The organism is Mycobacterium sp. PS03-16 (assembly GCF_004570325.1).
Lineage (GTDB): Bacteria > Actinomycetota > Actinomycetes > Mycobacteriales > Mycobacteriaceae > Mycobacterium.
Map to the genome: position 1 here is coordinate 172,679 of NZ_SPQO01000006.1, position 48,126 is coordinate 220,804.

The 48,126-nt window shown below is 68.6% G+C and carries 53 protein-coding genes (1 of these 53 running past the window's edge); 27 read left to right on the forward strand and 26 right to left on the reverse strand.

Annotated elements, in window-relative coordinates:
- The 3 genes in view from E4P42_RS07625 to E4P42_RS07635 are tightly spaced (at most 14 nt apart) and all read right to left on the reverse strand, a layout consistent with a single transcriptional unit that may run on beyond the window.
- Positions 1-463: the 5' end (the start) of an OB-fold domain-containing protein gene (locus E4P42_RS07625; protein ID WP_135124658.1), read on the reverse strand. Its footprint begins 728 nt before the window's first position; 463 of the gene's 1,191 nt are visible here — the first part of the coding sequence; it begins with the start codon at positions 461-463; the stop codon falls past the left edge of the window.
- Between the two features lie 14 nt (positions 464-477).
- Positions 478-1,686, reverse strand: coding sequence for a CaiB/BaiF CoA-transferase family protein (locus tag E4P42_RS07630; RefSeq protein WP_135124660.1), 1,209 nt, complete (start codon positions 1,684-1,686; stop codon positions 478-480).
- Entirely contained in the window at positions 1,683-3,197 is a 1,515-nt protein-coding gene (locus E4P42_RS07635; protein WP_135124662.1) for an aldehyde dehydrogenase family protein, read from the reverse strand. Before E4P42_RS07635 ends, E4P42_RS07630 begins: the two co-directional genes overlap by 4 nt.
- Before the next feature lie 259 nt (positions 3,198-3,456).
- Between E4P42_RS07635 and E4P42_RS07640 the strand changes: the two genes are divergently transcribed.
- The 5 genes from E4P42_RS07640 (at position 3,457) to E4P42_RS07660 (ending at position 7,189) form a co-directional block, all read left to right on the forward strand.
- Positions 3,457-4,170, forward strand: coding sequence for an SDR family NAD(P)-dependent oxidoreductase (locus tag E4P42_RS07640; RefSeq protein WP_135124664.1), 714 nt, complete (start codon positions 3,457-3,459; stop codon positions 4,168-4,170).
- A gap of 28 nt (positions 4,171-4,198) precedes the next feature.
- Positions 4,199-5,059 carry a mycofactocin-coupled SDR family oxidoreductase gene (locus tag E4P42_RS07645; protein ID WP_135124666.1) on the forward strand — a complete coding sequence of 287 codons (861 nt, stop codon included), beginning with the start codon at positions 4,199-4,201 and terminating at the stop codon, positions 5,057-5,059.
- Positions 5,060-5,102: 43 nt separating this feature from the next.
- Positions 5,103-5,297: a ferredoxin gene (locus E4P42_RS07650; protein WP_135124668.1), complete on the forward strand. Its 195-nt coding sequence runs from the start codon at positions 5,103-5,105 to the stop codon at positions 5,295-5,297.
- On the forward strand, positions 5,294-6,691 hold the full coding sequence (locus E4P42_RS07655) for a cytochrome P450 (protein WP_371286995.1): 1,398 nt from the start codon (positions 5,294-5,296) through the stop codon (positions 6,689-6,691). Before E4P42_RS07650 ends, E4P42_RS07655 begins: the two co-directional genes overlap by 4 nt.
- A 162-nt stretch (positions 6,692-6,853) precedes the next feature.
- Positions 6,854-7,189: a hemophore-related protein gene (locus tag E4P42_RS07660; RefSeq protein ID WP_135124670.1), complete on the forward strand. Its 336-nt coding sequence runs from the start codon at positions 6,854-6,856 to the stop codon at positions 7,187-7,189.
- A 25-nt stretch (positions 7,190-7,214) separates the two neighbouring features.
- Here the strand turns inward: E4P42_RS07660 and E4P42_RS07665 are convergent, their stop codons facing one another.
- Complete coding sequence (locus tag E4P42_RS07665) at positions 7,215-8,390, reverse strand: acyl-CoA dehydrogenase family protein (protein ID WP_135124672.1); 1,176 nt, start codon at positions 8,388-8,390, stop codon at positions 7,215-7,217.
- Positions 8,374-9,381 carry an acyl-CoA dehydrogenase family protein gene (locus tag E4P42_RS07670; protein WP_135124674.1) on the reverse strand — a complete coding sequence of 336 codons (1,008 nt, stop codon included), beginning with the start codon at positions 9,379-9,381 and terminating at the stop codon, positions 8,374-8,376. Before E4P42_RS07670 ends, E4P42_RS07665 begins: the two co-directional genes overlap by 17 nt.
- A 272-nt stretch (positions 9,382-9,653) precedes the next feature.
- Between E4P42_RS07670 and E4P42_RS07675 the strand changes: the two genes are divergently transcribed.
- The 4 genes from E4P42_RS07675 to E4P42_RS07690 are packed head-to-tail and all read left to right on the forward strand — an operon-like array spanning position 9,654 to position 13,251.
- Positions 9,654-10,748, forward strand: a complete 1,095-nt coding sequence (locus E4P42_RS07675; protein WP_135124676.1) for an amidohydrolase family protein — start codon at positions 9,654-9,656, stop codon at positions 10,746-10,748.
- A 34-nt stretch (positions 10,749-10,782) separates the two neighbouring features.
- Positions 10,783-11,925 (forward strand): amidohydrolase family protein, encoded by a 1,143-nt coding sequence (locus E4P42_RS07680; protein ID WP_135124678.1) that lies wholly within the window; start codon positions 10,783-10,785, stop codon positions 11,923-11,925.
- 4 nt (positions 11,926-11,929) lie between these two features.
- Positions 11,930-12,322: a Rieske (2Fe-2S) protein gene (locus tag E4P42_RS07685; RefSeq protein ID WP_135124680.1), complete on the forward strand. Its 393-nt coding sequence runs from the start codon at positions 11,930-11,932 to the stop codon at positions 12,320-12,322.
- On the forward strand, positions 12,319-13,251 hold the full coding sequence (locus tag E4P42_RS07690) for an alpha/beta fold hydrolase (RefSeq protein WP_135124682.1): 933 nt from the start codon (positions 12,319-12,321) through the stop codon (positions 13,249-13,251). Before E4P42_RS07685 ends, E4P42_RS07690 begins: the two co-directional genes overlap by 4 nt.
- A gap of 10 nt (positions 13,252-13,261) precedes the next feature.
- Here the strand turns inward: E4P42_RS07690 and E4P42_RS07695 are convergent, their stop codons facing one another.
- Complete coding sequence (locus E4P42_RS07695; protein WP_135124684.1) at positions 13,262-13,735, reverse strand: hypothetical protein; 474 nt, start codon at positions 13,733-13,735, stop codon at positions 13,262-13,264.
- Positions 13,736-13,774: 39 nt separating this feature from the next.
- On the opposite strand from E4P42_RS07695, the gene E4P42_RS07700 reads away from it, so the two are divergent.
- The 9 genes from E4P42_RS07700 to E4P42_RS07740 all read left to right on the forward strand — a co-directional run bounded on the left by E4P42_RS07700 (position 13,775) and on the right by E4P42_RS07740 (position 22,389).
- The gene (locus E4P42_RS07700; RefSeq protein WP_135124686.1) at positions 13,775-15,082 is read left to right on the forward strand and encodes an NADH-ubiquinone oxidoreductase-F iron-sulfur binding region domain-containing protein; all 1,308 of its coding nucleotides are present in this window, start codon (positions 13,775-13,777) and stop codon (positions 15,080-15,082) included.
- A 20-nt stretch (positions 15,083-15,102) separates the two neighbouring features.
- Positions 15,103-15,405 (forward strand): ferredoxin, encoded by a 303-nt coding sequence (locus E4P42_RS07705; protein WP_371286998.1) that lies wholly within the window; start codon positions 15,103-15,105, stop codon positions 15,403-15,405.
- 1 nt (position 15,406) lies between these two features.
- Positions 15,407-17,062: an OB-fold domain-containing protein gene (locus E4P42_RS07710; RefSeq protein WP_135124690.1), complete on the forward strand. Its 1,656-nt coding sequence runs from the start codon at positions 15,407-15,409 to the stop codon at positions 17,060-17,062.
- Positions 17,059-17,943 carry an alpha/beta fold hydrolase gene (locus E4P42_RS07715; RefSeq protein WP_135124692.1) on the forward strand — a complete coding sequence of 295 codons (885 nt, stop codon included), beginning with the start codon at positions 17,059-17,061 and terminating at the stop codon, positions 17,941-17,943. Before E4P42_RS07710 ends, E4P42_RS07715 begins: the two co-directional genes overlap by 4 nt.
- Positions 17,943-18,764: an NAD(P)-dependent oxidoreductase gene (locus E4P42_RS07720; protein ID WP_135124694.1), complete on the forward strand. Its 822-nt coding sequence runs from the start codon at positions 17,943-17,945 to the stop codon at positions 18,762-18,764. The genes E4P42_RS07715 and E4P42_RS07720 overlap by 1 nt, the downstream gene beginning before the upstream one ends.
- A 28-nt stretch (positions 18,765-18,792) precedes the next feature.
- The gene (locus tag E4P42_RS07725) at positions 18,793-19,578 is read left to right on the forward strand and encodes an NAD(P)-dependent oxidoreductase (RefSeq protein ID WP_135124696.1); all 786 of its coding nucleotides are present in this window, start codon (positions 18,793-18,795) and stop codon (positions 19,576-19,578) included.
- A gap of 139 nt (positions 19,579-19,717) precedes the next feature.
- A complete protein-coding gene (locus E4P42_RS07730) occupies positions 19,718-20,920 on the forward strand; it encodes a cytochrome P450 (protein ID WP_135124698.1) in 1,203 nt (400 codons plus the stop codon).
- A 28-nt stretch (positions 20,921-20,948) separates the two neighbouring features.
- Positions 20,949-21,149 (forward strand): ferredoxin, encoded by a 201-nt coding sequence (locus tag E4P42_RS07735; RefSeq protein ID WP_135124700.1) that lies wholly within the window; start codon positions 20,949-20,951, stop codon positions 21,147-21,149.
- Positions 21,150-21,183: 34 nt separating this feature from the next.
- Positions 21,184-22,389: a cytochrome P450 gene (locus tag E4P42_RS07740; protein WP_135124702.1), complete on the forward strand. Its 1,206-nt coding sequence runs from the start codon at positions 21,184-21,186 to the stop codon at positions 22,387-22,389.
- Between the two features lie 14 nt (positions 22,390-22,403).
- Here E4P42_RS07740 and E4P42_RS07745 read toward each other — a convergent pair whose 3' ends face one another.
- The 13 genes from E4P42_RS07745 to E4P42_RS07805 form a co-directional block, all read right to left on the reverse strand.
- The gene (locus E4P42_RS07745) at positions 22,404-22,691 is read right to left on the reverse strand and encodes a DUF1330 domain-containing protein (protein WP_135124704.1); all 288 of its coding nucleotides are present in this window, start codon (positions 22,689-22,691) and stop codon (positions 22,404-22,406) included.
- A gap of 16 nt (positions 22,692-22,707) precedes the next feature.
- A complete protein-coding gene (locus tag E4P42_RS07750; RefSeq protein WP_135124706.1) occupies positions 22,708-22,899 on the reverse strand; it encodes a ferredoxin in 192 nt (63 codons plus the stop codon).
- Positions 22,896-24,185: a cytochrome P450 gene (locus E4P42_RS07755; protein WP_135124708.1), complete on the reverse strand. Its 1,290-nt coding sequence runs from the start codon at positions 24,183-24,185 to the stop codon at positions 22,896-22,898. The genes E4P42_RS07750 and E4P42_RS07755 overlap by 4 nt, the downstream gene beginning before the upstream one ends.
- A 97-nt stretch (positions 24,186-24,282) precedes the next feature.
- Positions 24,283-24,813, reverse strand: coding sequence for a carboxymuconolactone decarboxylase family protein (locus tag E4P42_RS07760; RefSeq protein WP_135124710.1), 531 nt, complete (start codon positions 24,811-24,813; stop codon positions 24,283-24,285).
- Positions 24,810-25,655: a TauD/TfdA family dioxygenase gene (locus E4P42_RS07765; protein WP_135124712.1), complete on the reverse strand. Its 846-nt coding sequence runs from the start codon at positions 25,653-25,655 to the stop codon at positions 24,810-24,812. Before E4P42_RS07765 ends, E4P42_RS07760 begins: the two co-directional genes overlap by 4 nt.
- Positions 25,656-25,671: 16 nt before the next feature.
- Complete coding sequence (locus tag E4P42_RS07770; RefSeq protein ID WP_135124714.1) at positions 25,672-26,001, reverse strand: hypothetical protein; 330 nt, start codon at positions 25,999-26,001, stop codon at positions 25,672-25,674.
- Between the two features lie 2 nt (positions 26,002-26,003).
- Entirely contained in the window at positions 26,004-27,275 is a 1,272-nt protein-coding gene (locus E4P42_RS07775) for an aromatic ring-hydroxylating dioxygenase subunit alpha (protein ID WP_135124716.1), read from the reverse strand.
- Between the two features lie 36 nt (positions 27,276-27,311).
- Positions 27,312-28,055: an SDR family NAD(P)-dependent oxidoreductase gene (locus E4P42_RS07780; RefSeq protein WP_135124718.1), complete on the reverse strand. Its 744-nt coding sequence runs from the start codon at positions 28,053-28,055 to the stop codon at positions 27,312-27,314.
- A gap of 33 nt (positions 28,056-28,088) precedes the next feature.
- Entirely contained in the window at positions 28,089-29,120 is a 1,032-nt protein-coding gene (locus tag E4P42_RS07785) for a ferredoxin--NADP reductase (RefSeq protein ID WP_135124720.1), read from the reverse strand.
- A gap of 85 nt (positions 29,121-29,205) precedes the next feature.
- Positions 29,206-29,658: a MarR family winged helix-turn-helix transcriptional regulator gene (locus E4P42_RS07790; RefSeq protein WP_135124722.1), complete on the reverse strand. Its 453-nt coding sequence runs from the start codon at positions 29,656-29,658 to the stop codon at positions 29,206-29,208.
- A 34-nt stretch (positions 29,659-29,692) separates the two neighbouring features.
- Complete coding sequence (locus tag E4P42_RS07795; RefSeq protein WP_135124724.1) at positions 29,693-30,946, reverse strand: amidohydrolase family protein; 1,254 nt, start codon at positions 30,944-30,946, stop codon at positions 29,693-29,695.
- Positions 30,943-31,287 carry a hypothetical protein gene (locus tag E4P42_RS07800; RefSeq protein ID WP_135124726.1) on the reverse strand — a complete coding sequence of 115 codons (345 nt, stop codon included), beginning with the start codon at positions 31,285-31,287 and terminating at the stop codon, positions 30,943-30,945. Before E4P42_RS07800 ends, E4P42_RS07795 begins: the two co-directional genes overlap by 4 nt.
- A 1-nt stretch (position 31,288) precedes the next feature.
- On the reverse strand, positions 31,289-32,554 hold the full coding sequence (locus E4P42_RS07805) for an aromatic ring-hydroxylating dioxygenase subunit alpha (protein ID WP_135124728.1): 1,266 nt from the start codon (positions 32,552-32,554) through the stop codon (positions 31,289-31,291).
- 194 nt (positions 32,555-32,748) lie between these two features.
- Between E4P42_RS07805 and E4P42_RS07810 the strand changes: the two genes are divergently transcribed.
- Together E4P42_RS07810 and E4P42_RS07815 are read left to right on the forward strand one after the other, a co-directional pair.
- Positions 32,749-34,206, forward strand: a complete 1,458-nt coding sequence (locus E4P42_RS07810) for an aldehyde dehydrogenase (RefSeq protein ID WP_135124730.1) — start codon at positions 32,749-32,751, stop codon at positions 34,204-34,206.
- Position 34,207: 1 nt separating this feature from the next.
- Complete coding sequence (locus tag E4P42_RS07815; RefSeq protein WP_135124732.1) at positions 34,208-34,999, forward strand: emopamil-binding protein; 792 nt, start codon at positions 34,208-34,210, stop codon at positions 34,997-34,999.
- Here the strand turns inward: E4P42_RS07815 and E4P42_RS07820 are convergent.
- The gene (locus tag E4P42_RS07820; protein WP_135124734.1) at positions 34,986-35,588 is read right to left on the reverse strand and encodes a TetR/AcrR family transcriptional regulator; all 603 of its coding nucleotides are present in this window, start codon (positions 35,586-35,588) and stop codon (positions 34,986-34,988) included. The genes E4P42_RS07815 and E4P42_RS07820 overlap by 14 nt on opposite strands.
- Before the next feature lie 69 nt (positions 35,589-35,657).
- On the opposite strand from E4P42_RS07820, the gene E4P42_RS07825 reads away from it, so the two are divergent.
- The 7 genes from E4P42_RS07825 (at position 35,658) to E4P42_RS07855 (ending at position 42,677) form a co-directional block, all read left to right on the forward strand.
- Complete coding sequence (locus tag E4P42_RS07825) at positions 35,658-36,818, forward strand: spirocyclase AveC family protein (protein WP_135124736.1); 1,161 nt, start codon at positions 35,658-35,660, stop codon at positions 36,816-36,818.
- Between the two features lie 98 nt (positions 36,819-36,916).
- Positions 36,917-37,843 carry an NAD(P)-dependent oxidoreductase gene (locus E4P42_RS07830; RefSeq protein ID WP_135124738.1) on the forward strand — a complete coding sequence of 309 codons (927 nt, stop codon included), beginning with the start codon at positions 36,917-36,919 and terminating at the stop codon, positions 37,841-37,843.
- A complete protein-coding gene (locus E4P42_RS07835) occupies positions 37,840-38,595 on the forward strand; it encodes a hypothetical protein (protein WP_135124740.1) in 756 nt (251 codons plus the stop codon). Before E4P42_RS07830 ends, E4P42_RS07835 begins: the two co-directional genes overlap by 4 nt.
- 108 nt (positions 38,596-38,703) lie before the next feature.
- On the forward strand, positions 38,704-39,357 hold the full coding sequence (locus E4P42_RS07840; RefSeq protein ID WP_245233926.1) for a TetR/AcrR family transcriptional regulator: 654 nt from the start codon (positions 38,704-38,706) through the stop codon (positions 39,355-39,357).
- A gap of 13 nt (positions 39,358-39,370) precedes the next feature.
- Complete coding sequence (locus tag E4P42_RS07845) at positions 39,371-40,684, forward strand: acyl-CoA dehydrogenase family protein (protein WP_135124744.1); 1,314 nt, start codon at positions 39,371-39,373, stop codon at positions 40,682-40,684.
- Positions 40,685-40,716: 32 nt separating this feature from the next.
- On the forward strand, positions 40,717-41,703 hold the full coding sequence (locus tag E4P42_RS07850; protein WP_135124798.1) for a phosphotransferase family protein: 987 nt from the start codon (positions 40,717-40,719) through the stop codon (positions 41,701-41,703).
- Positions 41,700-42,677 carry an NADPH:quinone oxidoreductase family protein gene (locus E4P42_RS07855; RefSeq protein WP_135124746.1) on the forward strand — a complete coding sequence of 326 codons (978 nt, stop codon included), beginning with the start codon at positions 41,700-41,702 and terminating at the stop codon, positions 42,675-42,677. Before E4P42_RS07850 ends, E4P42_RS07855 begins: the two co-directional genes overlap by 4 nt.
- Here E4P42_RS07855 and E4P42_RS07860 read toward each other — a convergent pair.
- From E4P42_RS07860 to E4P42_RS07885, 6 genes are all read right to left on the reverse strand, one after another.
- The gene (locus tag E4P42_RS07860) at positions 42,674-43,186 is read right to left on the reverse strand and encodes a hypothetical protein (RefSeq protein ID WP_167759399.1); all 513 of its coding nucleotides are present in this window, start codon (positions 43,184-43,186) and stop codon (positions 42,674-42,676) included. The two genes, E4P42_RS07855 and E4P42_RS07860, sit on opposite strands and share 4 nt — an antisense overlap.
- A gap of 17 nt (positions 43,187-43,203) precedes the next feature.
- Positions 43,204-43,761 (reverse strand): TetR/AcrR family transcriptional regulator, encoded by a 558-nt coding sequence (locus E4P42_RS07865; RefSeq protein ID WP_135124800.1) that lies wholly within the window; start codon positions 43,759-43,761, stop codon positions 43,204-43,206.
- 198 nt (positions 43,762-43,959) lie between these two features.
- A complete protein-coding gene (locus E4P42_RS07870) occupies positions 43,960-45,108 on the reverse strand; it encodes an acyl-CoA dehydrogenase family protein (protein ID WP_135124750.1) in 1,149 nt (382 codons plus the stop codon).
- A gap of 16 nt (positions 45,109-45,124) precedes the next feature.
- Positions 45,125-46,273: a thiolase family protein gene (locus tag E4P42_RS07875; RefSeq protein WP_135124752.1), complete on the reverse strand. Its 1,149-nt coding sequence runs from the start codon at positions 46,271-46,273 to the stop codon at positions 45,125-45,127.
- A 15-nt stretch (positions 46,274-46,288) separates the two neighbouring features.
- Entirely contained in the window at positions 46,289-47,503 is a 1,215-nt protein-coding gene (locus E4P42_RS07880; RefSeq protein ID WP_135124754.1) for a CaiB/BaiF CoA-transferase family protein, read from the reverse strand.
- Positions 47,503-48,126: SDR family NAD(P)-dependent oxidoreductase (locus tag E4P42_RS07885; RefSeq protein ID WP_135124756.1), on the reverse strand; the 624-nt coding region annotated here is incomplete at its 5' end. The genes E4P42_RS07880 and E4P42_RS07885, both read right to left, overlap by 1 nt.

Here is a 48,126-nt window from a genome sequence, read left to right on the forward strand (position 1 = left end):
GCAACAGGCGTGGATCGCCGTAGTCGTGCACCACGCCGACCGCGTTGCGGGTCCGCACCGGCAGGCTGCGCGCGACGCGGGCCGCCGTGCGCACCTGCTTACCACGGTCGGAGGTGAGGATGGCCGCCGCCCCCGCGGGGTCGAGGTCCACCCCGATGATCAGCGAGCGCGGGCGGGCCGAACTCACCGCGTCCATCGTCGCCGGGGCGCCGCCCAGCCGTTCGTCGACCTCGAGTTCGGGGTCCAGCCCCAGCCCCGCGAGCAGCACCGCGGCACTACTGCTCTCCAGCGAGGGAAGATCCCGGCTGACGAGCACGATCCGTTCCACCGCCCCGCCACCGCTCAACGCCGCGCGGCCGGCTTCCACGGCCAGCGTGATCGCGTCCTCGTCGTCACCGGGGATGCGGTGATACGCGGTGCCCCAGCACGGGAGATAGGTCCCGATCGAAGCGATGAACGGCATGACGGACTCCAGCCTCAGGTGACGGCGCCGGCCGTCTTGAGCTCGATGATGCGGTCCCAGTCCAGACCCAGCTCGACGAGGATGTCGTCGGTCTGCTCGGCGAATCCGGGTGCGGGCCCGGTCCGCGGGGCGGCCACGTCGAACTGCACCGGGTTGGCGACGAGTTCGAGCTCGCCGGCCTGCACGAGGTACTCGTTCGCGCGGATCTGCGCATCCTGTCCGGCCTGCAGCGTGTCCTGGACGGGTGCCCACGGTCCGGCCAGGGTGGCGAAACGCTCGCTCCACTCCGGGAGCGGGCGCTTTTTCATCGCCTCGGTGAGGAGTTCCACCGCGGCCGGGGTGTGCTCGGCGAACGACTCGGCGGTGGCGAACCGCGGGTCCTCGGCGTAGTCCTCGAGGTCCATGTGCCGGCAGACATCGGCCCAGAACTTGGTGGGCTGCATCATCACGAACGAGATGTAGCGGTCGTCGGCGGTCGGGTAGACGCCGACCAGCGGATTGATCGGCGACCCGTGCACGCCGGGCGGTGGGGTGACCATGAGCTGGTTGAGGTGCTGGGTCAGGGCCACGGTGTGGCCCATCGACCACAGCCCGCTGCCCAGCAACGACACGTCCACCACCGAGGGCTCGCCGGTGCGCTCGCGCCGGAACAGCGCCGCGGCGATGCCGCCGGCCAGGTTGGTCCCGGAGATGGTGTCACCGTAGGCGGGGCCCGGCGGGCCGATCATGCCGTCGATGCCCGGCGGGGTGATGGTCGCCGCCGTACCGGCCCGGCACCAGAAGGCGGTCATGTCGTATCCGCCCTTCACCGCCTCCTCGCCGCGCGGACCGAGCGCGCTGCCGCGCGCGTAGATGATCGAGGGGTTCACCGCGCGGATGTCGTCGACGTCGATGCCGAACTTCTGCCGGTGGCCGGGCAGGAAGCTGGTGAGGAACACGTCGGCACGGCGGGCCAGTTCCAGCAGCACCTCGCGCCCCTCGGGCACCGACATGTCCAGCCCGATGCTGCGTTTGCCGCGGTTGGCATGCTCGATGTTGGGGTTCGGGTCCCCCTCGACGCGCAGCGGACCGGTCTGCCGCAGACCGCGCTGCGGATCGCCGGTGACCGCGTGCTCCACCTTGATCACGTCGGCGCCCCATTCGCCGAGCACGGCACCGCACGACGGGACGAACCCGTACATCGCGACCTCGAGGATGCGCACCCCCTCCAGCGGCCGGCTCATGCGTTGGCCGCCGACAACACGCGGGCGAACGTCTTGGTCTCGAGGAATTCCTCCAGACCCGCGGTGCCCATCTCCCGGCCGATGCCGGACTGCTTGTACCCGCCGAACGGCGTGTCCGCGCTGAAGTAGTTGCCGCCGTTGATCGAAAAGGTGCCGGTGCGGATCCGGCGGGCCACCGCGAGCGCGCGTTCCTCGCTGCCGAACACCGCGCCGGACAGTCCGTAGATCGAGTTGTTGGCGATGCGCACCGCATCGTCGTCGTCGGTGTAGGAGATCACCACCAAGACGGGGCCGAACACCTCCTCCTGCGCGATCTCACTGTCGGGATCGACGTCGGCGAGCAGGGTCGGGGTGTAGAAGTAGCCGGGGTCGACCTTCTCCCCGCCGGTGACCAGGGTGGCGCCGGCCTCGACGGCCCGCTTCACCATGCCGTCGACCTTGTCGCGCTGCTTCTCACTGATCAGCGGACCCATGTAAACGGACGGATCGACTGGATTTCCGAAGCGCACCAGCCCGAAGTTGTTCTTGATCATCTCGACGATCTCGTCGCGATGCGCGGCCGGCACCAGCAACCGTGAGGTCAGCGCGCAGCCCTGCCCGGCGTGGGTGACCATAGAGAACGCCGAGAACAGCGCGGCCATGCTGAAGTCGGCGTCGTCGAGCACGATCGCCGCGGACTTGCCGCCCAGTTCCAGGAAGACCTTCTTGAGGGTCTCGCTGGCCGCGGCCATGATGCGCCGGCCGGTCGGGGTGGACCCGGTGAAGGTGACCATGTCGACGTCGGGGCTGGTGGTGAGCACGGCGCCGACCTCCGGATCGGCCCCGGACAGGATGTTGACCACGCCGGCGGGGATGTCGGTGTGGTTGACGATCAGCTCCCCGAGCGCCAGGGTGATCAGCGGTGTGTCGGGGGCACTCTTGAGCACCACGGTGCACCCCGCGGCGAGCGCGGGCGCGAGCTTGGCCAGTGCCAGCTGGTTCGGATAGTTGTAGGCGATGATCGCCGCGACGACGCCCGCGGCTTCCTTCTCCACCCACCGGTGGTGCTGCATTCCGCGGGACTCGATGGTGCCGAGGTCCTGGGTCATCGGATAGTCCGCGAGCAGGTCGGCGTAATAGCGCACGATCCCGATGGGCTGGTCGAGCTGGGCGCCCTGGCAGAGCGCCTCGGTGGCGCCGACCTCCGCGATGGTGAGCGCGGCCAGTTCGTCACGATGGTCGACGAGCGCCCGGTGCAGCTGATCGAGGCAGCGCATCCGCAACTGGGTGTTCGTCGCCCAGTCCGTGGTGTCGAACGCCCGCCGCGCCGCCGCGACGGCGGCGTGCGCGTCGGCGACGGTCGCGTCGGGCGCGTGCCCGAGTACCTCGCCGGTGGCCGGGTTCACCGAAGGAAACACCCGATCGGTATCCACGAGCCGGCCGTCGATCAACAGGCGCCGGTCTGCGGTGACACCACTTCCGGCGTTGTCCTCGGTGGCCGGCGTGCCGGTGGCCGTGGGCGTCGTTGCCATCATGCTCCTCCGTGTGACGGAAATTGCATTCTCATTAGTGGCGAATCATACATCCGCTGACAGAGAACTCAATGAGATCGAGACCCGCTCGTCATGGCGGTGGTGCATCGGTTCGCAGCCTAGGAGGACGGTAAGCCGCTCCGGACGATATCTTGCAGAATTGCAAGAACCGAGATTATCGTTCTCATAATTAGGAAGGTGGATTCTTGATGCAGCTGACGACCATGGAGCCGCCGGTCGACACGTCGGGTGGCGCACGGTGAAGAACGCGGTGGTGACCGGTGGCGGCTCCGGCATCGGCCTGGCGATCGCACAGCGGCTGCGCGCCGACGGCCTGCATGTCGCCACCATCGACCTGAAACCCTCGAACAACCCCTCCGACGACGACTTCGCCCACACGGCCGACGTGACCGACCGGGCCGCGGTGGACGCCGCCTTCACCGCGATCCGCGCTCAACTCGGGCCGGTCACCGTGCTGGTGAACGCCGCCGGCCTCGACTGCTTCAAACGGTTCTCCGACATCTCGTTCGACCGCTGGCAGAAGGTCATCGACGTGAACCTCAACGGCGTCTTCCACACCATCCAGGCGGCGCTGCCGGACATGGTCGAGGCCGGGTGGGGTCGCATCGTCAACATCTCCTCGTCGAGCACCCATTCCGGCGCGCCGTACATGACGCCCTACGTGGCGGCCAAGTCAGCGGTCAACGGGCTGACCAAGTCGCTGGCCCTCGAGTACGGGCCCACCGGGATCACGGTGAACGCCGTCCCGCCCGGCTTCATCGACACGCCGATGTTGCGGGCCGCGGCCGACCGCGGCCACCTCGGCGACATCGACCGCAACATCGAGGCCACCCCGGTTCGTCGCATGGGCCGGCCCGAGGACATCGCCGCGGCGTGCGCCTTCCTCGTCTCCGAGGAAGCCGGCTACATCACCGGCCAGCTGCTGGGCGTCAACGGCGGCCGGAACACCTGACCAAATACGACGAGAGGACACACCGCACATGGGACGCGTAGAAGGCAAGGTCGCTTTCATCACCGGCGCGGCGCGGGGGCAGGGCCGCAGCCATGCCGTCCGGCTGGCTGAGGAAGGCGCCGACATCATCGCCGTCGACATCTGTCGCGACATCGACAGCATCGGGTATGCGATGGCGACGCCCGAGGACCTCGAGGAGACCGCGCAGTACGTCGAGAAGACCGGACGCAAGGCGGTGACCGCCCAGGCGGACGTGCGCGACGCCGCCCAGCTCAAGGAGGCGCTCGAGCGCGGGATCGCCGAACTGGGCAAGGTCGACATCGTCGTCGCACAGGCCGGGATCGCCGGCATGAAAGGCCAGCCGCCCCTGCAGGCGTGGTGCGACGTGATCAACACCAACCTCGTGGGCACGATCAACGCGATCCAGGTGGCGCTGCCGCACCTGCGAGAAGGCGCGTCGATCATCGCCACCGGGTCGACCGCGGCGATGATGGACGCCTCCAAGAAGGACAACCCCGGCGCGGACCCGGGTGGCAAGTCCTACATGACCGCCAAGCGCATGCTGTCGGAGTACGTCCACGACCTCGCCACCGAACTCGCCGTGCGCGGCATCCGCGCCAACGTCGTGCACCCCACCAACTGCAACACCGACATGCTGCAGAGCGAACCGATGTACCGCTCCTTCCGCCCGGACCTCGAGAACCCGACCCGGGCCGACGCCGAACCGGTTTTCGGGATCCAGCAGGCGATGCGGGTGCCGTTCATCGAACCCGAGGACATCAGCAACGCGGTCCTGTGGCTGGCCTCCGACGAGGCGCGCTATGTCACCGGCATGCAGTTGCGCGTCGACGCGGGTGGTTACCTCAAGTGGTACGACTACCACGTCTGAGATCCGTCGTTCACGCTGCGCCACAACGAGTTCGAGGAGAGCTGTGAAGGTAAGGGTGGATCCGGACCGGTGCCAGGGGCACACGTTGTGCTCGATGATCGCGCCGGACTCCTTCGAGCTGAGCGACATCGACGGCACGGCCTCACCCGTCAACGAGGTCGTGCCCGACGAGCAGCGGGACGCCGTCCGCGAAGCCGTGTCCTCCTGCCCCGAGCAGGCCATCTCGATCGACGAATGAGTGTCGATCAGCCCGACCCAGGAGCGAACACCGTGACCGTCGACGACACCGTTGCCGACAGCGATCGCAAGAAGAACCGCTACCACTTCGACCGGCACACACCGGAGTACCGGCTGCGGTTCGAGACGATCACCGAGGAGATGCAGACCACGTGCCCGATGGCGTGGACCGACTCCTACGGCGGGCACTGGGTCGCCGCCGACAGCAGGCACGTGTTCGAATTGGCGCGCTGCCCGGCCGTGTCCAATCACCACGACATCAGCGGCGAGACACCGTTTCAGGGCATCACGATCCCGAAGGCCAGCCGCGCGACCGTGGTGCGCGGCGGCATCCTCGAGATGGACGAGCCCGAGCACAGCGCCTACCGCGGCGCGCTCAACCCCTATCTCTCTCCTGCGGCGATCAAACGCTGGGAACCGTTCGTCGACGAGATCACCCGGGCCGCGCTCGACGAGCACATCGAGACCGGCCACATCGACTTCGTCGAGGACCTGGCCAACGTTGTTCCCGCGGTGTTCACGCTGGCGATGATGGGCATCGAGCTCAACAAGTGGAACGTCTACAGCGAGCCCACCCACGCGTCGGTCTACACCCCTGAGCACTCCCCCGAGCGGGAGAAGATCAACGAGCAGCACCGTGAGATGGGCATCGACCTCATCACCAACATGATGGAGATCCGGGAGCGCCCCCGGCCGGGTCTGGTCAACGCGCTGGTCCAGTTGCGCATCGACGGCCGGCCGGCGCCGGACATGGAGATCCTCGGCAATCTCGGCCTCATCATCGGCGGTGGTTTCGACACCACCACGGCGCTGACGGCGCACGCCCTGGAGTGGCTCGGCGAACATCCCGACGAGCGTGACCGGCTCAGCCGGGAGCGCGCCACGCTGCTGCACCCCGCCACCGAGGAGTTCCTGCGCTACTTCACCCCCGCGCCCGGCGACGGCCGTACCTTCGCCGACGACGTGGAGGTCGACGGACAGAGGTTCAAGAAGTATGAACGGCTCTGGCTGTCGTGGGCCATGGCCAACCGCGACCCGTCGGTGTTCACCAGGCCCAACGAGGTGGTGCTGGATCGGAAAGGCAACCGCCACTTCAGCTTCGGCATCGGGGTGCACCGCTGCGTCGGATCCAATGTCGCGCGCACCGTGTTCAAGTCGATGCTGACCGCGGTGCTGGACCGGATGCCGGATTACCGGTGCGATCCCGACGGCACCGTCCACTACGACACCATCGGCGTCATCCAGGGGATGCGCCACCTGCCCGCGTCCTTCACCCCGGGCCGACGGCTGGGCCCGGGCCTGGACGAGACGCTCGAGAAGCTCCAGCGCATCTGCGACGAGCAGGGACTCGCCCGGCCGATCACCGAGCGCAAGGAGCCGGCTGTCATCGACTGAACCTTCGGGTGCACCCGGCACCTCATCCGTTCGACTGAGGTTTGCTCGACGGAAGAAATGGTAACGGTCGGACTGTTAATGTCGATGTACTGATCATCGGGGGGCGTGACCGCCGTCCGGTTGACGCGTTCGACAACCGATCGAGAAATGGGTGGATTCCACATGAAGCTGTCGCGCACCACACTGGCCGTCACTCTGGGCGGCCTGGCCGTCGCGATCCCGCTCTCCACGGGCGTCGCCTCGGCGCAGCCCGACCTGGGCCCGATCATCAACACCACCTGCACCTATGACCAGGTGATCGCGGCGCTCAACGACCAGCACCCGGACCTGGCCGCCCAGTTCGCTTCGCAGCGCAGCGGGCAGCAGGCGGTGCGGAACTTCCTGGCGGCGTCCCCGCAGCAGCGACAGGCCACGGTGGCGTTCCTCCAGGGCAACCCCACCGCCCAGCAGTACTTCGGGCCGATCTCCAACGTCGCCAACACCTGCAACAACTACTAGAAGCGGTGGCCGCGCGGCTGATCCGTCAGCCGCGCGGCAACCCCAGCACCTGCGTGGCGATGATGTTGCGCTGGATCTCCGACGTCCCCCCGGCGATCGTGCCGGAGAAGCTGCGGGCGTAGCGCTCGAACCAACTCGCGAAATAGTGGTCGAGGTTCATGTGCGCGTAGCGCCCCGTGGTCGAGGGATGCGCGAGGCCGGAGGCGCCGGCGGCCGTCAACGTCGCATCGGCCGCCCGCATCTCGGCCTCCGAGCCGAACAGTTTCAGTACCGACACCGAGGCGGTGTCCATCTCCCCGCGCGCGGCCCTGGCCAGCGCCGCGGACCCCATGGCCCGCAGCGCCTGATAGTCCATCACGATCGAGGCGAACCGGTCGCGCTCGATCTCGGTCTGCGGGCGGAAATCCGCGATCAGATTGTCGATACGGTCCGCGAAGCCCAGCCACATCATCGTGCGCTCGTGCCCGAGTGAGCCGTTGGCCACCTTCCACCCCTGATTGAGGGGCCCGACCAGGTTCTCCGCCGGCACTCGCGCATCGGTGAAGAAGACCTCGTTGAAGTCTTTATTGCCCTCCCCGCACAGATCGGCGAACGGCCGGCACACCACGCCGGGCGTGTCGGTGGGGATGATCAGCGCGCTGATCCCCCGGTGCTTGGGGGCGTCGGGATCGGTGCGCACGAACGCCAGTAGGTAATCGGCGTCATGCGCGCCCGAGGTCCACACCTTCTGGCCATTGACCACGAATTCATCGCCCTCGAGTACCGCTCGGGTGCGCAGCGACGCGAGATCGGACCCTGCGCTGGGTTCACTCATGCCCAGCGATGCGGTGAGCTCACCGCGCAGCACCGGCACCGCCCACCGGGTCTTCTGCTCATCGCTGCCGAACGTGATGAGCGACGCCGCAACGATGTTCACGCCCTGCGGATTGAAGCTGTGGTAGATGCGGCGCCGGCACAGTTCGTCGAGGTGCACGAACTGCTGAATGACCGTGGCGTTGCGGCCGCCGAACTCCGGTGGCTGGGCGGGCAGCAGCCAGCCGTTGTCGAACAGCAGCCGCTGCCAGTCGCGCGCCCACTGCGGCATGTGGCTCACCGACCGCGGCCGCTCCAGCGTGGCGCTCTCCGGCGGCAGATGTTCGTCGAGAAAGGCCGCGAACTCGGCGCGGAACGCCTCGACGTCGGGATCAAAAGCCAGCTGCACCGGAACTCCTGTACTCGGCCGCGATCAGCGCGCGGTGTTCGGCCGCCCCACCGAGCAGCAATTCACCGGCCTTGGCGCGCTTGAGCGCGAACTGCAGATCGTTCTCCCATGTGAAGCCCATGGCCCCGAACAGCTGCAGGCCGTGCCGGAACACCACCGACTGGCACTCCCCCGCCGCGGCTTTGGCCATCGCCGCCGCCAGCCGCCGGCGGGGGTCGTCGGCGGCGATGGTCAACGCCGCGAAATACCCGAGCGCGCGGGCCCGTTCGATCGCGACGTGCATGTCGACGGCCTTGTGCTGAACGGCCTGGAAAGACCCGATCGGCACCCCGAACTGCTGGCGTTGCTTCACGTGGTCGAGCGCCAGGTCGAGGATCCGCTGGCAGGCGCCCACCGTGGTAATCGCGATACCGGTGAGGGCGAGGTGGCGGGCCCGCTCGGCGTCGGTGTGCACCCGGTCGCCGTCGTCGACCCGCACCCCGGCGAACGACACCTCGGCGACATGCAGCACGGGGTCGAAAACCGGACTGCGCCGGGTGACCGCCACTGATGCGTCGACGACGAACACCCCGGCGTCGGTGACCACCGCCAGCCGGTCCGCCCGGTCGGCGTCCAGGACGAAACGCGCCGCGCCGTCGAGCACCCATCCGTCGGCGCTGCGGTGGGCGGTGACGCCGTCGTAGACCGCGGCGCCGGCGTGCTGCGGATCGAAGCGGTCACCTGCCAGCGGCGCGTACTGCGTCATCGTGGCCAGGAACGGGGTGGGATCGGTGGCCCGCCCCATCTCCTCGAGCACGATCGCCAGTTCAACCGCGTTCTCGGCGTCGGTGAGTTCGGTCCATCCCGCATCGACGTAGCTCTTCCACAACGGCGCCGGATCGACGCCGTTCTCTGCGATCTCGCGGACCAGCGAGGCGGGGCACTGTTTGGTGACCGCGTCGCGCACGGTCTCCTGCCACAGCCGCTGGTCGGCATCGAACTCGAGTAGCATCCGGCGCCTCCTGAGGTGTCACGTCCGCACGAGAATAGCATTCTCACAACCGGCCTATGCGTTCTCGATACCGACTTGTCCGGTTTCGTGAGCGCGACGCTGCGCGACTGACCAGCAGACACTCTCACCAGCCACGATGAACACCACCACGACGAGAACTCGGTTCTTGCGATTGAAGAACTTCGATTTACACTTGGGGAAGAGTCCGGCGTCGCGCGCACGGTCGCAGACGTCCGCGCACGGCGACGCCCGGACGAACATCGGAGGACGATTTGGCCACAACACATCCCGACGGGACGCAGACGCCGCTGATCGATGCCAGCGTCCACATCTTCGCCAAGTCCAACAAGGACCTGCGCAAAACCTTCCTGCGCGAGCCGTTCCGCAGCCGCGGGTTCCCGGATTACGAAATGGACTGGTACGGCGCGCCGGGCGGTGAGTACGCCAAGGGAACCGAGGGACCGGACGGGCAGTATCCCGGCTCGGACCCCGAGGTGGTGGCCCGGGACCTCTTCGACAGCCGGGGCGTCGATGTCGCGATCCTTCATCCCATGACGCGGGGGATCATGCCCGACCGTCACCTCGGTACCGCCATCGCCTCGGCGCACAACGACATGATGGTGACGCGCTGGCTGGACCACCCGGAGTTCGGTGAGCGGTTCCGCGGGACGTTGCGGGTCAACCCCGACGACATCACCGGCGCCCTGCGGGAGATCGAGCGGTACCGGGACCACCCGCGCATCGTGCAGCTCGGCATCCCACTGCAGACCCGCGAGCTCTACGGCAAGCCACAGTTCTGGCCCCTGTGGGAGGCCGCGGTCGCCGCGAACCTGCCGGTGGCGGTGCACTTCGAGGTCGGCTCAGGTGTCATGCTGCCTCCGACGCCCAACGGGGTGACCCGCACCTACGAGCAGTTCGTCGGATTCACCGCGCTCAACTTTCTCTACCACCTGATGAACATGATCGCCGAGGGCGTGTTCGAAAGACTGCCCGAGCTCAAGTTCGTCTGGGCCGACGGGGCAGCCGACCTGCTGACACCGTTCATGTGGCGGATGGACTGCTTCGGCAGGCCGCACCTCGAGCAGACGCCGTGGGCACCCCGGATGCCCAGTGACTACCTGCCGGGGCATGTGTTCTTCGTCGAGGGCTTCCTCGACGGGCCCGGCGATGTCGAATTCGCCGGAGAGTGGGCCGGATTCACCGGCAAGGACGACATGGTCATGTTCGGCTCGAGTTATCCCCACTGGCAGCTCAACGAGCTGAGGGTGCCCGGCGCCTACAGCACCGAACAGCGCGACAAACTGTGCTGGCGCAACGCCGCCGAGCTCTACGGGATAGACGTCGGGGCCGAGGTCGGCGCACAGTGAGATCAGGGTTCGTCCGAGACGCGAGGAGACCACGATGACGGTCACAGCCACAGAACGTAAGCCGGCCGCCGAGCGCGTCGCGGTGCGGTGCGTCGACTCCGACGTCCATCCGGCGCCCCGCAGCGGCGAACTGGGCCAGTACATTCCCGAGCCGTGGCGCAGCAGGTACTTCGGCACGCACAAGGTGGGCGACCAGATCTACTACGACGCCCCCGACTACGCACACTCCTATGCGATGCGCATCGACGCCTTCCCGCCGGACGGCGAATTCGCCTGCAGCGATCCGGACCTCGCGTTCAAGCAGCTGATCATGGAGGCCGGCGCCGACATCGCCATCCTGGAGCCGGCGGCCTATCCGGCGCGGATACCCGAAGCACAGCACGCAATGTCGTGCGCGCTCAACGACTGGCAGGCCAACCACTGGCTGGACAGCCACAACAACTGGCACGAGCGCTGGCGCGGTTCCATCTGCCTGGCGATCGAGACGCCGGAGGAGAGCGTCGCCGAGATCGAACGCTGGGCCGGTCACCCGTACATGGCGCAGATTCTGATCAAAGCCGAACCGCGGCCGGCCTGGGGTAACCCCAAGTACGACCCGATCTGGGCCGCGGCTACCAAGCACGACATCACCGTCAGCTGCCACCTGTCGCGCAGCCACTACGACGAGCTGCCGATGCCACCGGTCGGGTGGCCGAGCTACAACCACGACTTCATGGTCACGTACTCGCTGCTGGCCGCGAACCAGGTGATGAGCCTGATCTTCGACGGCACGTTCGACCGGCACCCGAACCTGCGCATCGTGTTCGTGGAGCACGCGTTCACCTGGATCCTGCCGCTGATGTGGCGGATGGACCGCCTCTACGAGGCGCGCAAGTCGTGGCTGGACATCAAGCGCAAGCCCAGCGAATACGTCAAGGACCACATCAAGTTCACCACCCAGCCGCTGGACTACCCCGAGGACAAGACCGAGTTGTCGCGGGCGTTCGAGTGGATGGAGTGCGAGAAGATCCTGCTGTTCTCGAGCGATTACCCGCACTGGACGTTCGACGATCCGCGCTGGCTGGTCAAGCACCTACCGGAGCACGCCCGCGAGGCGATCATGTTCCGCAACGGCATCGAGACCTACCACCTCCCCGAGACCGTGCCGGCTCTCGAGGGACAGGTTCGGGTGTTCTGACCCGATGACAGAAGCGCAGAGACCGCCCCGGCTCGCACAGGGGCGTGAACACGTCGTCGCCACCGTCGACGAGATCCCGCCCGGCAAGCACAAACTCGTCCCGATCGGGCGCCACGGCGTCGGCGTCTACAACGTCAACGGCATCTTCTACGCCATCGCGAACTACTGTCCGCACGAGGGTGGTCCGCTGTGTTCGGGCCGGGCGCGCGGCCGCAACATCGTGGACACCAGCGTGCCCGGTGACGCGGTGATGGTGCGCGACCTGGAGTACATCTTCTGCCCCTGGCATCAGTGGGGCTTCGAGCTGGCCACCGGCACGACGGCGGTCAAACCGGAGTGGAGCATCCGCACCTATCCGGTACGCGTGGTCGGCAACGATGTGCTGGTGATGGCATGAGCACCACCGAGCGCACCGGACCGAAGCTCAAGCGAGGCGAGAAGTCGATCGAGATCAACGGCGGCAACGTCGTCTACGAGATCCTCGGTACGGAAGGCGATTACATCGCGCTGACCCCGGGTGGCCGGTTCAGCAAGGACATCCCGGGTCTGCGGCCGCTGGCCCAGGCACTGGCCAAGGGCGGCTACCGGGTGCTGCTCTGGGACCGCCCGAACTGCGGCAGGTCCGACGTGCAGTTCTACGGGCAGAGCGAATCACACATGCGCGCCGAGACGCTCCACCGACTGATCACCGAGCTCGGCATCGGGCCGTGCATCCTGGCCGGCGGGTCCGGCGGCGCCCGCGACTCCATGCTGACGACGATGCTGTATCCCGACATCGTGACCAAGCTCGTCGTGTGGAACATCGTCGGCGGCGTGTACGGATCGTTCGTGCTCGGCTCGTATTACATCATTCCCAGCATCCTGGCCGTCCGCGGAAGCGGGATGAAAGGCGTTGCCGGCATTGCGGAGTGGCGCGAGCGCATCGAGGAGAATCCCGCCAACCGGGACCGGCTGCTGGCCCAGGACGGCGACGCATTCCTCAAGTTGATGCTGCGCTGGCTCAACGCGTTCGTCCCGAAGCCGGGTCAGACGATCCCCGGAGTGGAGGACGAGATGTTCGACAACATCACGGTGCCGACGCTGATCATCCGGGGCGGCGAGAACGACCTCGATCACCCGAAGCGGACCTCGCTGGAGGTGAGCTGTCTGATCAAGGGCTCGACACTGATCGATCCGCCCTGGCCCGAGGACGCCTGGGAGCGCGCCAGCGAGAAGCGGGCGCAAGGGAAGGTGAAGCGTTTCAACATGTTCGACACCTGGGTGCAGGCCGCCCCGCCGATCCTTGATTTCCTCGGTGGTTCGGTCGGCGATTCGGCCGGTCGTTGATGCCTGCGCGTCACCTCAGCACGATGCGGACCTCGCAGTTGAGTGACGCCTCGAGCGCGGTGTGGATACGGCTCTCGGGGATCCGCTCGAGGTCTGACCGGGTCAGCGTCACCTCGACGATGTCCCAGCCCTCGTCGCCCGGGGTGCGTTCGATGTCGCCGGTGATGCCGAAGCCGGCCAGCACGCCGTGCGCGTCGTCGTCGGTGCCGCGGCTGATGAACGTCACCACGCCCGGTGTGGGAGTGGTGCCGAACGCCTTCGCGCACAGGTCGGATGCGATACGGGTCAGCGCGCCGGCGTCGTCGCCGGCAATCAGGACCTCCACCTCGCGGCGCGGCGGCGGCAGCGCAGCGAGGTTGTTGTCCAGCACGTCGGCGCCGGCGTCGCGGGCGAGGATCCGCAACGTCGTCGCCCCATCGGCCAGTTGTTCGGCGGTGAGCTCGCCGGACGGGTCGACACCGATGCGCACCACCGCGGTTCTCATGCCCGCCACCCTATCCGCGGGCAGCGAGGAGAGGCAGCCATGAAAACCACCGCAGCGCCAGTCGATCTCACCGTGGCGGCGTGGCCCGGCCTCGAACCCCGTCTGCTGCGCACCGATCTGAGCCTGAACACCGAGGGTCTCGCCGACTACCTCGCGGGCGGTGGCTACCAAGAGCTCACCGATCCCGACGCGCTGCTCGAGCAGATCGACCTCTCCGGTCTGGTGGGCCGTGGCGGCGCGGCGTTCCCGATGGCGGTGAAACTGCGCGCCGTGCGGGACAACGGACGGCGCGCCGGCGGAGCGATCGTGGTGGCCAACGGCGAAGAGGGCGAGCCCGCGTCGGTCAAGGATCGATGGCTGCTCCGACACCGCCCGCACCTCGTCCTCGACGGGTTGCGGCTGGCGGCGCGCATCGTCGCCGCCGAGCGGGCCTACCTCTACCTGTCCGATCCGCGCGCCGCGCAGGTCGCCCGTGACGCGCTGGCCGAGGCCGGCGATCGAACCGACGGACCGGCGGTCACCGTCGTCACGGTCGGGTCCGGTTACGTCGCCGGCGAGGAGTCGGCCGCGGTGCGGGTCATCAACGGCGGGCCGCCGAAACCGACCGACAAGCCGCCCCGCACCTTCGAGCACGGCGTGGCGGCGCTGCCGACGGCGGTGTCCAATGTGGAGACCCTGGCGAACCTGCCCTTCCTGCTGCGGCACGGCGCCCGGACCTACCGCTCGGTGGGCACGTCCACCTCCGCCGGCACGTTCCTGGCCACCGTCACCGGCGGGGGCAGACCGGCGGCACTGTACGAGGTACCGCACGGCACACCGTTTCCCGAGCTGCTCGACCTCTACGGCACACCCAGAGACGAGCTTCGCGGTGTGCTGATGGGCGGCTATTTCGCCGGACTGATGAACACCGAGGTACTCGACACCACGCTCGACCACGAGACCATGCGCCGCCTCGGCAGCGGCCTCGGGTGCGGGGCGATCGCGCTGATCACCGACGAATGCCCGATCGCGGTCGCCGCCTCGGTGATGGCCTACTTCGACCGGGAGAACGCCGGACAGTGTGGCTCGTGCTTCAACGGCACCGCCGCGATGGCCGCGGTGACCGGCGCGCTGCGCGACGGCGCCGCCACCGCCGAGGACGTCACGCGGCTGGAGCGCTGGTCGGTGGTGCTGCGTGGACGCGGCGCCTGCGCCACGCTCGATGCCGCCACCAATGTCGCCGCCACCCTGCTGCGCAGCTTCCCGCAGGAGGTGGCCCGCCATCTCGACGACGCCTGCACCGCATGCGCATCGAAGGTCTACAACGCGACCCGGCCCTACGAGGTGGAGGCGGTGATGACGCCGTGAAGATCCGCCTGGATCGCACGATGTGTGACGGGTTCGGCATCTGCGCCAAACACGCCCCGGAGTACTTCTCCCTCGACGACTGGGGCTACGCCTCACTGGTGGGCAACGGCACCGTGCCCGCCGCCGACGAACCCGCCGTCCGGCGCGCGCTGCTGGACTGTCCGGTGCACGCGATCATCGAAATGGCTCACGACGACGACTCGGGTTCCGACCGGCCGCTGCAACCGCCGCCGAAAGACGAGAAAGGACGCGACGACGGCGCGGACCACGACCCGGATCACGCCGACGTGCGCCGAGAACCGCAGATGATGCCGGGGATGTGACGTGACGACTCCGGGACGACCCCTGCCACAGCTCACCGCGCAGAACGAGTTTTTCTGGACCGCGGGCGCCGACGGGGAACTGCGCATCCAGGAATGCCAGGAATGCCGGTCGCTCATTCATCCGCCGCAGCCGATCTGCCGGTATTGCCGCAGCCAGAAGCTCGGCGTCCGTGCCGTGTCGGGGCGCGGCACGCTGGCCGGGTTCACCGTCAACCACCGGTTCGGCTTTCCCGACCTGCCTCCGCCGTACGTGGTGGCGCAGGTGGCGCTCGCCGAGGATTCGCGGGTGCGGTTGACCACCAACATCGTCGACGCCGACCCGGCGACCCTCCAACTCGGCCAACCGGTCGAGGTGGCGTTCGAACAGGTTGATGACGTCTGGCTGCCCCTGTTCCGGCCGGCGGCCGACGGTGACGGCAGCCGGACACTGCCCGACGACGAGATCGCTCCGGATCGCTTCGGAGAGTTCGTCCGCCCGATGCTGACCCGGGAGAAGTTCGAGGACCGTTCGGCGATCACCGGGATCGGCGCCTCGCGGCTCGGTCGCCGGCTCATGGTGGCGCCGCTGTCGCTGACCATCGAGGCGTGTGAGGCCGCCGTCGCCGATGCGGGTCTGACCTTCGATGACATCGACGGGTTGTCGACGTACCCGGGGCTCGACGTGGCGGGGATGGGCGAAGGCGGGGTCACTGCGCTGGAAGGTGCGCTGGGACTGCGGCCGACGTGGATCAACGGCGGGATGGACACGTTCGGTCCCGGCGGCTCGGTGATCGCCGCGATGATGGCGGTCGCCACCGGCATGGCACGCCACGTGCTGTGCTTCAGAACGCTGTGGGAGGCGACGTTCGGCCAGCTGCTCAAGGAGGGCCGGATGGCGCCGCCCGGCGGCGGTCGGACCACCAGTTGGCAGATGCCGTTCGGGGCCACCTCGGCCGCCCACACGCTGGCACTCAACGCGCAGCGGCATTTTCACCGGTACGGCACCACGCGCGAGACGCTGGGCTGGATCGCGCTCAATCAGCGCGCCAACGCCGCGTTGAATCCGACGGCGATCTACCGCGACCCGATGACGATGGACGACTACCTGGCAGCGCGGCCGATCACCACGCCGTTCGGACTGTACGACTGCGACGTGCCGTGTGACGGCGCCGTCGCTGTCGTCGTCTCGGCCGTCGACGCCGCCCGCGACCTGGCCAAGCCGCCGGTGTTCGTCGAGGCGGTCGGCACGCAGATCGTCGAACGCACCGACTGGGATCAGACCACGCTCACCCACGAACCGCAGGTGCTCGGGCAGTCGGCCCACCTGTGGACGCGAACCTCGTTGCGGCCCAGTGACGTCGATGTCGCCGAGCTGTACGACGGCTTCACCTTCAACTGCCTGTCGTGGATCGAGGCGCTGGGTTTCTGCGGAATCGGCGAGGCGAAGGACTTCCTCGACGGTGGGCGCGCCATCGCCCGCGACGGCGCGCTGCCGCTCAACACGCACGGCGGCCAGCTCTCGCACGGCCGCACCCACGGCATGGGTCTGGTGCACGAGGCCGTCAGCCAGTTGCGCGGCGAGGCCGGGGAACGCCAGGTCGCCGACGCCCGCGTCGCGGTGGTGAGCAGCGGGGGGCTCACGCCCAGCGGGGTCCTACTGTTGCGAGCGGAGTCATGAGTTCGGCTCCGCGACCGCGGGTGGTGCTGGTCGACGGCGTGCCGATGTCCGGTCTGGCCGCCACCGCCGACGAACCCCGCGCCGTGATCGTCGCGCTACACGGCGGGGCGAGCACGGCGGCGTACTTCGACTGCCCCGGCCATCCCCGGCTGTCCCTGCTGCGACTGGCGGCGTTGACGGGGTTCACCGTCATCGCGCTGGACCGGCCCGGCTACGGCAGTTCGGCGCCGTACCCGGAAGCACTGGAGGATCCCGACCAGCGCGTGGCGCTGGCCTACGGCGCGGTCGACAAGATCCTCGGCGAGTCGCCGCGCGGCGCGGGGCTGTTCATCGTCGCGCACTCCAACGGGTGTGAACTGGCCCTGCGGATGGCGGCCGACGGGCGGGGTGCCGATCTGGTGGGCCTGGAGCTGGCGGGAACCGGTCTGCGCTATCAGGATTCGGCGCTCGACATCCTGCAGGCGGCCAGTCCGTCACGGCGTCCGCCGGGCCTGCGTGGGCTGCTGTGGGAGCCCGCCGAGCTGTATCCGCCCGAGGTGCTCGGCGGGATCACGAACTCCTCGACCGGCGCACCGTACGAGGCCGCGATGGTCCGGGACTGGCCGGCGCGCGACTTCCCGGACCTGGCCGGACGGGTGCGGGTGCCGGTGCGCTTCACCCATGCCGAACACGAGCGGGTGTGGTGCTCGGACGACGAGGCGCTCGAGCAGATCGCCGCCGTGTTCGGTGCCGCGCCGCGATTCGTCGTCGCCGAACAGCTCGCGGCCGGACACAACCTCAGTGTCGGGCGCACCGCGGCGGCCTACCACCTGGGCGTGTTGTCGTTCGTCGAAGAGTGCGTCGTCTCGCGCGACGCCGATGTGAAGCTGGAGGTGCGCTGATGCGGGTGGGTTTCATCGGGCTGGGCAGCCAGGGCGGGCCGATGGCCCGGCGGATCGTCGAGGGCGGTTACGAGACGACGCTGTGGGCACGCCGGCCGGCCAGTCTCGAACCGTATGCCGACACCGCGGCGAAGACGGCGGCCACGCCGGCCGAGCTGGCCGCGGCGAGCGATCTGGTGTGCCTGTGTGTGGTCGGCGACGATGACGTGCGCGAGGTGCTCTACGGCGAGACCGGCGTGCTGGCCGGGCTGGCCTCCGGCGGCGTGGTCGCGGTTCACAGCACCGTGCATCCCGACACTTGCCGTGAGATCGCCGAAGCCGCGTCGGCACAGGGCGTTTCGGTGGTCGATGCGCCGGTCAGCGGCGGCGGCCCCGCGGTGGAGCAGGGCACACTACTGGTCATGGTCGGCGGGGAGGAGGCCGTCGTCGAGCGGTGCCGCCCGGTGTTCGCCACCTACGCCGACCCGATCGTGCACCTCGGCCCGCTGGGCAGCGGTCAGGTCACCAAGATCCTCAACAATCTGCTGTTCACCGCCAATCTGGGCAGCGCGCTGAGCACGCTGGACCTGGGCGAGTCGCTGGGCATCCCCCGGGTTCGCCTCGCCGAGGTCCTCAACGGCGGGTCGGCCACCAGCAAGGCGCTCGGCAGCATCGCGATGTTCGGCGGCACGGTCGAGGGATTGGCGCCGATCGCGGGTGCGCTGCTGCGCAAGGACGTGCGCCATGCCGCCAGCATCGCGGCCGCCGCCGCGGCAGCGGAGGGGTCGGTGTTCACGGCGGCCGACACGGCACTGGACTCCATGGACCATCCCCGCCGATGAGCGCTTGCGCGAAGAGCAGAAGGCACCGGTGACGCACGTCGGGTTCATCGGGGCGGGACGGATGGGCGCCCCGATGGTGCGGCGCCTCGTCGCCGCAGGGCACGAGGTGTCGGTGGCGGCCCGCGGTGGAAAGTCCTCCGCGATCGCAGAACTCGGCGCCACACCGGTCACCGGAATCGCGGCGGCGGCCGCCGACCTCGTGGTGGTGTGCGTATTCACCGACGAGCAGGTCCGCGAGGTCTGCCTGGACAGTGGGCTGCTGCCGGCCATGGCTCCCGGCGCGACACTGGTCATCCACACGACCGGCAGTCCGGACACCGCCCGCGGCATCGCCGCGGCCGCATCAGCGCACGGGGTCGACGTGCTCGACGCACCGATCAGCGGCGGGCCGCACGACGTCGCCGCGGGTGCCCTCACGTTGTTCGTCGGCGGCGCGGCCGAGGCGGTGGACCGGGTGGCGCCGGTGTTGTCGGCCTACGGCGACCCGCTGCTGCACGTCGGGCCGGTGGGTGCCGGTCAGTGCGTGAAGCTGGTGAACAACGCGCTGTTCGCCGCGCAGATAGGGCTGCTGCGGGAGGCGGTGCGGCTCGGTGACCACCTCGGGGTGGCGGAGCCGGACCTGCTGACGGCGCTGACCCACGGCAGCTCGTCGAGCCGGGTGCTGACGATGATCGCGCCTCGCGGTTCGGTCGGCGCCTTCGTCGAGATGGCGGGCGCGTTCGTCGGTAAGGACGTCGACGTGGTCCGCGGCATCGCCGCCACCGCGGGCACCGATCTGGGTCTGCTCGACGACGCGATCGCCATGGGCCGGTAGCGGGATCGGAAAAACCGGCGATGCCACACCGACGCGATGACCATTCTCGCTCTCCGCTGAGGAGAATCCTGTTACCGTTTACAGTCGATCAGCCTCACGTAACGCTTCCGGTGACCAGCCAGCCGCGAAGGAGGAGTTCATGACCAAACCCACGCTGGTGTTCAACCCGGTCTCGCAGGAGTACTTCGACAATCCCTATGGGATCTATCAACGCATGCGGGACGAAGCCCCGATCTACTACGACGAGATCGAGGACTTCTACGCGTTGACCCGGCATGCCGATGTCGCGGCCGCCCTCAAGGACCACGAGTCGTTCTCCTCCTCGCGAGGCTGCGATCTGGCGATGGTCCGGTCGGAGGAGGGTCCGCAGAAGTCGATCATCTTCATGGACCCGCCGGATCACCGCCACATGCGCAGCCTGCTGAACAAGGCGTTCACCCCGCGGGCAATCCAGTCACAGCGCGAGACCATCGTCGAGCTCGTCGAGCACTACCTGTCGCGGGTCGATCCCGACGGCTTCGACGTCGTCCAGGAATTCTCGGCGCCGTTTCCGGTCGAGGTCATCACCCGCATGGCCGGCGTCCCCGAGGACTTCCGCCAGCAGGTGCGGCACTGGATCGACACCGGGCTCGAGCGCGAGCCGGGCCAGATCGGGCTCAGCGAGAAGAGCATGCAGGCCCACATCGACGCGGGCATGTACTACTACGGCCTGGTCCAGGAGCGGCGCGCCAACCCGCAGGACGACATGATCAGTCGGCTGATCGCCGCCGAGATACCCGGCGAGAACGGCGCGATGCGCAGGCTGGACGATCTGGAGATCACCGGCTTCACGTCGTTGCTCGGCGGCGCGGGCGCCGAGACCGTCACCAAGCTGGTCGGCAGTGCGGTGGTGGAGTTCGCTCGGCATCCCGACCAGTGGCAGCTGCTGCTCGACGACCGCAGCCTGGTTCCGGCCGCCGTCGAGGAACTGCTGCGCTACGTCGGACCGGTGCAGTACAACGTGCGCTACACGTTGAAGGACGCCGAGGTGCCCAGCGGCACGATCCCCGCGCACAAGCCGGTGTTCCTGATGAAGGCCGCCGCCAACCGGGATCCGCGCGCGTTCGACGACGCCGAGACGTTCGACATCACCCGCAACCGCGCCCAGGCCCAGAACCTCGGTCTGGGTTACGGCATCCACAGCTGCCTGGGCGCGGCGCTGGCGCGCCTGGAGACGCAGATCGCCCTCGAGCACCTGCTGGACTTCATGCCTCGCTTCGAGGTCGACTTCGCCGGCCTGCAGCGCGTCACGATGCAGAACGTGGCCGGTTACCACCATGTTCCGGTACGGGTGGTGCGATGAGCGCCCGCGCGAAGAGCCGGAGGAACCCATGACCAAGAAGATCGAGGTCGACTTCGGACTGTGCGAGAGCAACGGCGTGTGCATGGGCATCATCCCGGAGGTCTTCGACCTCGACGACCAGGACTACCTGCACGTCCTGACCGACGAGGTGACGCCCGAGAACGAGGACCAGGTCAAGGAGGCGGTGCGCCAGTGCCCACGGCAGGCGATCTCCATCCGCGACGAATGACATCCACAACGGCCAAGAGGGGCAACACAACCCGATGACCACGTCGAAGCTCGTGTTCGATCCGTTCTCCGAGGAGTACTTCAACGAACCCTGGGAGATCTACCGGCGGATGCGCGAGGAAGCGCCGGTGTACTACAACGCCGAACAGGATTTCTACGCCCTGTCGCGGCACGAGGACGTGGCCGCCGCGTTCAAGGACTACGAGACGTACTCCTCGGCGTACGGCCTCGACCTGGCGATGGTGAAAAAGGGTGAGCCGGCCCCGTTCAAGATGATCATCCTGATGGACCCGCCCGATCACCGGCAGATGCGCAGCCTGGTCAACAAGGTGTTCACGCCGCGCCAGATCGCCAACCTGAAGCCGATGGTCGAGGAGACGATCGACCAGTGCTTCCGGGCGGCCGATCCGCAGCATTTCGATGTCGTGCAGGAGTTCGCGGCGTTCTTCCCGGTCGAGGTGATCACCCGGATGCTCGGGGTCCCCGAGGACCGCAGGCAGCAGGTGCGTCGATGGGTGGACACCTCGCTGCACCGCGAGCCCGGTCAGGTCGAGATGTCCGAGGAGGGCATGACCGCCATCGCGGAGGCGATGGCCCTGTACTACGAGCTGATCCAGCAGCGCCGCACCGAACCGCAGGACGACATGTTCACCCGGCTGGTACAGGCCGAGATCGAACGCGAGGACGGGCGTAAGGAGCGCCTCGACGACTTCGAGATCGCGGGATTCGCCACGCTGCTCGGCGGTGCGGGTGCCGAGACCGTGACCAAGCTGATCGGCAATGCGGCCGTCACCTTCGCCCGCAACCCCGATCAGTGGCAGAAGCTGCTCGACGATCGCAGCAAGATCCCCGCCGCCGTCGAAGAACTCCTCCGATACGAGGCGCCCGCCCAGTACAACGTGCGCCGGTCGATGAAAGAGGTGACCCTGCACGGGGTGACGATCCCCGCCGGCAAACCGGTGTTCCTGCTCGGCGGATCGGCCAACCGCGATCCCGAGGCCTTCACCGATGCGGACACGTTCGACATCGACCGCGACCGCACCGAGGCGCAGAACCTCGGCTTCGGATACGGCGTGCACAGCTGTCTGGGGGCTGCGCTGGCCCGGATGGAGAGCGCGATCGCGCTGGAGCGGCTGCTCGACTTCATGCCGCGCTACGAGGTGCTCTGGGAGGAGTGCCGGCGGGTGGCGATGCAGAATGTCGCCGGCTGGTCACACGTCCCCGTCCGGGTGCTCACCTGACCGGCGAGTGGAACTCAGCCCAGGCCATGCAGGATGACGCCGTTGCAGTCGGCGGCGGCCTGCCGCAGCTTCAGCGCCTCCTGATAGGCGTCGGAGTGGTACCACTCCCGGGCCGCCTCGACCGACTCGAATTCCAGCAGCACCGTCTGGGTGCCGTGCCACTGCCCCTCGAGCAGTTCGGGCTTCGCATCGAAGGACAGCAGGGTCGAGCCGGCCATCGCCTGGCTCGCCAATTTGCCGTACTCGGCCATACCGGCCGGATCCTTGACGTCCTCGGTGATCAGGATGTAGCCCTTGGGCACGGTGTCTCCTTGTCGCTCAACTGACTTCGATGATGGCCTGTTCGGGGCAGTTCGCCATGGCGTACTTGGCCGAGTTCTCCAGGCCGGCAGGCACGTCGGACGGGTCGGCGACGGCATAGCCGTCGTCGGTCATCTGGAACACCTCGGGGCACAGCGTCAGGCACATGCCGTGGCCGCGGCACCGGTCCTCGTCGACGGCGACCTTCACGACTCCCCTCCCGTCACGTCGAACTCCAGATGCAGCTCGGTCAGTCCACGCAGGATGTAGGTCGGGATGTAGGAGTAGCGGCGTTCGCCGGCCGGCCCGTGGTGCGCCTCGCTGATCCGGATGTCGGTGGTGCGGTCCAACAGCCGCTCGAGGCCGACCCGGGTCTCGGCGCGGGCCAGCGGCGCGCCGGGGCAGCTGTGGATACCCCGGCCGAAGGCGAGGTGCTGACGGGCGTTCTTGCGTTCGGGATCGAAGGAGTCGGGGTCCTCGAAGCGGCGGGGATCGCGGTTGGCCGCACCGTTGATCACCATCACGGTCGCACCGGCGCCGAGCGCCTGGTCGCCGACCGTGGTCGGCACCCGCGACAGCCGGAAGTCCCCCTTGACCGGGCTCTCGATGCGCAGGCACTCCTCGATGAAGTTCGGCAGCAGGCTGCGGTCCGCGCGCAGCCGGCGCTGGACGTCGGGCCGGTCGCCGATGACCTTCAGCGCGGTCGACAGCAGGCGCACGGTGGTCTCCTGCCCGGCGGAGAACACGTTGGTGGCCACCCGCACGACGTCGGCGACGTCGGGCATCGTGCCGTCCGGGAACGTCGCGGTCGCCAGCCCGGTGAGCACGTCGTCGCGCGGTTCGCGGCGGCGGTCCTCGATGTACTCGGCGAACACGTCGTAGAGGTATTCGAGCGGCGTCTTGGTCAGCGTCTTCTCGGCGCTGCCCAGCGCGCCGCCGTGGGTGCCGCGCGCGAGCCGTTCGAGCAGTTCGGGCCGGTCCTCGTCGGGCACGCCGAGCAGATCGGCGATCACCCGCAGCGTGAACGGCGCGGCGAAGCCCTTGATGAACTCGCCCTCCCCCGCGGCGAGGAAGTCGTCGAGGATGTCATCGGCGAGCTGCCACATCGCGTCCTCGTTCTCCTTGAGGCGCTTTGGGGTGATCAGCCGCATCAGCAGGGCACGGTGGTTGGTGTGGGTGGGCGGGTCGAGCGTGGGCAACTGGTCGCTGAATGGGATCTCGTCGCGGTGCTCGGCGATCAGATCGGTGATGTCGTCGCATCCCTCGGTCGACACCGGGAACCCCGGGAACGGTCCCGTCACCGAGATGCACGACGAGAAGGTCTCGGCGTCGTTGTAGACGTCGACCGCCTCCTGCCACCCGGTCACCATCGTGACGCCGTAGTGGTCCTCCCGAGCCACCGGGCACTTGTCGCGCAGCGCGGCATAGAACGAGTAGGGGTCATCGGTCAGACGGGTGTCCCGGAAGAAGTCGACACCGGTGAGATCTTCCGCCATGCATTGCTCCGTTCCGATCCCCGTCCGAGAACGTGATTCTCATTTGTGCGTATCAGGTTTCCATACCGGTCGGTGCCTCGTCAACGAAGCGGGCCGGTCAGTCGGTCTCGGCGGCGATGCCGAAGGTGTTCACCGCCACCGCGAGCACGGTGTATCCGCCGATCGTGAACACCAGGTCCATGCGCTGGCGGTCGTCGAGGTACCGGCCGAGCGACGCCCACGTCTCATCGGAGAGCGCAGCGCCCCCGTCGAGTTCGTCGACCGCCCGGATGACCAGCCGGTCGAGCCCGTCGGCCATGTCGCCGTCGCGGATGGCCTCGATGTCCGCCGCGCTCAGCCCGGCGCGCTGCGCCAGCGGGACATGGTGGTCCCAGAGGTAGTCGCAGTTCCGCCGCAGGACCGCCCGCATCAGCGCCACTTCTCGCAGCCGCACCGACAACGTCGACCCCCGCAGCAGGTGGGCGTTGAACTCGAGGTAGGCGCGGGTCAGCGGCGGGTGGCGGACCAGGGTGGCCAGCAGGTTGCCCGCGTCGCGCGGGTTGCTCCGCTCGGCGGGCAGCAGCGGGCTCAGGGCCCGCCGCACCTCGTCGTCCCATTCGTCGGCGGGCAGCGGCGCCAGCCGCGTCACTGGATCGGCTCGTCGCCGAGGACGGTGGTCCGCAGCATCTCTCGCGGGGAGTCCTGCGGATAGGGTGCGGCGCGGTGCAGGACGCCGTTGTTGTCCCAGATGACCGTGTCCCCCACCGACCAGGCGTGGCTGTACACCAGGTCGGGCCGCGTGGCCCGGTCGAGCAGGTCGGCCAGCAGCGCGCGGCCCTCATCGAGGTCCATGCCCACCACGTAGTCCGCCGATGCCCCGAGCACCAGCGAGCGCCGCCCGCTGCGGTGCGTCCACACCAGGGGGTGCTCGTGGGTGGGCCGGGACCGCCAGCGTGCCAACACCTCCGGTGACGGGTCGGGGGTGACGCGGCGCTGTGACGCCTCGAGCGAATGCACGACGCGCAGCGCGCCGAAGCGCTCCTTCTCGTCGTCGTTGAACGCCTCGTACGCCGCGTAGGAGTTCGCGAACTCCGTCTCGCCACCATGCTCGGCCACCTGCTTCGCCGACAGCACGGTCGCCTTCTGGGGGCATTCGTTCCCGGTGGGGGTGCATCCGTCGATGTGCCAGTCGAAGGTGGCGCGCAGGTATGCCGCCGACGAGTTCTTCGACGTGTCGAGGGTCACGGGATAGATGCCGGGGACCGGATGGTGCCCGTCCGAGGAGTGGTCGACCTCGCCGAGGCGACGGCAGAACTCGACCTGCGCCCGCGGGTCGAGGTGCAGCTCCGGGAACACGAGCACGCCATTGTGTTCCAGCGCGTCGAGCACCGCCGCACCGAGCGCGTCGTCGGTGGCCAACCGCTGCGGGTCGAGCCCGACCACTTCGGCGCCGACCGCTGCGGTCAGCTTGTTGATCGTCAGCACACTCATCGTTTCTCCCTGATGGTCACGGCACCGGCGCGCTGACGCGGTGCATGACGGCGTCGGCGGAGTCGACCGGCTTCTGGGTGCCGAAGATCTCGACGGCCATGGAGACCATGATCATCGAATAGACGAGGTGCAACAGATGGAGCACGTCGTCGGGCACCTCGTCGAGCGGGAACTTGTCGCAGTAGTCGATCGCCTCCTCGAAGCGCGGGGAGAACGCGTCATAGAACTCGCGGATCTCCGGCATCGGAGTGGCCAGCCGGATTGCCCACCGTTCGGGTTCTGTTGCCAGGCACCATTTCTCGGCGTAGCACTCGAACTCGGCGAACGCTTCCGGTAGATGGGTCACGGTCACACTCCCACCGGATGACGCTCGGCCCGGTACTCCTCGACCCAGTCGACGGCGACCTTGTGCAGATGGCGGACCAGGATCTCCTGGTCGGACAGCGGGTAGTCGTCGACTATCGGCTCGTCCAGACCGTACTCGAGCGCGGCTTGAGTGCCGCCCAGCATGCCCGCATCCTGCAGCGCGAATTCCTTGAGCACCACGGAGGCGACCTCGTGTTCGATGCGTTCACGCACGGTCCGCGCGGGGTGAAAGGCGTTGTAGGCCTCGAACTTGTGAGTGTTGTGCGAGGTCGGCCAGTACCGGTACAGCAGGTACCAGCCGTGGTAGATGAGGATCTCCAGGTTGGGGAAGATCTGGAAGTTGGTGATGCCCCACGGTTCGATCCCGCCCGGGTTGAGGCCCGCCGAGAAATGTGTGTCCGGCGTCCGCCAGGGGCCGACCAGGCCACTGCGCGTGGCGCGTTCGACGGGGTACATGTACTCCGGCGCCAGCAGCCACCGCCGGGTGCCCGCCGTCGACACCAGCCGGTGCGGGCCGTCGATCTGGAAGTGCCCGCATTCGAAGGTGGCGTTGGGCTGGCGCACCTCGCTGGGCACCTGCTGGCTGTGCAACGACGGGACGTGGTAGTACTCCTGGAACGCGTCGGCGAAGATCTTCCAGTTGCTGTTGTTGTGCGCCTCGAATTCGTAGCGCTCGGTCATCTGCCCGAACGGGTAGTCGTCGAGCGCGGTGATCATGGGCCCGAGGAACTCCCGCAGGCTCCACCGCGGCTCGGGGTCGAGATTGATGAAGATGAACCCGTTCCACACGTCGCACTGCACGGGCGCGAGCCCGAGGTCGTCGGTGTCGAGCCCGAAGAACTCCCCGGGCTGCTGCACGAACGTCAGCGCACCGTCGAGGCCGTAGCGCCAGCCGTGGTACTTACAGGTGAACTGCCGGCACATGCCCCTGACCTCCTCGTTGGGGAAGTCGTTCCACACCAGCTTGTTCCCGCGGTGCCGGCAGACGTTGTAGAACGCGCGGATCCGCTCATCGCGGCCCTTGACCACGATCACCGAGGCCTTGGCGACCGCGATCTCCTTGGTGAAGTAGCTGCCGACGCGCGCCACGTCCTCGATGCGGCCGACGTTGAGCCAGGCGCGTTTGAACACCGCCTCGCGCTCGAGTTCGTAGAACTCCGGGGAGGTGGAGTCGCGGAACGAGATCGGCCCGGTGCCCAGCTCCGGGTAGTGCTCGGTCCAGCTGCCCTCCGCGGGCTTCGGCCACTTACCCATGCGAACCTCCCTGTCGTGGTGGTGTGCCCGTCCGATTCACAGCACCGCACCGCCGTTGACGCCGAGCACCTGACCGGTGATGAAGCCCGCCTCCTCGGAACACAGGAAGCCGACGGCGGCGGCGATGTCGTCGCCGGTGCCGAGGTGGCCGACCGGGATGCTGGCCGCCATCTGCTCGTTGGGCGGCAGGTGGCCCAGGGCCTGCGACTGGTGCTGCATCGGCGTCTCGATGCCCGACGGCGGCACGTTGTTCACGGTGATGCCGACCGGTCCGTATTCGCGCGCCAGCGACTTGGTCAACGACAGCAGCGCACCCTTGGAAGCGGCGTAGTGCGCCATCTTCGGTGACCCCCGCTGCGCGCTCGACGAGGAGATCATCACGATCCGTCCCCAGGCGGCCGCCAGCATGTCCGGCACCGCGACCTGGCAGCAGTGGAACGTCCCGGTGAGGTTGACGTCCACCAGACGCTGCCAGGACTCCACGGTGATGTCGGTGAACGGCGCGAAATCCACGGCCCCGGCACTGGTGACCAGGATGTGCACCGGCCCGAGCTCGGTGCGCACCTTTGCGAACGCCTCCTCGACCGCGGGGCGGTCGCTGACATCGGCCGCGACACCGAGCGCGGTGACGCCCTCGGCGCGTAGATCCTCGGCGACCCGCTGGGCCGCATCCCCGTCGAGGTCGAGTACGGCGATCCGGTGTCCGCGGCGGCCGAGCTCGTGGCAGATGGCCTCCCCCATTCCGGACGCGCCTCCGGTCACGACCGCCACGCGGCTCATCGGCACCGCTCCATCGCAGATCCTTTCCCGTCCCTACTCGTAGACCACGTGCACCGTGCGGCTCGTGGGCAGGGACTGACATGTCAGCACCCAGCCCTCGGCCACTTCGTCGTCGTCGAGCGCATCGTTGTTGAGCATCCTGGCGGTACCGGCCACGATGCGCGCCATACACGTTCCGCAGGAACCGGTTTCACACGAGGACGGGGCCCGCAGCCCCGCCGTGCGGGCCGTCTGCAGCAGCGTGTTGCCCGACCGGTAGGCCGCCGTGGTGGTCGTGTGGTCGAGCTCGATGACCACCTCTTCGGTGACCTGTTTCGTGCTGCCGGCATCCTCGACCGGCGTCTGCGCCACCGAGAAGCGTTCGAGGTGCATGCGGTCGCGGGGAGCGCCGGCGTCGGCGACGGCCGCCTCCACCGTGTCCATGAACGGCGCCGGCCCGCAGATGTAGTAGTCGGCGTCACCGGACCCGGCGACGAAATCCGCGACCGCGGCGGGGGTGACGACGCCGCCGTCGTCGTCGAAGTGGTGGGTCATCGCCAGCCGGTCGGGATGCTGCTCGACGAGCCGCGACAGCGCGTCGGCGAAGATGACCGACTCGCGGCTGCGGTTGGCGTAGAACACCCGGACGGGCCGCGCCGTGGTCGCCAGCGCGGTCCGCACCAGCGACATGATCGGCGTGATGCCGCTCCCCCCGGCGAAGGCCAGGATCACCGAGGTGTCCGCGGCCTCGCGCAGGACGAAGCGCCCCTCCGGCGGTGCGGCATGGATCTCGACACCCTCGGATGCGGTGTCGTTCAGCCAGTTCGACACGACGCCGCCGGGATCGCGCTTCACGGTGATCCGCAGCTCGTCTTCGACCGGCGCCGAGGACATCGAGTAGCACCGGCGCAGATCCCGGCCGTCGACGGTGACCCGCAACGTCAGGAACTGGCCCGCCTCATACCGGAAGCGCGCCGAGCAGTGCCGGGGGACGTCGAGGACCAGCGACACCGCGTCAGACGTTTCGCGCACCACTCGCTTCACACGCAGCGGGGCGAATCCGTCGGTTTCGAGTGCCTCACTCATCTCCCGAAAGATATCAAGTACTTGTCATACATATCAAGTCCTTGATACTCCGGCCGGCCTGCTGCTCACCGACGACGGCGCCGGGTCAGTTCTCCACGTGATCGGCGTAGAGCTCGTGGCCCGTACCCTGTTCGACGACCCGGCCGAGCAGTTCGCGCAGCGTCTGCTGTTCGACCTTGCTGAGCACCCCGAACACCTTGTCGTGCGCGGCGATCGCGTCGCTGACCACCGCAGCCGCCACCGTGCGCCCCTCGTCGGTCAGGAAGGCCTGCAGGATGCGGCCGTGCTGGGGGTCCTGTTTCCGCTGCACCAACCCACGCTTCTCCAGCGCGGTCAGGGCCAGCTGGACACCCTGCGGGGTGATCAGGAGCCGGCGCGCGAGCTCGGCCCCGCTCAGCCCGGGCTCGTTGGACAGCTGGCGGAGCACGCCGATCTGCGCGGTGCTCACGCCGTGTTCGCTCACCGCCTCGTTCACCGTGGTCAACGAGAAGTAGAACGCCTGCTTGAGCAGCCACAGGATGTTGTCGGTGAGTTCCATTCCAGGCTCCTGACGCGCGTTCATGGCACCGACGCTAGTCACATCCGGCGTGTTTGTGGACCACGCCGTCCTTCATCACGAACCGCACGTCGAGTGTGGTCGCGATGTCCTGCGACGGGTCACCGGGTACCGCGATGATGTCGGCGAGGTGGCCGGGTGCGAGCCGTCCGAGCTCGTCGTCGGCTTCGATGAGTTCGGCCGACGTGACCGTCGCCGCGCGCACCGCCTGCATCGGCGTCATCCCACGGGCGACCAGTGCGCACAGTTCCTTCGCGTTCTGCCCGTGCGGAACCGCCGGGGCGTCGGTGCCGCAGGCGATGCGGACGCCGGCGGCGATCGCCTTGGGCAGCATCGCCTGCGCCTGCGGGAAGACCACCTCGGCCTTGCGGCGCAGTTCCGGGGCGATCCGGTCGACCGCCATCGCCTCGGTGAGGTAGGTGGTCGACACCAGGAACGTGCCGTGATCGACCATCATCTGGATGGTCTCGTCGGAGGCGAGGAACCCGTGTTCGATGCAATCGATGCCCGCGCGGATGCAGGCGCGGATTGCGCTGTCCCCCACCGCATGGGCGGCGACGCGGACACCGGCCCGGTGGGCCTCGTCGGCGATGGCCGCGAACTCCTCGTCCGAGTACTGCTGCGCTCCCGGTGCCGTGCTGTGCGACATCACCCCGCCCGACGCCGACACCTTGATCAGCTTGGCGCCGTGGCGGATCTGATAGCGCACACACGCGCGGACGTCGTCGACGCCGTTGGCGATACCCTCGGCCACCGACAGCGGCATGATCCCCGGCGCCAGCCGTTGGAACACCGTCGGGTCGAGATGCCCGCCGTACGGCGTGACCGCATGCCCGGCGGGATGGATCCTCGGGCCGGCATGCCAACCCTGCTCGATGGCGCGCTGCAGCGCCACGTCGAGGAGGTAGCCGCCGGTCTTCACCATCAGGCCCAGGTTGCGGACGGTGGTGAACCCCGCGTCGAGCGTGGTGCGGGCGTTGACCGCGCCGCGCAGCGTGCGGTAGGCGGGGTCGTCCTGCACACCGTGCATGGGGCTGGGCAGCCCCTCGGGCCCACCCGGGCCGCCGATGAGCAGGTTGAGTTCCATGTCCATCAGGCCGGGCAGCAGGGTGACGTCGCCGAGGTCGATGTCTGCCACCGGATCTGGCGGTGGTGCGGGCGGGTTGACCGCCTGGATGCGGTTTCCCTCGATCACCACGACGGCCGGCGAGCGCACCTCGCCGGCCTCGACGTCGGCCCAGCGCTCGGCGCGCAGAACGGTAAGGCTCACGGCACGGGTTCGGACACGCAGTCCAGCGTCGTGGCTCCGGAGTCCGGCACCTTCGGCTGCTTCCAGCACTCCACCGGGAAGGAGGCCTGGATCATCGAGTAGAGCAGGTGCATCAGGTTCAGCACGTCCTCCGGCAGGTCGTCGAGGCTGAACTTGTCGCAGTAGGCGATCGCCTCCTCGGCGCGGGCGGTGATCGCATCGTAGAAGGCCTGCAGTTCGCGCATCGTGCTGTTCAGGCGCTTGGCGTAGCGCTCCGCCTCGGTGCCCAGGCACCAGTCGGAGTACTGCTCGAGGTCGGCGAACTCGGGCGGCAGCTTGGCTGCGCTCTCGGTGGCGGTCATGTCACACCCCGGCCGTCTTGCGCTGGTAGTCCTCCACCCAGGCGGCGGTCTCTTTGTGCAGGTGGCGGATCAGCACCTCCTGGTCGCAGAGCACGAACTCGTCGAGCACCCGCGACTCGATCATCGACTGGGTGGCCTCGAGCGTGTTGGCGTCCTGCAGGCCGTATTCCTTGAACGACACCGCCGCCAACTCCTGGGCGATGCGCTCCCGCGGGGTGCGCGGTTTCGGGAAATAGACCGTGCCCTCGAAGATGTGGGTGTTGTGCGACGTCGGCCAGTAGTGGTAGGTCAGGTACCAGCCCTGCCCCCAGAACAGGATGACGAAGTTCGGGAACAGCTGGAACGAATCCAGGCCCCACGGATCGCATTTCGCGGGGTTGAGGCCCGCGGGCATCGCCCCCAGATCCGGCTTGTCCCAGGGCCCGAACAGGCCGCTCTGGCAGATGTCCTCGATCGGCTTGCGCATCTCGTCGGCCATCTCCCAGGCCCGCACACCCGACGTGCTCACCAGCCGGTGCGGACCCTCGATGCGGTAGTGCGGCGCCTCGAACCCGGCCTCCGCGGCGGCCTTCGAGTAGGCGGTCGGCGACTGGTTCGCGTGCAGGACCGGTGCGTGGTAGAACTCCTGGAAGGCGTCCATGTAGAGCTTCCAGTTCGCCTTCACCTCCGAGCGGTAGTAGAACCGCGAGGTCATCCTGGCGAACGGATAGCCCTCGAGATTCGTGATCATCGGCCCGAGGAAGTTCCGTAGCGACTGCTCGGGCTCGTCGGCGAAGTTGACGAAGATGAACCCCTCCCACACCTCGCAGTGCACGGGTACCAGGCCGTAGCGACTTTTGTCGAGGTCGAAGAACTCACCCTCCTGCTGCACGAACGTGAGATCGCCGTCCAGGTCGTAGCGCCAGGCGTGGTACTTGCAGGTGAACTGGCGGCACACCCCGCTGGTCTCCTCCAGCGGCATGTCGTTCCAGACGAGCTTGTTGCCCCGGTGGCGGCAGATGTTGTGGAATGCCTTCACCTCACCGGATCTGTTACGAACGACGATGATCGACGTGTTGACCGCCTTCATCTCCTTGGTGAAGTAGCTGCCCTTGCGCGGCACCTGCTCCACCCGGCCGACGTTCAACCAGGCGCGCCGGAACACCGCTTTGCGCTCGACCTCGTAGAACGCTGGGTCGATCGAATCCTCATAGGACACCGGACCCGTTCCCAGCTGCGGATAGTGCTCCGTCCAGCTGCCCTCCGGCGGTTTGGGGAACCGGGCCATGTGCGTCTCCTGTCGACGGCAAGTGTGCGGCGCCGCCCCTCGCCATGCGCCGGGGGCCAGCCACGACGGGGCAATCTGTCACGCGCAGCTGCCTTTTCGGCAATTCGCTCAGAGCCTGCACCGCCGACGGTATATGCTCCACCCGTTAATCGCAAGTAGTTGATATTACCGTGGCGAAGTGCGGAGGCGTAGGCGTGCGGTGTGAGGAGCTGTTCATCGGCGGCGCCTGGTGTGAGCCCAGCACCGACCGTCGCATCGAGGTCACCTCACCGCACACCGAACAGCCCGTCGCGCACGTGGCGGCCGCCGCGCCCGCGGACGTCGACCGGGCCGTGGCCGCGGCCCGCACGGCGTTCGACGCCGGCGCGTGGGCCCGGACCGACCCGGCCGAACGCATCGACGCGGTCCGGCGGATCGGCGCGGCCTACGGCCTGCGGCGCGGCGAGATGGCCGAGCTGATCACCGCCGAGATCGGCGCGCCGATCAGCTTCGCCCAGCGGGCCCAGGTCGGGCTTCCGCTGATGATGATCGACGCGTTCTGCGAGGTCGCCGCCGGATACCCGTGGAGCGAGAGCCGCCCCGGCCGCTACGGCGCCGACATCGACATCCGGCGCGAACCGGTCGGCGTCGTCGCGGCCATCGTGCCGTGGAACATGCCGCAATTCCTCATCGTCACAAAACTGATCCCCGCACTCCTGGCCGGCTGCACGGTCGTGGTGAAACCGGCGCCGGAGTCACCGCTGGACGCCGTGCTGCTCGCTGAGATCATCGCCGAGGCCGGGCTGCCGCCCGGGGTGGTCAGCGTGCTGCCGGGCGACGGCACGGTCGGCGAGCACCTCGTCCGCCACCCCGGTGTGGACAAGGTCTCCTTCACCGGGTCGACGGCCGCGGGCCGGGCGGTGGCCGCCGCGTGCGCGGCCGACCTGAGGCCGGTGAGCCTGGAACTCGGCGGGAAATCGGCGGCGATCGTCCTCGACGACGCAGACCCGGCGGCGGTGGCGGCCGGCATCCGCTCGGCCAGCCTGTCCAACAGCGGTCAGATCTGCAACGCGCTGACCCGCGTCCTCGTCCCGGACGGACGCGCATCGAAGTTCACCGACGCGTTGGCCGCGGAGGTGTCCGGCCTGGTCGTCGGCGATCCCACCGACGCCGCCACGCAGGTGGGTCCACTGGTGGCCCGCCGCCAGCAGGAGCGCGTCACCGGCTACATCGAGCGCGGCCAGCAGGAAGGAGCGCGCGTGGTGACCGGCGGCGCCGGGATGCCCGACGGCCTCGACCGCGGCTGGTACGTCCGGCCCACGCTGTTCGACCGGGCGGACAACGCGATGACCATTGCGCGCGAGGAGATCTTCGGTCCGGTGCTGACCGTCATTCCCTACACCGATGTCGACGACGCGGTGCGGATCGCGAACGACTCCGACTACGGGCTCGCGGGGTCGGTGTTCACCGCCGACGCCGGCCGCGGACTCGCGGTCGCCGAACGCATCCGCACCGGCACGTTCGGCGTGAACCAGGGCTATCCCATGGATCCGTTCGCGCCGTTCGGCGGCGTCAAAGCCAGCGGGTACGGCCGCGAACTGGGCCGCGAGGGCATCGACGGCTACACCGGCACCAAATCCATTGCGGTGGCGACGAACACCAGGGGAGCATGACATGACGACCGATGCGGTCACGGGCCACGAACCGGACTTCGCCCAGCCGTGGGCGCCGCACCGCCTGCGGATCTACACCGGCACGGCGCTGTTCACCACCGTGATGTTCGTCGGGATGACGCTCGGCGTCGGCGTCGGCCTGATTCCGCCGTCGTTCACGGTCGACGTCGTCGCGAACCTCCTGTTCGGCATCCCGGTGATCCTGCTGCCCTTCGTGCTGCTCTGGGGTGCGCCGGGTGAGCGGCGGACTCGCCTCGACAAGGCCACCGAACTCACCCTCTTCTACCTCCCCTACACCGCCTGCAGCCAGATCGGCTATGAGCTGATGTTCCTCGTCGGCCATCCGCTCGGCCTGTGGACGCCCACCGACGACCCGGGCTGGAAGTGGCTGTGGTGGCAGTACGCGCTGGCCGACACCCGCTACGTCAGCGGCAATCCGTGGATTTTCGCGCTCGAGGTGGTCGGCGTGCTCACCGGCACCACGGTGTTCCTGGTGTGGACCCGGTTGGTGCGCACCACGCTGTCCGGCGAAACCCGGATCCGGTGCCTGTGGATCGCGTTCGCGGGGTGCGCGATCCTGATGAGCAGCACCGCCGTGTACTTCCTGGCCGAGGTGGGCGCGGGCTTCGAGAACATCGGACAGGGCGCCTACGGGCTGGGCTTCAAGTTCATCGCCGAGAACGTGCCGTTCATCGTGTTGCCGCCGCTGGTGCTGTACTCCATCCACCTGCAGATCGACCACCTCACCCGGCGGGCGGGCCCCCGGACCGGCACGGGCGTTACGGCAGCTTGATCGCCGAGACGTACATCTCGACGATCGGCCGGTAGAGGTCGACGTCGTCGAGCTCGCTGCCCAGCACCACCGAATCGCTGGTGGCGACCAGCACCTGGGCGAACGTCGTCGGCGCCATGAGCAGCGCGCCGCCCAACCGGTCGATGCCCGTGACGATGAAGTCGGCCAGCTTGTCGACGACCTCGGCGCGCTTCTGCGCGACGCGCTCCCGCGCGTCAGGGTTGCGCAGCAGGTAGAGCGTGAACTCGTGGCCGAGCGCGGCGTGCTCGGCGCCGCGGTCGATGCTCAGCTGGCGCCACCGCCGCGCGATCTCGTCGAGCTCCCGGGCGCCGACCTGCCGGGCGGACGCCATGACCTCGGCGAACGTGTCGAAATAGCGTCGCCAGTACCGGTCACTCACCGCCAGGAAGAGATCCTCCTTGGTGGCGAAGTGCTTGTAGATCGCCCCCTTGGTGTACCCGGCCGCATGCGCGATGTCGTCGAGTGTTGCTGCGGTGAAGCCCTTTTCGGCGAAGACGTCCTCGGCGGCGTCGAGCAGCAGCGATCGCGTGTGCTCGAGCCGCCGCTCCTTCGTCCACCGCTCCGCCATGCCTGAATTCTGACACAGGATCCGAGAAACCCATTGGATACTCGGATACCGACTGGTATCTTTCGACGGGTGAGCGAACTGTCGAGAAAGCCCACCGTCACCGATTCGACGAGCGCCAGTGCGGATCTGGGCGGCGAGACGCCGGGAGCGTCGAACGCCGTGCGGATCTGGGCGACGGTCGGAGCGGTGTTCCTGGCCTTGACGGTGTACGTGTTCGTCCGATGGGTGACCGGACCCTACTTCGAGCCGGTGGCGGGCGGCCCGAGCGAGCCGCCCCTGTACATGAAGATCCCGCTCATCGCCAACGCCGTCGTGCTGTGGGTCGGCCTGCCGTTCGCCCTGTGGCACTTCCTGATCCGGCCCTGGCTACGGGAGCGACGCATCACGCTCGACGGCATGCTGCTGGTGTCGATGGGTTTGATGATGTTCCAGGATCCGATGCTCAACTACTACAGCACCTGGTGCACCTACAACGCGTGGCTGTGGAACCGGGGATCCTGGGCACCGTACTTCCCCGGCTGGGTGGCGCCCGAGGAACCGGGACACACGGTGCCCGAACCGCTGCTGACCAACATCCCCGGCTACATGTACGGCGTGCTCATGCTCACCATCGTCGGCTGCGCGATCATGCGCAGGATCAGAAACCGCTGGCCGGGGATCAGCAATCTGCGGCTGGTGTTGGTCACCTACGCGATCGCGATCGCCTTCGACGCCGTCATGGAGGGGCTCATCCTCCTGCCGATCGGCTTCTACTCCTACCCCGGCGCCATCCAGGAGCTGTCGATCAACGCAGGCACCTACTACCAGTACCCGATCTACGAGGGCTTCATGTGGGGCGGAGTCCAGGCGGCGCTGTGCTGCCTGCGGTTCTTCACCGATGACCGGGGCCGCACCGTGGTCGAACGCGGACTCGACAGCATCCGCGGTGGATTCGTCCGGCAGCAATTCGTCCGCTTCCTGGCGATCTTCGGTGGGGTCAGCGCCTGCTTCTTCCTGTTCTACAACGTCCCCGCGACGTGGCTGGGCATGCACGGCGACGCGTGGCCCGAAGACGTGCAGAAGCGTTCGTACTTCAATCCCGGCATCTGCGGCGACGGCACCGACCGGCCGTGCCCGAATCCGGATCTGCCGCTGCCGACCGAACACTCGGGGTACGTCAACCACGAGGGCGAGCTCGTACTGCCGGAAGGCGTGTCGATTCCGCCGGTCGTACCGATCGAGGGGCGCTGACGCGCTGACCGCCAACCGGCCGGCCGTCACCGGATCCGGCACCGCGTATTGGTATCAAGTACCTGACACCCGGATGCGGGTGCGCTAGAACAGAACCGATGCTGCACGATGAGAAGGTCCTGATCACCGGCGCGACGGGCAAGATCGCATTCCCGATCGCGCGTGCGCTCGCCGGGCACAACGAGGTCTGGGGTGCGGCCCGCCTGCGTGACCCGGCCCACCGGGACAGGCTCTCGGCTGCCGGCATCCGTCCGGTGGCCCTGGACATGAGCGCCGGCGACTTCTCGGACCTCCCGGACGATTTCAGCTACGTCTTCCACGCCGCCGTCGACACCGGCGCCGGTGACTGGAACCGCTGCGTCACCACGAACGCGCAGCATTCCGGGGACCTGCTGCACCACTGCCGGCGAGCGAAGGGGTTCGTGTTCTGCTCGACCGGCTCCATCTACGGCTACCAGGGCCGCCGCCCGCTGCGCGAGGACGATCCCCCTGGTGTGCCCCTGCGCTCGAACTACAGCTTCTCCAAGGTGGCGGCCGAAGCCGTGTGCACGTGGGTGGCGCAGCGCCAGCGCATTCCGCTCACGATCATCCGGATCTGCTCGACGTACGGCCCGGAGGGCGGCGCACCCGCCGACCGGCTGGCGATGATGCTGGCGGGCAAACCGATCCGGCTGCATCCCGATCGGCCGAACAACTACAACCCGATCTACGAGGACGATTACGTCGACCTCGGTATCCGGGCGATGGAGGTCGCCGGGACGCCACCTGTGGTGGTGAACTGGGCAGGCAGCGAAACCGTCAGCGTCGAGGACTACTGCGCCTACCTCGGCGCCCTGGTCGGCGTCGATCCGGTGTTCGACTACACCCCGGACGCCCACACCCCGCTCTGGCCCGACGTGACCCGCATGCACCGGATTCTGGGCCGGACGAGAGTGCCCTGGCGCGAAGGCTTCCGCCGCATGGTGGCGGCGCGGCACCCCGAGATCGAACTACCCGCCGACGTGCGGTCAGGAGGGACTCCATGACACTGCCCGGCATCCCGTCCGACCAGCTGAACAGCGTCCTGGCGGCCGGGCGTGGCGAGGTCGGCACGCTGTTCGTGTCGATGGCGCGCAAGCACCCGGACGGCCGCGACGCGGAGTACCTGCGGTGGCACACCCTCGACCACCGGCCGGAGCAGCACCGGCTTCCGGGGGTGCGCGCCTCGGTGCGCCTGGTGTCCACACCGCAGTGCCGGGCCGCCCGGTTGGCGGCCGCATCAGGACCTGACGCCCGCTTCGACGACATCGACCACGTGATGACGTACTTCTTCACCGACCGGACCGGCTTGCGAGCCTTCAACGACCTCTCGACGGCGCTGGGCGACGGGGGCCGCAAGTTACCGCTGCTCCCGCCGGTTCAGCGCGGCGTGTACACGGTGATGACCAAAACGGCCGCGCCGCGGGTCAAAGTCGGGTCGGACGTGTTGCCCTGGTGGCCGTTTCGCGGTGTGGTCCTGCTCCTCGAGACGGCCGGCGATGCACCCACCGGGCTGACCGACGTCGACGGGGTGGCCGGCGTCTGGTCGGCGACGTCCCACCGGGTCGATGCGAGCCTGGCGAGCGCCGGCGAGGGCCAGGTGCTCACCTACTGCTTCACCGATGACGACCCCGCGCGCGTCGCGGGGCGTCTGGCCCCCCTGCTGGCGCGCCGGTGGGCGGCCGGCGATGCGCAACCACTGCTGGCCGCGCCGTTTCACCCGGTGGTGCCGCACGAGTGGGACCGCTATGTGCCCTAGGCCGATCACATGCGATGCGTCCCATGGTGGCCTTGGACACGCGAAGCGGTAGAAGTTAGTCACCGGTCAACTCTTGCATTGCCCGAAAACCCTGTTAGGTTCGTCCTTGTGGCGGCACCCGACAGCGGTTCCACTGTTGACCAAGGTCAGCGGCGAACGTCACTGCAGCAGGCCCGGTCGCGGGAGACCAGGCGGATGCTGGTCCAGGCCGCGATGGCGCTGTGGCGCACGAACGGCTACGCCCGCACCACCGTCGCCGACATCTGCACGGCCGCCGGCGTCTCCAAGGCGCTGTTCTACTTCTACTTCCCGCGCAAGGAAGACGTGCTGTTCGAGGTCGGCGTCATGTCGACCGATTCGGCCAGGCGGACGGCGCAGGCGATGCTCGACCGACCCTACGAGGTCCTCACGGTGGTCGGGGCTGCGCTGGCCGATCTCGAGAGGTCCATGGCGCGCAACCCGCCCGAACTGGTCATCGCCGCGATCCTGGAGGGGTATCGCCACGAGCACCGGATCCTCGCGGGCGACGAACCCGCCGACACCGACGGCGGGATGTTCACCGCGCTGTTCGAGCGGGCTCAGCGCGACGGCAAGCTGGCCCGTCACATCGATACCGGCCACCTCGCCTACGTGGCGCACACGCTCGTCAGCGAAGGCGCCCGGCACTGGGCGGCAGGCGCTTTCGCCGGCCGCTCGTTCACCGAAGTCGTCGGCGCGGACATCGCCGCGCTGATCGCCGGCTACAGCCGCGCAGATCGCTGAAGAGGAGACCACGATGGCGTGGGATTTCGAGACCGACCCCGAATACCAGAGGGTCCTGGACTGGGCCGACGAGTTCGTCCGGGAGGAGGTCGAACCGCTCGACCTGGCGTTCCCGCACCAGCAGTTCGTGCCGCTGGACGCCAACCGCAGGAAAGTGATCGAGCCGCTCAAGGACGAGGTGCGCCGCCGGGGGCTGTGGGCCACCCACCTCGGCCCCGACCTCGGCGGTCAGGGATACGGTCAGCTGAAACTGGCGCTGCTCAACGAGATCCTCGGCCGGTCGCAGTGGGCGCCGATCGTGTTCGGCTGCCAGGCACCCGACACCGGAAACGCCGAGATCATCGCCCACTACGGCACCGACGCGCAGAAGGAGCGCTATCTGCGCCCGCTGCTCGAGGGTGAGCTGTTCTCCTGCTACTCGATGACCGAACCGCACGCCGGCGCCGATCCGACGCTGTTCACCACCAGGGCCGTCCGTGACGGGGACGACTGGGTGATCAACGGCTGGAAGTTCTTCTCCTCCAATGCCGCCACCGCCGCATTCCTGATCGTCATGGTCGTCACCAACCCGGACGTGAGCGCCTATCAAGGCATGTCGATGTTCCTGGTGCCGACCGACACGCCCGGGGTGAACATCGTGCGCAATGTCGGCCTGCACGGTGAACGGGACAACGAGGGCAGCCACGCGCTGATCCACTACGACAACGTGCGGGTGCCCGCCGATGCCCTGCTCGGCGGTGAGGGTCAGGCCTTCGTGATCGCCCAGACCCGGCTGGGTGGCGGCCGCATCCATCACGCGATGCGCACGATCGGGCTGTCCCGCAAGGCGCTCGACATGATGTGCGAACGCGCCCTGAGCCGCCGCACCCAGGGCAGCCTGCTGTCGGACAAGCAGTTCGTGCAGGGCTACATCGCCGACTCCTACGCCCAGCTGCTGCAGTTCCGGCTGATGGTGCTCTACACCGCGTGGGAGATCGACAGGTACAACGATTACAAGTTGGTGCGCAAGGACATCGCGGCGGTGAAGGTGGTCATGCCGACCGTGCTGCACGACATCGCCTGGCGGGCCATGCAGGTGCACGGCGCGCTCGGCGTGACCAACGAGATGCCGTTCCTCGGCATGGTGACGGGGGCGGCGGTCATGGGCCTGGCCGACGGACCGACCGAGGTGCACAAGACCACCGTCGCCAAACAGGTTCTGCGCGACCACACCGGCACCGAGGACACCTGGCCCTCGGAATGGATACCGGGTAAACGCGAGAAGGCGCGGGCCAAGTTCGCGCAGTACCTCGAGGAGGCCATCGACCACGAGGTGGGCAATCTGTGACAGCGATCGACGTGGGGCGCCTCGCCGACTGGATGGACACCGCCGCGCTGCCCGGCCGCGGCGAACCGGTCGAGACGCGGTTCCTCTCGGGTGGCACCCAGAACGTCATCTACGAGATCCGCCGCGGGGAACACCGCTGCGTGCTGCGCATGCCACCGCCCGGCGCACCCCCGGACCGCGACCGCGGCATCCTGCGCGAGTGGCGGATCATCGAGGCGCTCGACGGCACCGACGTACCCCACACCGCGGCCGTCGCCGTCTGCGACGACCCCGCGGTCCTCGGTCGGCCCTTCTATCTCATGGGCTTCGTCGACGGCTGGTCCCCGATGGACCAGCGGCAGTGGCCCGAGCCGTACCGTTCCGACCTCACCGCCCGGTCCGCCCTGTCCTACCAGCTGGCCGAGGGCATCGCGCTGCTGGCCAGGGTCGACTGGCGCGCGGCGGGTCTGGCCGATCTCGGCCGGCCGGACGGCTACCACGAACGCCAGGTCGACCGGTGGACCGCCTTTTTCGACCGGATCAGGGGTCGCGATCTCGAGGGCCTCGACGTCGCGACCGCGTGGTTGCGCGCGCACCGGCCGCTCGACTTCGTTCCCGGCCTCATGCACGGCGACTACCAGTTCGCCAACGTGATGTACCACCACGGCACCCCGGCCCGGCTCGCGGCGATCGTCGACTGGGAGATGGGCACGGTCGGGGACCCGAAACTCGACCTGGCATGGATGGTGCAGGGCTGGCCCGCCGACACCGACGCCCCCGCCGACGGCGAGATGGACTACGTCGACATGCGCGGTATGCCGTCACGTGACCAGGTGGTCGAGCACTACGCGCGGGTGTCGGGACGCCAGGTCGACGACCTCGACTACTACCTGGTGCTGGCCAAGTGGAAGCTGGCGATCGTGCTGGAACAGGGTTTCCAGCGCGCCGGCGACGATCCCAAGCTGCTCGCCTTCGGCCCGATCGTGCCCGCGCTCATGCGGTCGGCGGCCGAGCTCGCCGAGTCCACCGACTACCGATGAGGGCTGCGGTCTGCCCCGCTTACGGCCCGCCCGAGGTGGTCCGGATCTGCGAGATCCCCTCTCCACAACCGGGCCCCGGCCGGGTTCTCGTGCGGGTCAGCGCGGCGGCGGTCAACTACCCCGACGTCCTGCTGATCGCCGACGCGTACCAGCTGCGCATCCCGCCGCCGTTCGTCCCCGGCAGCGAGTTCGTCGGCACGGTGGTGCAGATCGGTGACACCGGCCACGGCACAGAGCATTTCGCGGTCGGCGACCGGGTGGCAGGCACCGCGCTGCACGGCGCATTCGCCGAGCAGGTGGTGGCCGCGGCCGCCACGCTCACCCACGTGCCCGGCACCGTCTGCGACCATGACGCGGCCGCCTCCGGGGTGGCGCACCGCACCGCCTACCACGCACTGCGTTCAGTGGCGCGGGTGCGGGCGGGCGACGACGTGGTGGTGCTGGGCGCGGGCGGCGGGGTCGGGTTGGCCGCGGTCGCGCTCGCCGCGCACCTCGGTGCCACGGTGACGGCGGTGGCGTCCACGGCCGAGAAGCTGGCGGTGGCGGCGACCCACGGTGCCCGCCACCTCGTCGACCACCGGGCCCAACCGCTGCGGGACGCGTTGCGATCGGTACTGCCGCAGGGCGCCACGGTGGTGATCGACCCGGTGGGCGGGGCGCTGTCCGAACCTGCGCTGCGGTCCCTCGGCCGGGGCGGCCGCTTCGTCACGATCGGGTTCGCCTCCGGCGAGATCCCCCGCATACCGCTGAACCTGGTGCTGGTCAAAGGGGTGACCGTCCGGGGTTTTCAGTTCGGCGACATCGCACCGGACGACATGCACCGCAACGAACGGGAATTGGCCGATCTGCTGGCCGGCGGGCGGATCCGTCCGCACATCGGCGCGGTCTACCCGCTCGCGGACACCGCGGCCGCGCTGCGGCTGGTGGCCGACGGCCGGGCCGTCGGCAAGGTCGTCGTCGACGTGGCCGGTTAGCTGGCCGGAATCAGGTCCGCAGCCACCGACGGCCGGCTCATCATGCCGGCCCGGAAGGTCTCGACGTCACCCACCAAGTCGGCCGCGATGTCGCCGGCCGCGGCCAGCGCCTGCGCCTTGAAAGCTCGTGCCGCCGCGCTCAGTTCGTGGCGGACGCTGTCGACGTTGCGGTCCAGATCGGCCGGGCAGTGCTCACCCCACAGCGTCACCTCGGTCAGGCGGTGGTCGAGCGCGTTGCGCACGTGCTGGCGCACCCGTTCGTCGGTCTCGTACAGGTCGGCGGCGATGGCCACGGTCTGCGGGTGGGGCCGGTCGGACCAGGAGTCGAGGACCGGCCCGAGTTCGATCACCCTGGCGCCGAGGATCTCCAGCGGCCGCACGTCCTCGCCGGTGCTGCCGATGAGCACGGTGACGTCCCACCCCGCCATCGCGCGGTCGTAGAGCCATCCGCCGGCGAACACCACCGCGTCGAGGACGGTCGCGGCGCAGACGTCGAGTCGGTAGCGCATGTCGATTTCTGAGGTCATCACACGGTCTCCTCGGGCTGGTGTTGTGGGGGGCTGAAGTCGGTGGCCAGCGATTCGGCGTACGCCTCGAACACCTCGGCCAGGGGGATCGACGGGTCGAGCAACCATGAGGTCTCCATTCCGTTGACGAAGGCGAGAATCTCCACGGCCTTGACGGCCGCGTCGAAGTCCTGGCGGTAGCGGCCGTCGCGCTGACCCCGCCGGATGATGTCGGCGACGATCTCCACGGCCGCCCGCTGGCGCTTGAGGAGGCGGTCGTGCAGGGGCGCATCGGGAGCGATGTTCTCGACGAGCAGGACGGTGAACGTCCCGACCAGTTCCGGTGCGCGTTCGAAGCGCTCGGCCACCCGGGCGATCTGCTCGAACAGGTCCCCGGTGCGGTCGGCGTGGGTGTCGTCGTCGAGGTCACGCGCGTCGAGCACCGCGTTGAGCAGCTGTTCCTTGGATTCGAAGTGGTGTAGCAACCCCGCCGGGGTGACGCCGGCCTCGCGTGCGATCTGCGCCAGCGAAGTGTTGCGCCAGCCGTTGCGGGCCAGCAGACGCTCGGCCACCGCCATGATGCGTTGCCGCCGATCCTCGCCCTTGGCCAATAGCGTGGCGTACGGCCTCGGCGTTTCCAGGGTGGACACCGAACTCCTTCGTTCAAACCAACCTAGTGAACACACAGTAGGTAGGTTTTGCGCGTGTGACAAGGGTCTCACCGAAGAAAGGTTTAACGCTGCATCACACCGCTGGTCAGCAGCTCAGCAAACCGCTTAAAGCCCGAGCGACTTGGCGATGATCACCTTCATCACCTCGCTGGTGCCCGCATAGATGCGCGCCACGCGGGCGTCGTTGTACAGCCGGGCGATCGGATACTCCATCATGTACCCGTAGCCGCCGAACAGCTGCAGGCACCTGTCCACCGCGCGGGCCTGCATCTCGGTGCAGAACAGTTTGACCCGGGCGGCGTCCTCGCGGGACAGCACGCCGTCGACGTGGTCGAGCACCGCGCGGTCGAGCATCGCCTGGGCGGCCTCGATCTCGGTGGAGACGGCGGCCAGTTCGAACTTGGTGTTCTGGAACGAGGCGACCGGGGTGCCGAACGCGGTGCGGTTCTTGACGTAGTCGATGGTCACGTGCAGCGCCGAACGCGCCTGCGCGACCGACCCGACCGCAACCGTCAACCGCTCCTGCGGCAGATTGTGGCCGAGGTACCCGAACGCCTCGCCCTCCTCCCCCAGCAGGTTCGCCGCGGGCACCCGGACGTCGGTGAACGACAGTTCCGCGGTGTCCTGCACCTTGCAACCCATCTTCTCCAGTTCCCGGCCGCGCTCGAAGCCGGGCATACCGTCCTCGACCACCAGCAGAGACAGGCCGTGGCGCCGGTTGTCCGGATCGGTCGAGGTGCGGGCGACCACGATCACCAGGTCGGCCTGGATTCCCCCGGTGATGAATGTCTTGGCGCCGTTGACGACGTAGTGGTCGCCGTCCCGCACCGCCGTGGTCCGCATCCCCGCCAGGTCCGAGCCGGTTCCCGGTTCGGTCATCGCGATCGCCGTGAGCAATGTGCCCGCCGCCAGTCCGGGAAACCAGCGGCCCCGCTGTTCGGCACTCGCATAGCGCAGGAAGTACGGGAGGATGACCTCGAGCTGGGTGCGCACCGTCGACAGCGTCACCAGCGCGCGGGCGGCCTCCTCCTGCAGCACGACGTTGTAGCGATAGTCATCGACTCCCGCACCTCCGTACTCCTCGGGGATCGCCATACCCAGCATGCCGAGTGCACCCATCTGCTTGAACACGTCGCGCGGCATGCGGCCGGCCTTCTCCCACTGCGGGTAGTGGGGAACCACCTCTTTGTCGACGAAGTCGCGGGCCAGCGCCCGGAACGCGGCGTGGTCGTCGGTGAACAGCTCTCGGCGCATGCGGTGTCTCCCGGTTCTAGGCGATGAGCTCGACGATGGTGGCATTGGCCGTGCCGCCGCCTTCGCACATGGTCTGCAGTCCGTAACGGATCCCGTTGTCGCGCATGTGGTTCAGCATGCGGGTCATCAGCACCGCTCCGGACGCGCCCAGCGGGTGCCCGAGTGCGATCGCCCCGCCGAGCGGGTTGAGCCGTGCCTCGGCGGCGCCGGTTTCGGCCAGCCAGGCCAGCGGCACCGGCGCGAACGCCTCGTTGACCTCGAACACACCCACCTCGTCGATCGTGACGCCCGCCCTGTGCAGCACCTTCTCGGTGGCGGGGATCGGGCCGGTGAGCATCAGCACCGGATCCGCCCCGGTGACCGCGCCCGCCCGGTACCGCGCGATCGGGGTGAGGCCGAGCTGCACGGCGTTCTCGGCGGTCATCACCAGCAGCGCGGCCGCGCCGTCGGAGATCTGCGACGAGTTGCCCGCGTGGATCACCCCGTCGTCGGTGAATGCCGGCTTGAGTCCGGCCAGCTTCTCCACCGACGTGCCGCGGCGCACCCCCTCGTCGGCCGTCACCGGCGGCCCCTCACCCGGGAAGACCGGCACGACCTGGGCGTCGAACGCACCGGTGTCCTGTGCGGCCGCGGCGAGCTCGTGCGACCGTACGGAGTACTCGTCGAGGCGGGTGCGCGAGAAGCCCCACTTCTGGGCGATCAGTTCGGCCGAGATGCCCTGGTTGAACGAGAAATCGTCGTATCGCTCGAAGACCTTGGGACCGTAGGGCGTTCCGGTCGCGCGGGCGGCCCCGAGCGGCACCCGGCTCATCACCTCGACACCCCCGGCGACCACGACGTCCTGCTGGCCGGACATCACCGCAGCCACGGCGAAGTCGATTGCCTGCTGACTCGATCCGCAGGCGCGGTTCACGGTCGTGCCGGGGATCCGTTCGGGCCAGCCGGCGGCCAGCACGGCGTAGCGGCCGATGTTGCTCGACTGGTCGCCGACCTGGGAGACGCAGCCCCACACGACGTCGTCGACGACATCGGGTTCCAGGCCGGCGCGCAGCATCAGCTCGTTGAGCACCAGCGCCGACAGATCGGCGGCGTGCATGCCGGACAGCCCGCCGTTGCGCTTGCCGACGGGGGTGCGGACGGCCTCGACGATCACGGTCTCGCGCATGATGGCTCCTCTCGACTACGCGTAGGCGGGCCCGATCGCGCCCTGCTCGCGCAGCGCCGCGATCTCGCCGGCCGACATTCCCAACCCGCTCAGTATCGCGTCGGTGTGCTGGCCGAGCCCCGGCACCGCACCCATCGGCTGTTCGAAGCCTTCGACGACCGGCGGCGGCAACAGCGCCGAGATCTCGCCGTGGGGCGTCTCGATGGTGCGCCAGCGGTCGCGGGCGGTCAGGTGTGGGTGCGCGACCACCTCACTGGGCACGTTGTAGCGGGAGTTGCCGATGCCGGCGTCATCGGCCGTCTTCTGGATGTGGGCCAGATCGTGTTCGGCACACCATGATCCGATCGCCTCGTCGAGGACGTCGCGGTGCGCGACCCGAGCGGCGTTGGTGGCGAAGGCAGGGTCTGCGGCCAGGTCCGGGCGGTCGATGATGTCGCGGGCCAACCGCTGCCATTCGCGGTCGTTGGTGGTGCCGAGCACGACGGTGTGCCCGTCGCGGGTGCCGTAGGCCCCGTAGGGGGCGACCGCGGGCGAGCTCATGCCCAGCGGCTGCTGGTCGACGCCGGAGTGCTGGGTGTAGGTCAGCTGGTAGCCCATGATGTCGGTCATGGTGTCGAACAGGCTGACCGCGACTGCCGGCGCCGGTGCCGCACCACGCCGGCCGCGGGCATAGAGCAGCGTGACGATCGACAGCGCGGCGTACAGGCCGGTCGAGATGTCGGCCACCGGCGGACCGGGTTTGGCCGGCAGCCCGGGGTGGCCGGTCACCGCGCACGCCCCGGACTCGGCCTGGATCAGCAGATCGTAGGCGCGCTTGTGCGAGATCGGGCCGCCCGCACCGTATCCGTCGATCTCGACGGGGATCACGCCCGGATGGCGGTCCTTCAGGTCGGCGGCGCCGATGCCCATCCGGGCCGTCGCGCCGGGCGCGAGGTTGGACACCAGCACGTCGGCGCGGTCGAGCAGCCGGTGCAGCACCGCCATGCCCGCGGGCGACTTGAGGTCCAGTGTGAGGGACTCCTTGCCCCGGTTGACCCACACGAAGTGGGCGGCCTGACCCTTCACCACGTCGTCGTAGTACCGGGCGAAGTCGCCGCCGGCGGGGTTCTCCACCTTGATCACCCGGGCGCCGAAGTCGGCGAGCACCCGCGTGCACATGGGCGCGGACACCGCCTGCTCGAGCGTCACGACGGTGATGCCGGCCAACGGCGCCTCGGATGAGTCGGTCATCACATCACCATGCCACCATCCACCGGTAGCACCTGACCGGTGATGTAGGAGGCGGCGTCGGACGCCATGAACACGAACGCGCCGGCCACCTCCCCGGGTCCCGCCCACCGTTTGAGCGGGATCCGGTTCATCATGTTGGCGGCGAACTTCTCATTGGTGCGGATGGTCTCGGTCATCGGCGTCGCGGCCAGCGGGGCGAGCGCGTTGACCATGATGTTCTTCGGAGCGAGCTCACGCGCCAGCGATTTGGTGAACCCGATCAGTCCGGCCTTGGCGGCCGAGTAGTTCACCTGGCCCAGGGTGCCGGTGAGGCCCGCTGCCGAGGTCACGTTGATGACCCGGCCGGTGCCGTCGGTCGGGATGTGCGGCAGCGCCGCCTGCGTGCAGTGGAACGTCCCCATCACGTGCACGTCGAACGTCAGCCGAAACGTCTCTTCGGTCAGCTTCGGGAACATCGCCGGCGAGGTGACGCCGGCGTTGTTGACCAGGATGTGCAGTGCGCCCCCACCGAGGCCGGCCGCCTGCTCGGCGGCCGCGTCGGCGGCGGCCCGGTCCCCCACATCGAGCGGGCAGGCGTCGGCGCTCCCCCCGGCGGCGCGGATGCGGTCGGCGACGGCCGCCGC

What these genes read in the sequence shown, in the direction of transcription:
- E4P42_RS07655 (WP_371286995.1), top strand. Translation starts at nt 5,294, where the DNA reads ATGAGTGTCGATCAGCCCGACCCAGGAGCGAACACCGTGACCGTCGAC.
- E4P42_RS07645 (WP_135124666.1), top strand. Translation starts at nt 4,199, where the DNA reads ATGGGACGCGTAGAAGGCAAGGTCGCTTTCATCACCGGCGCGGCGCGG.
- E4P42_RS07875 (WP_135124752.1), bottom strand. Translation starts at nt 46,273, where the DNA reads ATGCGCGAGACCGTGATCGTCGAGGCCGTCCGCACCCCCGTCGGCAAG.
- E4P42_RS07815 (WP_135124732.1), top strand. Translation starts at nt 34,208, where the DNA reads ATGACGACCGATGCGGTCACGGGCCACGAACCGGACTTCGCCCAGCCG.
- E4P42_RS07635 (WP_135124662.1), bottom strand. Translation starts at nt 3,197, where the DNA reads ATGGCAACGACGCCCACGGCCACCGGCACGCCGGCCACCGAGGACAAC.
- E4P42_RS07755 (WP_135124708.1), bottom strand. Translation starts at nt 24,185, where the DNA reads ATGGCGGAAGATCTCACCGGTGTCGACTTCTTCCGGGACACCCGTCTG.
- E4P42_RS07765 (WP_135124712.1), bottom strand. Translation starts at nt 25,655, where the DNA reads ATGAGTGTGCTGACGATCAACAAGCTGACCGCAGCGGTCGGCGCCGAA.
- E4P42_RS07865 (WP_135124800.1), bottom strand. Translation starts at nt 43,761, where the DNA reads ATGGCGGTGGCCGAGCGTCTGCTGGCCCGCAACGGCTGGCGCAACACT.
- E4P42_RS07705 (WP_371286998.1), top strand. Translation starts at nt 15,103, where the DNA reads ATGTGTGACGGGTTCGGCATCTGCGCCAAACACGCCCCGGAGTACTTC.
- E4P42_RS07855 (WP_135124746.1), top strand. Translation starts at nt 41,700, where the DNA reads ATGAGGGCTGCGGTCTGCCCCGCTTACGGCCCGCCCGAGGTGGTCCGG.
- E4P42_RS07850 (WP_135124798.1), top strand. Translation starts at nt 40,717, where the DNA reads ATGGACACCGCCGCGCTGCCCGGCCGCGGCGAACCGGTCGAGACGCGG.
- E4P42_RS07835 (WP_135124740.1), top strand. Translation starts at nt 37,840, where the DNA reads ATGACACTGCCCGGCATCCCGTCCGACCAGCTGAACAGCGTCCTGGCG.
- E4P42_RS07800 (WP_135124726.1), bottom strand. Translation starts at nt 31,287, where the DNA reads ATGACCGCCACCGAGAGCGCAGCCAAGCTGCCGCCCGAGTTCGCCGAC.
- E4P42_RS07735 (WP_135124700.1), top strand. Translation starts at nt 20,949, where the DNA reads ATGACCAAGAAGATCGAGGTCGACTTCGGACTGTGCGAGAGCAACGGC.
- E4P42_RS07805 (WP_135124728.1), bottom strand. Translation starts at nt 32,554, where the DNA reads ATGGCCCGGTTCCCCAAACCGCCGGAGGGCAGCTGGACGGAGCACTAT.
- E4P42_RS07690 (WP_135124682.1), top strand. Translation starts at nt 12,319, where the DNA reads ATGAGCACCACCGAGCGCACCGGACCGAAGCTCAAGCGAGGCGAGAAG.
- E4P42_RS07715 (WP_135124692.1), top strand. Translation starts at nt 17,059, where the DNA reads ATGAGTTCGGCTCCGCGACCGCGGGTGGTGCTGGTCGACGGCGTGCCG.
- E4P42_RS07660 (WP_135124670.1), top strand. Translation starts at nt 6,854, where the DNA reads ATGAAGCTGTCGCGCACCACACTGGCCGTCACTCTGGGCGGCCTGGCC.
- E4P42_RS07730 (WP_135124698.1), top strand. Translation starts at nt 19,718, where the DNA reads ATGACCAAACCCACGCTGGTGTTCAACCCGGTCTCGCAGGAGTACTTC.
- E4P42_RS07775 (WP_135124716.1), bottom strand. Translation starts at nt 27,275, where the DNA reads ATGGGTAAGTGGCCGAAGCCCGCGGAGGGCAGCTGGACCGAGCACTAC.
- E4P42_RS07820 (WP_135124734.1), bottom strand. Translation starts at nt 35,588, where the DNA reads ATGGCGGAGCGGTGGACGAAGGAGCGGCGGCTCGAGCACACGCGATCG.
- E4P42_RS07780 (WP_135124718.1), bottom strand. Translation starts at nt 28,055, where the DNA reads ATGAGCCGCGTGGCGGTCGTGACCGGAGGCGCGTCCGGAATGGGGGAG.
- E4P42_RS07700 (WP_135124686.1), top strand. Translation starts at nt 13,775, where the DNA reads ATGAAAACCACCGCAGCGCCAGTCGATCTCACCGTGGCGGCGTGGCCC.
- E4P42_RS07680 (WP_135124678.1), top strand. Translation starts at nt 10,783, where the DNA reads ATGACGGTCACAGCCACAGAACGTAAGCCGGCCGCCGAGCGCGTCGCG.
- E4P42_RS07830 (WP_135124738.1), top strand. Translation starts at nt 36,917, where the DNA reads ATGCTGCACGATGAGAAGGTCCTGATCACCGGCGCGACGGGCAAGATC.
- E4P42_RS07720 (WP_135124694.1), top strand. Translation starts at nt 17,943, where the DNA reads ATGCGGGTGGGTTTCATCGGGCTGGGCAGCCAGGGCGGGCCGATGGCC.
- E4P42_RS07685 (WP_135124680.1), top strand. Translation starts at nt 11,930, where the DNA reads ATGACAGAAGCGCAGAGACCGCCCCGGCTCGCACAGGGGCGTGAACAC.
- E4P42_RS07695 (WP_135124684.1), bottom strand. Translation starts at nt 13,735, where the DNA reads ATGAGAACCGCGGTGGTGCGCATCGGTGTCGACCCGTCCGGCGAGCTC.
- E4P42_RS07670 (WP_135124674.1), bottom strand. Translation starts at nt 9,381, where the DNA reads ATGCTACTCGAGTTCGATGCCGACCAGCGGCTGTGGCAGGAGACCGTG.
- E4P42_RS07630 (WP_135124660.1), bottom strand. Translation starts at nt 1,686, where the DNA reads ATGAGCCGGCCGCTGGAGGGGGTGCGCATCCTCGAGGTCGCGATGTAC.
- E4P42_RS07880 (WP_135124754.1), bottom strand. Translation starts at nt 47,503, where the DNA reads ATGACCGACTCATCCGAGGCGCCGTTGGCCGGCATCACCGTCGTGACG.
- E4P42_RS07790 (WP_135124722.1), bottom strand. Translation starts at nt 29,658, where the DNA reads ATGGAACTCACCGACAACATCCTGTGGCTGCTCAAGCAGGCGTTCTAC.
- E4P42_RS07860 (WP_167759399.1), bottom strand. Translation starts at nt 43,186, where the DNA reads ATGCGCTACCGACTCGACGTCTGCGCCGCGACCGTCCTCGACGCGGTG.
- E4P42_RS07740 (WP_135124702.1), top strand. Translation starts at nt 21,184, where the DNA reads ATGACCACGTCGAAGCTCGTGTTCGATCCGTTCTCCGAGGAGTACTTC.
- E4P42_RS07785 (WP_135124720.1), bottom strand. Translation starts at nt 29,120, where the DNA reads ATGAGTGAGGCACTCGAAACCGACGGATTCGCCCCGCTGCGTGTGAAG.
- E4P42_RS07845 (WP_135124744.1), top strand. Translation starts at nt 39,371, where the DNA reads ATGGCGTGGGATTTCGAGACCGACCCCGAATACCAGAGGGTCCTGGAC.
- E4P42_RS07870 (WP_135124750.1), bottom strand. Translation starts at nt 45,108, where the DNA reads ATGCGCCGAGAGCTGTTCACCGACGACCACGCCGCGTTCCGGGCGCTG.